Annotated in this window: 48 protein-coding genes, 1 tRNA gene and 1 pseudogene (2 of these 50 cut by a window edge); 25 read left to right on the top strand and 25 right to left on the bottom strand. The window is 40.1% G+C overall.

Features of this window, described 5'->3' with window-relative positions:
* Nucleotides 1-6,182: the final stretch of a non-ribosomal peptide synthetase gene (locus PAUR_RS09125; RefSeq protein WP_192507455.1), read on the top strand. 15,751 nt of this gene lie to the left of the window's left edge; 6,182 of the gene's 21,933 nt are visible here — the last part of the coding sequence; its start codon lies beyond the left edge, outside the window; its stop codon occupies nucleotides 6,180-6,182.
* Nucleotides 6,183-6,315: 133 nt separating this feature from the next.
* Here the strand turns inward: PAUR_RS09125 and PAUR_RS09120 are convergent, their stop codons facing one another.
* From PAUR_RS09120 to PAUR_RS09110, 3 genes are all read right to left on the bottom strand, one after another.
* Entirely contained in the window at nucleotides 6,316-6,921 is a 606-nt protein-coding gene (locus PAUR_RS09120; protein WP_192507454.1) for a histidine phosphatase family protein, read from the bottom strand.
* A gap of 44 nt (nucleotides 6,922-6,965) precedes the next feature.
* Nucleotides 6,966-7,367 (bottom strand): thiol-disulfide oxidoreductase DCC family protein, encoded by a 402-nt coding sequence (locus PAUR_RS09115; RefSeq protein ID WP_192507453.1) that lies wholly within the window; start codon nucleotides 7,365-7,367, stop codon nucleotides 6,966-6,968.
* Between the two features lie 361 nt (nucleotides 7,368-7,728).
* Nucleotides 7,729-8,253 (bottom strand): Crp/Fnr family transcriptional regulator, encoded by a 525-nt coding sequence (locus PAUR_RS09110; RefSeq protein WP_192507452.1) that lies wholly within the window; start codon nucleotides 8,251-8,253, stop codon nucleotides 7,729-7,731.
* A gap of 154 nt (nucleotides 8,254-8,407) precedes the next feature.
* On the opposite strand from PAUR_RS09110, the gene PAUR_RS09105 reads away from it, so the two are divergent.
* The 3 genes from PAUR_RS09105 to PAUR_RS09095 are packed head-to-tail and all read left to right on the top strand — an operon-like array spanning nucleotide 8,408 to nucleotide 10,275.
* Nucleotides 8,408-9,142 (top strand): SDR family NAD(P)-dependent oxidoreductase, encoded by a 735-nt coding sequence (locus PAUR_RS09105; protein WP_192507451.1) that lies wholly within the window; start codon nucleotides 8,408-8,410, stop codon nucleotides 9,140-9,142.
* 2 nt (nucleotides 9,143-9,144) lie between these two features.
* Entirely contained in the window at nucleotides 9,145-9,591 is a 447-nt protein-coding gene (locus PAUR_RS09100; RefSeq protein WP_192507450.1) for a DUF2141 domain-containing protein, read from the top strand.
* A gap of 21 nt (nucleotides 9,592-9,612) precedes the next feature.
* Nucleotides 9,613-10,275 carry a TVP38/TMEM64 family protein gene (locus PAUR_RS09095; protein ID WP_192507449.1) on the top strand — a complete coding sequence of 221 codons (663 nt, stop codon included), beginning with the start codon at nucleotides 9,613-9,615 and terminating at the stop codon, nucleotides 10,273-10,275.
* A 230-nt stretch (nucleotides 10,276-10,505) separates the two neighbouring features.
* Here PAUR_RS09095 and PAUR_RS09090 read toward each other — a convergent pair whose 3' ends face one another.
* On the bottom strand, nucleotides 10,506-10,883 hold the full coding sequence (locus PAUR_RS09090; RefSeq protein WP_192507448.1) for a nuclear transport factor 2 family protein: 378 nt from the start codon (nucleotides 10,881-10,883) through the stop codon (nucleotides 10,506-10,508).
* Nucleotides 10,884-11,052: 169 nt separating this feature from the next.
* Here PAUR_RS09090 and PAUR_RS09085 point away from each other — a divergent pair, with 169 nt between their 5' ends.
* Nucleotides 11,053-11,934 (top strand): bile acid:sodium symporter family protein, encoded by an 882-nt coding sequence (locus PAUR_RS09085; protein ID WP_192507447.1) that lies wholly within the window; start codon nucleotides 11,053-11,055, stop codon nucleotides 11,932-11,934.
* Nucleotides 11,935-12,126: 192 nt separating this feature from the next.
* Entirely contained in the window at nucleotides 12,127-13,308 is a 1,182-nt protein-coding gene (locus PAUR_RS09080; protein WP_192507446.1) for a right-handed parallel beta-helix repeat-containing protein, read from the top strand.
* Between the two features lie 167 nt (nucleotides 13,309-13,475).
* Here the strand turns inward: PAUR_RS09080 and PAUR_RS09075 are convergent, their stop codons facing one another.
* Nucleotides 13,476-13,691 (bottom strand): TIGR02450 family Trp-rich protein, encoded by a 216-nt coding sequence (locus PAUR_RS09075; RefSeq protein WP_192508545.1) that lies wholly within the window; start codon nucleotides 13,689-13,691, stop codon nucleotides 13,476-13,478.
* Nucleotides 13,692-13,815: 124 nt separating this feature from the next.
* Between PAUR_RS09075 and PAUR_RS09070 the strand changes: the two genes are divergently transcribed.
* Nucleotides 13,816-14,118, top strand: coding sequence for a DoxX-like family protein (locus tag PAUR_RS09070; RefSeq protein ID WP_192507445.1), 303 nt, complete (start codon nucleotides 13,816-13,818; stop codon nucleotides 14,116-14,118).
* A gap of 35 nt (nucleotides 14,119-14,153) precedes the next feature.
* Here the strand turns inward: PAUR_RS09070 and PAUR_RS09065 are convergent, their stop codons facing one another.
* Nucleotides 14,154-15,329 carry a quinone-dependent dihydroorotate dehydrogenase gene (locus PAUR_RS09065; protein WP_192507444.1) on the bottom strand — a complete coding sequence of 392 codons (1,176 nt, stop codon included), beginning with the start codon at nucleotides 15,327-15,329 and terminating at the stop codon, nucleotides 14,154-14,156.
* 131 nt (nucleotides 15,330-15,460) lie between these two features.
* On the opposite strand from PAUR_RS09065, the gene PAUR_RS09060 reads away from it, so the two are divergent.
* The 3 genes from PAUR_RS09060 to PAUR_RS09050 all read left to right on the top strand — a co-directional run bounded on the left by PAUR_RS09060 (nucleotide 15,461) and on the right by PAUR_RS09050 (nucleotide 17,356).
* Complete coding sequence (locus tag PAUR_RS09060; protein ID WP_192507443.1) at nucleotides 15,461-16,108, top strand: hypothetical protein; 648 nt, start codon at nucleotides 15,461-15,463, stop codon at nucleotides 16,106-16,108.
* A complete protein-coding gene (locus PAUR_RS09055; protein ID WP_192507442.1) occupies nucleotides 16,065-16,886 on the top strand; it encodes a substrate-binding periplasmic protein in 822 nt (273 codons plus the stop codon). The genes PAUR_RS09060 and PAUR_RS09055 overlap by 44 nt, the downstream gene beginning before the upstream one ends.
* 83 nt (nucleotides 16,887-16,969) lie before the next feature.
* Nucleotides 16,970-17,356, top strand: coding sequence for a hypothetical protein (locus PAUR_RS09050; RefSeq protein ID WP_192507441.1), 387 nt, complete (start codon nucleotides 16,970-16,972; stop codon nucleotides 17,354-17,356).
* Nucleotides 17,357-17,788: 432 nt separating this feature from the next.
* Here the strand turns inward: PAUR_RS09050 and PAUR_RS09045 are convergent, their stop codons facing one another.
* On the bottom strand, nucleotides 17,789-18,751 hold the full coding sequence (locus PAUR_RS09045; protein WP_192507440.1) for a GlxA family transcriptional regulator: 963 nt from the start codon (nucleotides 18,749-18,751) through the stop codon (nucleotides 17,789-17,791).
* 98 nt (nucleotides 18,752-18,849) lie between these two features.
* Here PAUR_RS09045 and PAUR_RS09040 point away from each other — a divergent pair, with 98 nt between their 5' ends.
* Together PAUR_RS09040 and rsmF are read left to right on the top strand one after the other, a co-directional pair.
* Entirely contained in the window at nucleotides 18,850-19,263 is a 414-nt protein-coding gene (locus PAUR_RS09040; RefSeq protein ID WP_192507439.1) for an MAPEG family protein, read from the top strand.
* 132 nt (nucleotides 19,264-19,395) lie between these two features.
* A complete protein-coding gene (rsmF, locus tag PAUR_RS09035; RefSeq protein WP_192507438.1) occupies nucleotides 19,396-20,838 on the top strand; it encodes a 16S rRNA (cytosine(1407)-C(5))-methyltransferase RsmF in 1,443 nt (480 codons plus the stop codon).
* Nucleotides 20,839-21,107: 269 nt separating this feature from the next.
* Here rsmF and PAUR_RS09030 read toward each other — a convergent pair whose 3' ends face one another.
* Both PAUR_RS09030 and PAUR_RS09025 read right to left on the bottom strand, forming a co-directional pair.
* Entirely contained in the window at nucleotides 21,108-22,610 is a 1,503-nt protein-coding gene (locus PAUR_RS09030) for an aldehyde dehydrogenase (NADP(+)) (RefSeq protein ID WP_192507437.1), read from the bottom strand.
* A gap of 23 nt (nucleotides 22,611-22,633) precedes the next feature.
* Nucleotides 22,634-23,635 carry a 4-hydroxyproline epimerase gene (locus tag PAUR_RS09025; protein ID WP_192507436.1) on the bottom strand — a complete coding sequence of 334 codons (1,002 nt, stop codon included), beginning with the start codon at nucleotides 23,633-23,635 and terminating at the stop codon, nucleotides 22,634-22,636.
* A gap of 330 nt (nucleotides 23,636-23,965) precedes the next feature.
* Here PAUR_RS09025 and PAUR_RS09020 point away from each other — a divergent pair, with 330 nt between their 5' ends.
* Both PAUR_RS09020 and PAUR_RS09015 read left to right on the top strand, forming a co-directional pair.
* Nucleotides 23,966-25,207 carry an NAD(P)/FAD-dependent oxidoreductase gene (locus PAUR_RS09020; RefSeq protein WP_192507435.1) on the top strand — a complete coding sequence of 414 codons (1,242 nt, stop codon included), beginning with the start codon at nucleotides 23,966-23,968 and terminating at the stop codon, nucleotides 25,205-25,207.
* A gap of 8 nt (nucleotides 25,208-25,215) precedes the next feature.
* Nucleotides 25,216-26,436 carry a M24 family metallopeptidase gene (locus PAUR_RS09015; protein ID WP_192507434.1) on the top strand — a complete coding sequence of 407 codons (1,221 nt, stop codon included), beginning with the start codon at nucleotides 25,216-25,218 and terminating at the stop codon, nucleotides 26,434-26,436.
* 285 nt (nucleotides 26,437-26,721) lie between these two features.
* Here the strand turns inward: PAUR_RS09015 and PAUR_RS09010 are convergent, their stop codons facing one another.
* On the bottom strand, nucleotides 26,722-26,889 hold the full coding sequence (locus PAUR_RS09010) for a hypothetical protein (RefSeq protein WP_192507433.1): 168 nt from the start codon (nucleotides 26,887-26,889) through the stop codon (nucleotides 26,722-26,724).
* A gap of 284 nt (nucleotides 26,890-27,173) precedes the next feature.
* Between PAUR_RS09010 and PAUR_RS09005 the strand changes: the two genes are divergently transcribed.
* Both PAUR_RS09005 and map read left to right on the top strand, forming a co-directional pair.
* Nucleotides 27,174-27,377: a ParD-like family protein gene (locus PAUR_RS09005; protein ID WP_192507432.1), complete on the top strand. Its 204-nt coding sequence runs from the start codon at nucleotides 27,174-27,176 to the stop codon at nucleotides 27,375-27,377.
* Nucleotides 27,370-28,155, top strand: coding sequence for a type I methionyl aminopeptidase (gene map, locus PAUR_RS09000; protein ID WP_192507431.1), 786 nt, complete (start codon nucleotides 27,370-27,372; stop codon nucleotides 28,153-28,155). The genes PAUR_RS09005 and map overlap by 8 nt, the downstream gene beginning before the upstream one ends.
* Before the next feature lie 495 nt (nucleotides 28,156-28,650).
* On the opposite strand, the gene PAUR_RS08995 is transcribed toward map, so the two are convergent.
* Entirely contained in the window at nucleotides 28,651-28,881 is a 231-nt protein-coding gene (locus tag PAUR_RS08995) for a hypothetical protein (protein WP_192507430.1), read from the bottom strand.
* A gap of 1,093 nt (nucleotides 28,882-29,974) precedes the next feature.
* Nucleotides 29,975-31,639 carry an alkaline phosphatase family protein gene (locus PAUR_RS08990; RefSeq protein ID WP_192507429.1) on the bottom strand — a complete coding sequence of 555 codons (1,665 nt, stop codon included), beginning with the start codon at nucleotides 31,637-31,639 and terminating at the stop codon, nucleotides 29,975-29,977.
* 872 nt (nucleotides 31,640-32,511) lie between these two features.
* On the opposite strand from PAUR_RS08990, the pseudogene PAUR_RS08985 reads away from it, so the two are divergent.
* Nucleotides 32,512-32,757, top strand: a pseudogene (locus PAUR_RS08985) (transposase); the annotation flags it as partial.
* Nucleotides 32,758-33,036: 279 nt separating this feature from the next.
* Here the strand turns inward: PAUR_RS08985 and PAUR_RS08980 are convergent.
* The 7 genes from PAUR_RS08980 to PAUR_RS08950 all read right to left on the bottom strand — a co-directional run bounded on the left by PAUR_RS08980 (nucleotide 33,037) and on the right by PAUR_RS08950 (nucleotide 45,897).
* Nucleotides 33,037-37,797: an RHS repeat domain-containing protein gene (locus tag PAUR_RS08980; RefSeq protein WP_192507428.1), complete on the bottom strand. Its 4,761-nt coding sequence runs from the start codon at nucleotides 37,795-37,797 to the stop codon at nucleotides 33,037-33,039.
* Between the two features lie 289 nt (nucleotides 37,798-38,086).
* The gene (locus tag PAUR_RS08975; protein ID WP_192507427.1) at nucleotides 38,087-41,644 is read right to left on the bottom strand and encodes a fibronectin type III domain-containing protein; all 3,558 of its coding nucleotides are present in this window, start codon (nucleotides 41,642-41,644) and stop codon (nucleotides 38,087-38,089) included.
* Nucleotides 41,645-41,761: 117 nt separating this feature from the next.
* On the bottom strand, nucleotides 41,762-42,556 hold the full coding sequence (locus PAUR_RS08970; RefSeq protein ID WP_192507426.1) for a hypothetical protein: 795 nt from the start codon (nucleotides 42,554-42,556) through the stop codon (nucleotides 41,762-41,764).
* Nucleotides 42,557-42,677: 121 nt separating this feature from the next.
* Complete coding sequence (locus tag PAUR_RS08965) at nucleotides 42,678-43,475, bottom strand: hypothetical protein (protein WP_192507425.1); 798 nt, start codon at nucleotides 43,473-43,475, stop codon at nucleotides 42,678-42,680.
* Between the two features lie 63 nt (nucleotides 43,476-43,538).
* Nucleotides 43,539-44,330 (bottom strand): hypothetical protein, encoded by a 792-nt coding sequence (locus PAUR_RS08960; RefSeq protein ID WP_192507424.1) that lies wholly within the window; start codon nucleotides 44,328-44,330, stop codon nucleotides 43,539-43,541.
* A 47-nt stretch (nucleotides 44,331-44,377) separates the two neighbouring features.
* Nucleotides 44,378-44,716, bottom strand: a complete 339-nt coding sequence (locus PAUR_RS08955) for a hypothetical protein (RefSeq protein WP_192507423.1) — start codon at nucleotides 44,714-44,716, stop codon at nucleotides 44,378-44,380.
* 206 nt (nucleotides 44,717-44,922) lie between these two features.
* Entirely contained in the window at nucleotides 44,923-45,897 is a 975-nt protein-coding gene (locus tag PAUR_RS08950) for an IS30 family transposase (protein WP_192507422.1), read from the bottom strand.
* 99 nt (nucleotides 45,898-45,996) lie between these two features.
* On the opposite strand from PAUR_RS08950, the gene PAUR_RS08945 reads away from it, so the two are divergent.
* The 4 genes from PAUR_RS08945 to PAUR_RS08930 are packed head-to-tail and all read left to right on the top strand — an operon-like array spanning nucleotide 45,997 to nucleotide 49,417.
* Nucleotides 45,997-46,278: an EAL domain-containing protein gene (locus PAUR_RS08945; protein WP_225738323.1), complete on the top strand. Its 282-nt coding sequence runs from the start codon at nucleotides 45,997-45,999 to the stop codon at nucleotides 46,276-46,278.
* Nucleotides 46,279-46,328: 50 nt separating this feature from the next.
* On the top strand, nucleotides 46,329-47,537 hold the full coding sequence (gene torT / locus PAUR_RS08940; protein WP_192507420.1) for a TMAO reductase system periplasmic protein TorT: 1,209 nt from the start codon (nucleotides 46,329-46,331) through the stop codon (nucleotides 47,535-47,537).
* Entirely contained in the window at nucleotides 47,527-48,984 is a 1,458-nt protein-coding gene (locus PAUR_RS08935; RefSeq protein ID WP_192507419.1) for a sensor histidine kinase, read from the top strand. Before torT ends, PAUR_RS08935 begins: the two co-directional genes overlap by 11 nt.
* A gap of 28 nt (nucleotides 48,985-49,012) precedes the next feature.
* A complete protein-coding gene (locus tag PAUR_RS08930; protein ID WP_192507418.1) occupies nucleotides 49,013-49,417 on the top strand; it encodes a response regulator in 405 nt (134 codons plus the stop codon).
* Nucleotides 49,418-49,509: 92 nt separating this feature from the next.
* Here PAUR_RS08930 and PAUR_RS08925 read toward each other — a convergent pair whose 3' ends face one another.
* The 6 genes from PAUR_RS08925 to trhO all read right to left on the bottom strand — a co-directional run bounded on the left by PAUR_RS08925 (nucleotide 49,510) and on the right by trhO (nucleotide 53,413).
* Nucleotides 49,510-50,229: a sensor histidine kinase gene (locus tag PAUR_RS08925; protein WP_192507417.1), complete on the bottom strand. Its 720-nt coding sequence runs from the start codon at nucleotides 50,227-50,229 to the stop codon at nucleotides 49,510-49,512.
* A gap of 383 nt (nucleotides 50,230-50,612) precedes the next feature.
* Nucleotides 50,613-51,230: an FKBP-type peptidyl-prolyl cis-trans isomerase gene (locus PAUR_RS08920; protein WP_192507416.1), complete on the bottom strand. Its 618-nt coding sequence runs from the start codon at nucleotides 51,228-51,230 to the stop codon at nucleotides 50,613-50,615.
* Between the two features lie 74 nt (nucleotides 51,231-51,304).
* Nucleotides 51,305-51,673: a hypothetical protein gene (locus PAUR_RS08915; RefSeq protein WP_192507415.1), complete on the bottom strand. Its 369-nt coding sequence runs from the start codon at nucleotides 51,671-51,673 to the stop codon at nucleotides 51,305-51,307.
* Nucleotides 51,674-51,722: 49 nt separating this feature from the next.
* A tRNA-Ser gene (locus tag PAUR_RS08910) sits at nucleotides 51,723-51,813 on the bottom strand.
* Between the two features lie 66 nt (nucleotides 51,814-51,879).
* A complete protein-coding gene (locus PAUR_RS08905) occupies nucleotides 51,880-52,251 on the bottom strand; it encodes a hypothetical protein (protein ID WP_192507414.1) in 372 nt (123 codons plus the stop codon).
* A 175-nt stretch (nucleotides 52,252-52,426) separates the two neighbouring features.
* Nucleotides 52,427-53,413: an oxygen-dependent tRNA uridine(34) hydroxylase TrhO gene (gene trhO, locus PAUR_RS08900; protein WP_192507413.1), complete on the bottom strand. Its 987-nt coding sequence runs from the start codon at nucleotides 53,411-53,413 to the stop codon at nucleotides 52,427-52,429.
* 217 nt (nucleotides 53,414-53,630) lie between these two features.
* Here trhO and PAUR_RS08895 point away from each other — a divergent pair, with 217 nt between their 5' ends.
* The 4 genes from PAUR_RS08895 to PAUR_RS08880 all read left to right on the top strand — a co-directional run.
* Complete coding sequence (locus PAUR_RS08895; protein WP_192507412.1) at nucleotides 53,631-54,956, top strand: DEAD/DEAH box helicase; 1,326 nt, start codon at nucleotides 53,631-53,633, stop codon at nucleotides 54,954-54,956.
* Nucleotides 54,953-55,786: a CvfB family protein gene (locus tag PAUR_RS08890; RefSeq protein ID WP_192508544.1), complete on the top strand. Its 834-nt coding sequence runs from the start codon at nucleotides 54,953-54,955 to the stop codon at nucleotides 55,784-55,786. The genes PAUR_RS08895 and PAUR_RS08890 overlap by 4 nt, the downstream gene beginning before the upstream one ends.
* A 147-nt stretch (nucleotides 55,787-55,933) precedes the next feature.
* Nucleotides 55,934-56,332, top strand: a complete 399-nt coding sequence (locus tag PAUR_RS08885; RefSeq protein ID WP_192507411.1) for a hypothetical protein — start codon at nucleotides 55,934-55,936, stop codon at nucleotides 56,330-56,332.
* Between the two features lie 664 nt (nucleotides 56,333-56,996).
* Nucleotides 56,997-57,671 carry the start of a TonB-dependent receptor plug domain-containing protein gene (locus PAUR_RS08880; RefSeq protein WP_192507410.1) on the top strand. 1,833 nt of this gene lie beyond the right edge of the window, so the window shows 675 of its 2,508 coding nt (coding positions 1-675); it begins with the start codon at nucleotides 56,997-56,999; the stop codon falls past the right edge of the window.

The raw sequence follows: 57,671 nt of genomic DNA, 5'->3' as shown, positions 1-57,671 counted from the left end.
CTGTCGTGAAGAATCTGCTCACGCCTTATATAACCAACAACCTTTACAGTGATGATCATGTGATCCGCTACCACATAGAAAATGGACACTGTAATCGCTACATTCTGGATTACCACCCAGTCCAAACCCTGTGCCCAACACCGGCGTCACAACCACCATGGGTAGACAAAGGCGTATACTTAATAACCGGTGGCCTAGGAGGTATTTGTACGCATTTAATTCATGATCTCAATCGTCAAGCAGGTCATAGAACCGTGATCACAACGGGTACGAAGCCAAGCAGTCACCCACATGTACAAAAACAGCTAGCGGCATTAGCGCACCCAAACACCAACCTCAAATACTACCAGGTGGATGTAACGAAAAAAATGGCGGTTATCTTGCTCGTCAGAGAGCTGCTCACTGAATTTAAAAAACTCTCTGGTATTATTCATGCGGCTGGCGTAGTGAAAGACGGTTTATTTATAAACAAAGATCATGACACGTTTGCACACGTCCTAGGCCCTAAAGTTAAAGGGGTAATAGCCCTTGATGAAGCAACTCAAGACCTCCCATTAGATTTTTTTGTGTGTTTTGGCGGTTTAAGCGGCGTTAATGGCGCTTTAACACAAGTTGACTATGCAACTGCAAACGCATTTTTAGACAGCTATATGCATTATCGCCATACACTGGTAAATCAAGGGTTACGCAGCGGAAACAGTTGCAGCATTGATTGGCCATACTGGCAAGATGGTGGTATGAAAATCAACCCTCAATTTGCCCCCCTGCTGACTCAAACTGGGTTTTCACCTATGCCAACGGCTGCGGGGATTACTGCATTTTATCAAGCATTCAGTCATAGCCAAACTGTCGTTGAGTATCAACAAGATCACGCTCGTATGACGGACTCAAGCACCGATAACGAGGCAACTGATACACCCACCGAAATCGCGACCACACCACGCTTTTCCAATAAAACCGAGCTAGCGGTACAATTACGCAAAGATATAAGCTATATCGTAGCTTCTTTACTCGGTGTTGATGCAAGCGACATCGACCCTGATGCTGATCTGGGTGATTTAGGCGCTGATTCAATTGTGTTTATATCGTTTATTAATCAGCTAAATAAATTGTACCAGCTATCCCTGTCACCGAGCTTGCTGTTTATGCACTCAACACTCAATAGCATTTTAATGCACTTGTTAGAGCAACATGAAACCGACCTATTAGCCAGCGTAACCGTGCTAGACGATACTGACGCAACCCAGCAAAACACCGCTGATGAGCCGCATAAGCAAGGGCAAGTGACGCAACGACTGGCGCAAGTTGCAGCCTCCGAGCGTATTGCGATTATTGGGGTCAGTGGTGAATTCCCCGAAGCAAAAGATATAAATACTTTCTGGCAAAACCTATCTAAAAGTAAAGACTGCGTCGGGCCCTACACTTGGCCTGAGGTAACAAACGCAACAGGCAAACAGCTGCCCGATCAAGTCAATTGGCTCGCGCGCGTTAGCCGCACACAACATTTCGATCCCTTGTTTTTCAATATTGCCCCCGCGGAAAGTAAGCGAATACAGTTACAAGAAAGCCTCTTAATGATGCATGTATGGAAATGTATTGAGGATGCCGGCTACGACCCAACGTCTCTGGCTGGTACAAATACCGGTGTATTTATTGGTTGTCAGTCTAATTACTCTGATGGCTTGCTCACGTCATCTGCTTTCGCACCTAACCGCATGAGCTTTTTGCTTGATTTGCATGGTCCTAGCGAAGGGGTCGATACAACGTGTTCCTCGTCGTTAGTGGCAATCCACAAAGCCATTCAATCAATACAACAAGGTGAATGTACTCAAGCTATTGTTGGTGGAGTCAATATCATTGACTCCCCTAACGCATCTATTGCTATGAACGACATCGGTGCTTTGTCCCCAACAGGACGTTGCAAAGCATTTTCTGCAAACGCCGATGGTATTGTGCGCGGTGAAGGCGTTGGAATGATGTTTATTAAAAAACTATCGGCATCAGAGTCAGATAACGATTCGATTTACGGCACAATTTTAGGATCTGCGGTGAACCATGGTGGTAAATCTCATGGCTTTACCGTACCGAATGCCAAAGCGCAAACCAGATTACTCACACAAGCGTGGCAAAACGCCAATATAGACCCTACAACACTTAGCTATATTGAATGCCACGGCACTGGTACATCGCTTGGCGACCCAATAGAAGTGGAAGCCCTTAAACACGCAATGAGTAACAGCGCAGTGCAGCATGCTCAGCCATGCGCGCTTGGCTCTGTAAAAAGCAACATTGGTCACTTAGAAATTGCAGCAGGTATTGCTGGAATAATTAAAGTGCTGTTGCAGTTTAAGCATAAAACGCTTGCACCTTCATTGCATATCGATACGCTTAACCCATACCTTGCACTTGATAATTCGCCATTTTATGTGCAAACCGAACAGGCCACGTGGCACAGTAAAGGTAACCGTCGCGCCGCTGTGAGTTCATTTGGGATCAGTGGCGTAAATGCGCACATTGTATTAGAGGAATACCTAGCTGATGAAGATCCCGTTGAGCTAACTTACCAAACTGAATCTCATCACATGCAACAAGTTGCAAAGCCTGCTTCCCTTAAGAGTAATGGCGAGCAACTTTCTGGCTCAGCTCAGTCAATCGTTTTACTCTCTGCCACCAGCGAAGTTGCGCTGCGTGCAAAAATTCAGACTTTATATGACTTTATAACCACATCAAACCATGATACTTCCAATGCAGATGCAGTTAAGTCAGCTCAAAACAATTTAACTCGTTTAGCGTATACTTTACAGGTTGGTAGAAAACATCACCCCTACCGTGCTGCTTGGATAGTATCGTCTGTAGATGAGTTAAGCACACAACTATTAGACACCCTCTCAAAGATTAAATTTGGTGACTTTAAAGCGTCAAAAGTAAAAAATACTGACAAAGAAAAGATTAATGACCACGACCTAATCACGCTTATTAACTCTGATAATTTGCAAGCCATTGTGCAGTTTTGGCTGACTGCAAAACAGATCAACTGGCGTACACTTTATCGTGAGCTTGCTCGGCCACCAATGAAAATGCATTTACCAACGACCCCTTTTATTCACCCTGAGGAGCTGGCTGTATGTGATGACACCAACATAGCGCCTGTGAGTAACACCACTAACACGCCAGAAACACCTTGGTTAGTGCTAAAAAACCATTGGCAACATACACCATTAACGTGTCCGATTGACTGGCTGCTAAAGCTCATAAACGTGTTCAAAACTCAGCGTGTGTTGTTTATTTCGCAAACAACACTTGAACAAACGTATTTGCATGAGTTGCTAAATAATACAGAACCAACACACGACGTGAACAATGCCAGTATCGCCTCTATGCTATTTGATGATATTGAAAATAGCAGCGCCCTGTTTACACCTGAAACGCTACCTGACGTTGTCTTTTTTATTGGTCAATCTGCCGACTTAAATCACGTCAATAGACAACTGCAACCGTTGTACCAGTTTATTCAAGCAATTGAACCCTTTGATTCACAGCCAATCCAGCTATTTTATGCCTCGTTTATATCTGAGCACTGTGCTGCGAGAGAAGATATCACCGCCTTATTGAGAAGCTATTCGCTGCGTAGCCCTAAGCACCAGTGGACTATGGTGGAATTCATGACAGCATCAGTAACCAAAAACGATTCGCAGAACTGGCAGTCACAGTTGCTAAAAGAGTTCATAGCCCCTGTACTCACACACTCTATTGACGAGCAGTTTAACTATGTGCAATATCAAGGTGACCGCCGTTTGTGTGCGCAACTGGTAAAAGCAGATCTATCATCAAAGCACCTTATGACGAGTAACAGCGATGCAAAAAACCTAATCCCCAACTCGATACAATTTAAGCACAATGGTACCTATCTCATAGTGGGCGCACTGGGTGAACTCGGTAAAAAGCTCAGTCAACATTTGTTAACGCAATACAATGCAAAGCTTATTTTACTTGGTCGCAAGTCTGAAAATGATGCGCAAACTGACTTAGCGGCACTTACAGCACTGCCTGGTAAAATTCACTATTTGTCTTGCAATATTGCTGTTGAGCAGGACATGACGCGCGTCGCAAAAATAATAAAAGAAAACCACTTAACGGACTCTGCGCTGAATGGGTTATTTCATCTTGGTACTGCATTTTCCGAGCAAGAGAACAACTGGAAAGACTTTGAACAGTCGATGGCCGTTAAGGTGTCCGGCTCACAATTATTAGATGCAGCATTTAGTGACGAGCCTCTGGACTTCTTTATGATGTTTTCCTCGATGGCAGTGTTCGGCACTTTGAATCATTTATCATATTCATACGGTAATGGTTTTCAAAATACCTTTGCAACGATGAGAAATACCTTAGTTGCTAATAACAAGCGTCATGGTAAAACGCTGGCAATCAATTGGGGATACTGGCACTCAGACGATGCATTAAAGCGTATTGAAAACGGCTTTGCTGAGAAAAAAGGCTATGCCCTAATCACTATGTGTGATGCTTTTGACTATATGACAACCTTACTTGCATCTGAGCAAAGTACGCTCTGTGTTGTCATGAGCCATGATAAAGATAAAATTTACCAAAATACCTGTCAGCGCCTCAAACGCGTTGCAAATAAAGCCAAAGTGCCAGTCAATTACCAAGACGTCGTCACCGATTCAAGCCAACACAACGTCGCAGATATTGTGGTTAACATTATTGCTAATGTGATCGGCGTAACAGCAGAAGAACTTGAGCTTGATTGTGATCTCTATGAATACGGTTTTGATTCTATTTCGCTCCTGAAAACATTTCAGCAACTTAAAACACAATTACAAATTGATATTCAGGCTGATGCATTCAAAAATATGAACACCATACAGGCATTGATTGATGAGATTGAGCGCATATATCAACGTAATGCACTTAATGTGAATTCAGATAACTCTTTTGTTAACGATGGCACCGCCACTATTCCTGATTTTATATTAGATGCGGGGGTCAGTTTGCCTAACTTAGCCGACTCGCTGCCTATAGCATTCGAAGCTGACATTAAGTCTGTGCTCCTGACTGGCGCCACTGGCTTTCTTGGGAGCCATATACTTAAGCAGTTATTAGACTCAACTGACGCTATCATTTATTGTTTAGTCAGAGCCAATACCGTTAAGCAAGCACAACAGCGTGTTAAACAAGCCGCCCAATCTTATCGTCTCGCTATTGATTTGCATCGTATCGTGCCGGTCTTAGGTGATATGGAGCAACCACAATTAGGACTATCCAAGAAAAATTGGGCCATGCTGTGCAAGCAGGTGCAACATATTGTCCATACCGCCTCATATGTCAATCACATACAACCCTATTTTGCCTTTAAAAAGTCGGTCAGTGGTACCAATGAGCTACTGACCATCGCCAGCACACACACGTTAAAAATGATCCACTTTGTGTCAAGCACAACGGTCAGTACTCAGGTGAACAATTCGCACTTTTCAATCAACCCGATTGAAGACTTTATCAACGTAGACGATGCCGCTTTAATTTGTAGCGGTTATGGGCAATCCAAATGGGTGCAAGAGGAAAACATCAGACAAGCATCACTGACTGGGGTGCCATACACCATTTATCGCTTTTCTGAAATCTCAGGTTCATCCGCAACAGGCATTGGTAACACCGGCGATATTTTTCATCGTATTTTGCGCATGATGCTCAGTGTGCCGGCTCGTGACGATACAGCACCGTACTTAATTGATGTGATCCCGGTAGATAAAGCAGCTCAAAGCATTGTTTTTGGTATGAACGACACACAAAAACGTAACAAGGTGTTCAACGTTGCCAATAAAACGCCTCTCTCCATAGCTGCATTCTATGTCTTTGCAGAGGCTCATGATTTGTCATTCACTAAAGGTGATAAAGCCAACTTTATTGATGCGTGTGTAGAGTATGTGGCTAAAATAAAGAATGAGCATGAGCAAATTATCATGCAAGGCTTATTGTCTTCTCGTCCAGGATATGACGAATACCTGTTTGAGACTTACCTTATGCCGATGGACCCTTATCACAAAGACAACTTCTTAGCGTTCGTCGATACCTATCATGTTGATTTCCCTCAGTGGGATACTTTGTTTAACACCTACTTTAAACAGTGGAAAAAAGATAAGCACTACAAAGTTCTATGGCAATAGACAGTCATCATAGCCATTAATAACCGCCCGTTTATTGAATACATTTATTACTTCATTGAACGGGCTAAATCAGCGTAAGCTCAGCAACCTTGGCGCAATGCAATATAATACAATACGCTATGGTGGAACTTGGCTACCCATTTAATAGGCTCACAGTGCGATTTTCAAATAAGTCATCGGCAACTAAAACGGATATACTGCCGGGCGTTAGCTTAAAAGCAAGGTGTCCCATACTTTCAATATCCAGCTTTTGAAATGCCGCTATGACAAAGCTTGCAGCAAAACCATGTGTGATGACTAATGCATCACCGTCCAGATGCATAATTTCGTCGACAAAATCAGCCACTCGTATGGCAACATCACGCCGAGACTCTGCACCATCACAGATCCGATGCCCTAAACGGTCGCCTATCGCGCTTGTTGGTATGATAATTTTGTCATGCTCTTTTTGGCACATTCCTTCATGGGTTCCAAAAGACATCTCTCTCAATCGTGAGTCTAAATTCAGTGGCAAATTCGAGTCAGCTAAGACTATTTCAGCCGTTTGCACAGCACGCGTTAAATCTGAACAGTGCACAGTCATAGTATCGAGTTCAAAACCCAACCTCGCAATATTTTTCACTAAAGACGCCGCTTTAACCTTGCCCTTGTTCGTTAATTTTGAATCAAACCACCCCCCTACTTTACCCTCGACGGAGTGTGTTGCTTCAGCGTGTGTAATGAGACAGATCTTTTTCACTTGAACTCCGATATATTGAACGCCAGCATCTTACTATTAGATTTTTACCATAGAAATTTGTTTTTTAATGCTTGAGTAGGCAGCATACACGCTTGAGTTTTACCAAAAAGATAGTACCTATTTCTTGCAAAAAAACGATAAAAATAGTCGCGAATTGGTCTAGGAAGTACTTTAAACACACGAACTAAAGGCCAACCACCGCATAAATCTTGAGCTATCTCAATTGCGGCATTTGTGCGGTAATAACACTGACCGTTTTTAATAAATAAGAACGTATCTACCCCGACATTTTCAGCGTTATATTCAGTAATTAATTTTTGCGCTGCTGGACTTTGCATCGGTGCAAAAACAAATTTATTTGCATGATCTCGTTTTATAATAAAATTGATTGAACGGTTACAAAAATTGCAAACGCCATCAAAAATAATGATATGGGGTGTATTCATAATTTTCCATGATTTAAATACTCATTGAAACTATTTAGGTTAAATAGCGCCTAAGCGTTATTGAACATAATTTATATTCCCATGAAAAGCTAACTGCAATATGTATATAAGCACCAGTCTATATCAGCGCAGCTTCTCTGTCATACCCTTTACCCACTAAAACGGGTGAAGAGTAATAGCCCTCTAACCTAATAAGTTATTAATGAAATTTCGGCTTATTCATTGTCATGAGGTAAGTCACTCTTGCGTTGAAATTTAATCAGTAAGCCAGCGTTATCAACCGCTATATAGAGTGTTTTTGTGTAACGGCAACACTTTGAGCGTTCGCTTTAATCTTCTATAATCGAAAATCAGCCAACGACTATTTAAGCCTGTTTTTGATGCGGCTTAACGCGACCGGAGTGACTCCAAGATATTTAGCAATATCATTTTGTGTGAGTTGCTCGGCGAGTATAGGCTCTCTTTCCATGAAATTGAGATAACGACTTTCTACACTGAGCGTCAACAATTCATATTCGCGTTGTTCTTTCTTCATTGAAAGCATCAGCAATCGGTCAATTAATTGATTGGCGATGGCGTGATGTTCTTTTGCCGCTTTTGTTAAGCACTTAAAAGGTATTTCTAGTAATTGAGTGTTTTCAAGTACGAGTAAATTAAAAGTACAAGGTAACCTCGCGTGAGCGGAGCTTAAGCTACTGATCATATTTCCTGGTTTTATGAAAGACTTGATACTCTCTTTGCCATCAATAGATAGGTAATACGCTTTTGCCAACCCACTGATGACAAAGTACAGAGAATCATTTGAGTCCCCTTGGTGAAAGACATGCGCTCCTTTTTCAAAGGAAACAGGTATACCAGTCCTTTTTATAAACTCATCAAAGTTCATCTCTATTTATCCTTATTAGCTGCTGCGAAGTCAGTCTACATGCTCATTAAGGTAACCGCTAATGATACATCTCGTTTTAACCTAGGTTAATGCGCAAACCGTTGGTATGAATTAATTTATCTGTCACGCGTATCCACAGAGCCCGAGAGGAACAATGAAGTTAACGAACAAAACCATCGTGATAACAGGGGGAACATCAGGTATCGGCTATCAAATGGTTAAGCTCCTGCACGTTGAAAATACTGTCTTGGTTATTGCACGGCAAAGCGAACGGCTGGATAAACTACTTGCCGAATTTCCAACTATCGAACTTTACCCCTGCGATCTTTCAAAACCGGCAACCTATGAAAAGGTGGCCGATACGATAACCAAGACACATGGACACATCGATGTCTTAATTAACAACGCCGCCACTCAAAACACGCCGACTTATTTAGCCGATGATTTTAATTACGATGCCATCGTCCCTGAAATTAGCCTTAATTTTACGGCTATTTGTGCCTTAAGTTACTTATTGTTGCCTAGTTTATTAAACAACGGACAAACAGCGTTCATCGCAAATATCAATTCGGGATTAGGACTTATGCCAAAGACTAACTCAGCCGTCTATTGCGCGACCAAAGCCGCTATGGATATGTTCTCTCAAAGCCTGAACTATCAATTGGAAGAAACCAACGTAAAGGTGATACAAGCATTTTTGCCCTTGGTAGATACCCCAATGACAGAAGGTCGAGGTAAAGCAAAGATAACGTCAATCAAAGCCGCCACAGACATTTTAGCTGGCATTGAAAAAGAAATCGTAGTTAATGACCTTGGTAAGGTTAAGTTATTAAGATTATTACTGTTACTTGCACCATTCATTGCTAAAAAAATTCTTAAAGGAGGATAAATATGAACATCAAATCAAGCCAAAAAATGTTAATTATTGGAGTATTTTTAATGTGTGTAACAAACACTTCTGCTGCAAAGACAATGTCTGTTCGAGTCACCAATATCAATACCGAAAAACCTGGAAATATCATTGCAATGCTATTTGCCATGGAAGGCTTTCCTAAACAGCATGACCAAGCACTTATCTTGAAAAAACAGGAGATAAACGCTAAAGAAACTGTGTTTGATTTCACCATAAACATTGAAAAATTCGCAATTAAAATTCTACATGACGAAAATGGTGACGGTAAGACAACGAAAAATTGGACAGGCATTATTCCGGCCGAAGGTCTTGGATTCAGCAATGGCGCAACATTGAGTTGGCAAGGTCCGCCATCATTCAAAAAAGCGCACCTCACACTTGCTCAGTCTGTTGATGAAATAGTGATCCCCATTATCTATCCTTAATTCATATCATGAGAATACGCGATGAAATCTTTATTAAAAGTCATATTAATTCTGGCGCTGTTTTTTGCCAGCACATTTATTCTGCTGAAATTCACGGGGATCATCACGGTTGAAAAAACTCAATTATGGCTAGATGCTGCAAAGTCAGCCAACTCTGCCTATGTCATGCTGATTGTCATAGGACTGCTGTTTGCTGATTTGTTTATTGCCGTGCCAACGTTAACGGTCGTCATACTAGGTGGTTATCTATTAGGGCCCATTTATGGAGCCATTGCGAGCACGGTTGGATTATTTTTAGCTGGCACGTGTGGTTATGGGGTGAGCCGATATTATGGCCATGTGCTTTTTCATTTTTTAGTCAAAGACCCTAATAAACGTGACGAAGTCATAGCACTGTTTAATAGTCATGGCCCGGTTATGTTACTTCTGTCGCGCGCAGCGCCTATATTACCAGAGGTATCTGCGTGTATGTCAGGCATGACTAAAATGCCATTTTTCAAGTTTTTGCTATTATGGTTAGTCAACGTTGTGCCTTACACAATTATAGCGTCGTATGCCGGTTCTATTAGTGACTGGGATAATCCCATGCCTGCAATCTTTACAGTCATCGGTTTAACTCTGTTTCTTTGGTGTGGATGGCTTGTTTTCAGATTTACGAACAAAAGCAAGTTATCAATAGGCTAAAGTTTAAATGGTACATATAACGATGCGCTCGTGATACAGCCAGCGCATCGACTACAATCATTACTTCACCACGAAAGGTCGTCCCCCTCGAATAGACTCAGCTAACATCTTCATACCCACTAAAACACCAACTTAAGACTGGCGATTAATAATGATCTCAAGATACTTTGTATAAAGTAAAGACTTTAGATTTTGACAATATCAATTCGAAATTACGAACTTTGATAATTTTATGCTACAACAGGTGTTGATTGGGCAGATATAACTTGCACTTTTTGCCCCTTTTTTAGCCATACCCTTGAAAATGCAAAACACCCATTCGACTCAGCGCCTTGGTAATTTGCAGTTATGTCAGCATTCACATGGACCAAGCCACAATCTCCATAAGCATGCACTTGCATGCCACTCAAGGCAATTGAAGTAATCGATAATAAACCCGATTGATGTAACGCGATATCTTCTTGTTTTGAAACACGATGTCCGAGATGATTAATAAAAATGAGTTCATCAGCGAGTAAATCATGCAATGTCTCAATATTAGAACAGACCATTGCAGATCTTAACTGTTGCTCTGCATCTATCACTGCCTGAATTAATGTGTGTTCCATACTTACCTAACGGCCTATATTTTATAAATTAAATAGAGCGAAACTACCTAGTTTTATAAGGCTAAGCAACCATTTAATTAATTCGCTATCGTAACGCTCTTGGCTATAATTTAAAATCGCCATACTTTTACATTACCATCACTTCGATACCACTTAGCTCGGAGCCTTTATGCTTAATACCCTAATTTCTATCGCATTACCAATTGCGCTTATTATTATCATGATAGGCGTTGGCCTCAGTTTAACGGCCGACGACTTTAAACGGGTGTTTAAACAACCAAAAAGCTTTCTCCTTGGCGCTTTTTGCCAACTTTTAGTACTGCCTTGCACTGCGCTATGCATTATATTGATAACGGGTATGAAAGGTGAGTTAGCTGCTGGTTTATTTATTCTTTCACTTTGTCCTGGCGGCACCACCTCAAATTTGTTTAGTTATTTAGCTAAAGCCGACGTAGGGCTATCAGTATCATTAACAGCCGTAATTGGTTTTATTACCCCTTTTACCATACCGCTACTCAGTATATGGGCCATCAATACCTACGTAGGCACCAATTCATCATTCTCACTTCCTCTCTTTGAAACTTGGCTCAAATTGATGATAATCACCGTTATTCCTGTTGTATTCGGTATGACACTACGTAAAAAATGGCCAACTACCGCCACGAGCGCTCAGGCATACGTCAGCTGGCTTTCAATGACGATTCTTGCATTAGTCATCATCAGTATTTGTGTTACGTTAGACAATAAAATTGTTGAATATATTCTTTTGGCTGGCCCTGCAGCGATAGCGCTAAACATCAGTACAATGCTAATTGGCTTTTTAGTCGCCCACTATTTTTTACATAACGCAGCGCAATCGCGAACCATTACATTGGAGGTGGGGCTTCAAAATGGCACCCTCGCACTGTTGATCACAACTGGCATGCTTAACAACCCTGTTATGTCTATTGCGCCCAGCATTTATAGTCTAATCATGTTTTTTACTGCCAGTTTATTTACCTTTACTGTGCTCAGGATACAACCGTCACAGGCTATCATTAATAATAATTAAATTAATAACAATTAAATTAATAACAATTATTAAAGACTAATCATATTAATACGTTTAGTATTTATTTGAAGGTAAGCTTTGTGTGGCCTCTTATGCTGATTTAAATAAATAAGAAGCTGATGTGTGCAATCGCCGCTTACCTTTTTAATCTCGCAATTATTCAAAGGAAAATTAATACAAGGAGCATATGAAATGCAACTCAAAACACGACTTAATACTAAGTCATCCATTCTGTGTGTTGTAGCCACACTCATCGCACAACCTGTTCTCGCAACACAAGTATGTGATTTTGTTATCCCCTCTTCGCAATACAGAATTGATGGTTCACAACTTCAAACATCCCCAGGTGATAGGCTATGTCTAGCGAAAGGTGAAAGAGGGCCGCTCAGAGTAACTAATTTACATGGTTCGCCTGAACATAATATTGTCATAACTAACCAAGACGACACTGTAACCACCATTGAGTATGAATATAGTATCGCAATAGAAAACTCTAGTTACCTGCAAGTGACATCCACAGCACAAGACTCTGCTTCCCCTTACAAACTCAAATTAGGGGGCACATTGAGTGTCGGAAAACTCAGTCATCACATAGAAATTGATCATGTTGAAGTGTACCGAGCACGGTTTGCTGGTTTGCTAATCAAAACTGACCCCAACTGTGACAGCGCAACATGGGCCGAAAACTTTACTATGTCAGGGCTGTCTATACACAACAACTTTATACACGATACAGAATCCGGTGAAGGTATGTACGTTGGCTATACAGGACACAGTAGAACGCTCGAATGTGACGGAAAATCAACCACTGTCTACCCACATAAGGTAACCCATGTTGATATATCCAATAATATACTTGAGAACATCGCCGCTGACGGCATTCAACTAAACTCGGTGCAAAACAATGCACGAATAGCCCATAATAAAATCTATCGAACTGGGTTAAGTCCTTTTTCACCAGCATGGCAAAACACCGGTATTCAAGTTGGAGGAGACGGCGTTGTTGTTGCAGGTAATATGATTTTTAAAAGCGGTGGTAACGGAATGATGCTAGATGGAGACAATTTAACGATTGAGCACAACACCATTGTCAAGGCTGGCGAGAATGGCATATTTGCACGTAACCCTGCCCAACAAGATGCTGCGCAAAGCAATGGTTTACCTCATATCTATCGGTATAACCACATTATCCAAAGCCAAAGCTATGGGATTAAACTGTATGCAACCAATACCGCCACGGCGAATGCTATTTATCAAAATACCATTGAAACTGATGGAAGCTTAGATGCCGCGCAAAGGCCTATGACTTTGTCTTACCTTAACGACTCTGTGCTACGTACTGAAACTGACAACCGATATTTTATTACGCCTTGATAGCTATCACGCCGTAATAGTGCCAATGTTTACATCAGGCACTAGGACAATAGAAACGTGAATAAATCCATCGATAAATACACATTAAAGTAGGCTTTTTACAGCCTACTTTCTTTGGCAACTTGGCCATATCTTTTATGATGATTAATTGCACTCTCATATTTTAACTATCGCCAACCCACCTTCCACATATCCCCTTCTTTTAGCGTACGCCAGTCAACTTCAATTGCACGTTTTGTCATCACAGCCTCAATAATACACAACGTAATACGCCCTTCTTCATCAAACTCCACTTCTGACACAATAAAGTGTTTTTCTTTATGCTGAGGAGAAATAGCGGTCCATTTACTGTTCAATAACTTTCTAGGATTAATTTTATGCACCATGCCCTCTTTTAGCTTTTTTCAACCCATTGTTAACGTTCTACATTAAGACTACGTATCAATCACGCGTAAAGATCGATTAGTACAAAGATTGTGGTAGGATTTGCAGCGCACATTCATTAGAATGGCAACGAAACGTCACAAAAACTCACCAAAGGATAAGGCGTGTCTACACTTTACATTGCTCGATTCATTATTAGTTTCAGCTGGGGTGGCCAAAGTGGTGTTTGGATTGTGCGTGTTTATCTACTTTCGAGTACGTTGGGTGATCTATTTAAATATATTGGCGCTTACAGGCCTATTAATGTTGGTCGCCTTACTCTACCCAGTTGTATTAATTGATGCTTTTAATCCAGTCACAACGAATATTACCCTCATTGCATTGAGCTTAATTTTGCTAAATAGTTTAAATCAAAAAAAAGGCTGATCACTCAGCCTTCAACTGGTGGAACGAAGAATCTGTTACGCGGCATCCTGTTTCGTTGCGACAGGGTTTTCAGGTGTTAACTTTGGTAATGGGTTACGAGACCCAATAGCTTCTTCAATCGATGAAAAACCATCCGCTTTTAGCAACTTCACCAGCCCACGATTAATTTCATTAATACTCTGTGGACCGTCGAAAATGAGCGCCGAGATCATATGCAATAAGCTCGCGCCTGATGTGATTTTTTCATAGGCATCTTTGGCGGTAAAAATACCACCAACACCTATAATAGTAAGCTTTCCCCGTGAGCGACGGTATACATGCCTAATAACATTGGTGGAAATACGCTGTAACGGCAAACCGCTCATCGCCCCTTTATGGTAAGGCAACTCTGCTTCTATAAATTCTTTGTTATGTGAAGGTTTAGCGAGGTTAGTTAAAACAACTCCATCCATTTGGTGCTCAATACACGCGTCTACAATTGTATTTATTTCATCGTTAGAAATATCCGCTGCGAGCTTAACATAAATTGGTCGGCCAGCGACACGATGTGCATTCACAGCAATAAGAAGCGCATCTAAATTTTCTTTAATAACAAAAGGTTCGCCATCTTGAGTATTTGGACAACTAATATTAATCGTGTAATAGTCGCCAATGTCTTTAAATAAAGACAGTGTTTTGGTGTAATCATCGATAGAATCTTGTAAATCAAATTCTGAGGTTAAATTTGATTTAGCCGCATTGATCCCCACTTTTAATTTACCAAAATCCACATCTTTCAAACGCTTTGATATGGTTTCTGCGCCTTGGTTATTTAAACCATACCATACCAAAATTGACTTAGATTTTACCATTCGAAACAGTCTTTTCCCGGGATTCCCTGGGCACACTTCACCAGTAAACGAGCCAAGCTCTGCTAAACCAAAACCTATTGATGGGTATATTTTTGTCAACTCTCCATCTTTATCAAATCCCGCAGATAAACCTAACGGGTTTCGATACTCTATACCATCAACCGTTGATTTAAGACTTTTGTGCCCATAATTGAACAACATAGAAGTAAGTAGTCGTGTCAGAAAATTTGACCCAAGAAATACACCTACGCGTTTAAACATATAGTGCGCCTCTTCAGGGTCCATTAAGAATATCAACGGTCGTGAAATACGATAAAGAACCTTAAAGAAAAAATTCCTCAGCCCGATTATAAAGCTCATTTTAGCCTCCAGTTATTGTGTGAATGATTATTGATGCTAATTTGAATGTTAATTACCTTACACCCTGCAAATCTTAATAGCAATCCTTCTCATTATCATTTATGTTATATTTAAAAAATAATGGAGTCGCTATGAAAACACTGCTAACAACTTGGTTTACGAGTCGAATGGCGAAGTCACGGCCGAGGCCAAATAAAGGTACACGCGCAACAGAGACATGCACGCATTCACAGTGGAAAGACACTGGCAAAGTATATTATGTGCTAGAAACCCTCAAGATAAGTTACGTTTCAAACAATGGCGATATTACTTTTGAAAATTTATCAGAAGAGACAGTCGCCTCATTGATATTAGATATTTATGAACCAGGCAATGCGCAATTGACACCCAAAGTAATCGCCGGTGTACAGTCATGTTTGCATATCAGCGTATGCGGGATTAGTTGGCAAGAAAATGGTTCCCAATTGCGAATTAAAGCGATCCCCAATGCTGCGGTGCTCCGTACTAGAGACAGTATATTTAGCAACAGCCAAGCCCAGTTTCAACATGCTTCATTCGCAGTGGATGAATCAACCCTCGAGATCCCTGAACGCGCTGCTACACCCTCGATATTTACGTATCGCAATATTGATTTAGCGCAGTTTATTTCACAACTAAAGCAAGCAAACGCAGCCCTACCTGATACATTGCCTCGCAAACCACCAATATGCAGAAACAATTTTATGAAGGTATACAGTGACCACGAAGCGTCAATTCTTACACAGTTATCATCAGTATAGAAATACCCAGCTTTCACAAATTGACCGAGCAGATCTATACTTAAGCATTATCAGCCAACTAAGCTTAGCCATGTATCGTATTCGGTTAATTTTGTTGTTGATTGCACCATGGTACTTGGCAGCTTTAGTCCCAAGTATCCGAGTTGTGACCGAAGACTTGCCACCTTATCAAATTGTAAAAGATACAAGGATAGTTGCTGGGAGCTCATTTCAAATAGTCAAACGTGCGCTCTCAATTGCTGGATACCAGCAAAATATCGAAGTGCTACCATGGGCACGCGCCTATAAAATTGCGCAAACGCAACCGAATACTTTAATTTTCTCTATTGCAAAAACACCAGAAAGAGCGCCCCTTTTCCATTGGCTTTACAAACTACAACCTTTGCAATATCAATTCTATTCATCAACAAAACACAGCACTGTGACAATTGGGAATATTGATGATGCCAAGTCTCTCATAGCCGTAAGTGTAAGGGGCAGCTACGAAGCAAACGCGTTAAGAGAAATGGGGTTTAAAGAAAACCAAAATTTACTCATTGTTGGTAATTTCACCGCAGCGTGGCGTAGTCTTGAAATGGGTAGAGCTGATATTATGTGGGCTTCTCATATACCTGCTAACGCGTTGGTAAATAGTCAATATGGTTACTTTCCACATGAGCATGTTATTAAACACCACGAATTATATGTTGCGCTTAGCCTCAACACCCCAGAGCCCGTTGTTACTAAACTCAAAAATGCTTTTATTGAGGCCAGTCATGAATTAAATAATCATCAGTAACGCAAATTATGTTGTTCTGAAAGCTGTCTAATCCACTGGGACTTTGCTAAACCTATATTATGATGTAACGATTTGTAACGGCCATGAGCGATAGCAATAAAACACATCAATTTCAATATGACATAATAACCGACTTGCCAACCAGTATTATAAAGGTATCGGTGAAAGGGTCTGGAACCCCAACAGAAGTCATCAACATGTATGATGAAATTAATCGCGTCGCAAAACTGCACAACAAGCCAAACTTATTACTCAATGTGGTTAATTTAAAGCTAAATTACAGCGGCAGTGATGTTTTAAAGGTGATGAAAGCAATAGAAAATATCTTGCTTCATGTGCGTATCGCAAGAGTCGTGAGCCCAGCCGATTTTAAAAGTGATCTAATAGACTTGTTTGCAGATAACAATGCTTTAGAAATTAAAAGTTTTTATAGTGAAGAACTTGCCATTACTTGGTTGAATGAGCCTTAGTTAACAGATGATTAATCTCACTCACAAACCAACTCTATGAACCTATTAATTGCTGGTACATCAAAATGCGTTGAACTGAGATAACAGCCTACAAAGAGCTGGATAACGTTCACTATTTAATGTTAAAAAACACCGCCACAGTGATGCCCCATACCACCTGCTTTGGCTTCTACTTGTGTTAAACAACGCGCATCCTGTGAGTAATCACATCGCCTTGTAAAGCCTGCACCTGCGATATTTTAGGTAATTTCAAATGATAAAACCGCGTTTTTTGATAGTAACTTTATCTTTGATTCTTTAGGGTTTACCTCATTATATTATCCTTTATGTAATGAATTTACCCAACTAAGTCCATTATATTTATACACAAAAGAATAGTGTATATAATATATTCCAAAGTAAAACTGTCACTATTTTATACCCACCTGAAAGCTATTCCCTTTCGCTTGCCGTCCATTGTTTCATAGATTGTCCATACTGTGCTTTAAATTGCTTATTTAACGCGCTCAAATCTTGATAGCCGACCAACTCTCCAATCGCATCAAATCGATGTTCAGTTGAGCGCAACAATTGCTTTGCTCTTTCAAGTCGCGCCAAGCGGACATAAGCAGATGGTGATAATCCCACATGTTTATTAAATCGTCGGATCAGTGTTCTCTCACTGACACATAACCTATCGGCTAAAACGGGTAATGTAAGATCGTCTGACAAAGATTGCTTAATATAGTGTTGTAGCGCCAATAATTTACGGTCTTGATGTAACTCAAACGCATGGCACGCCATAAACGAAAGCTGAGACTCCCGTGATTTTGGAATGGCAAGCCATGAGGCAACATCATCTGCAAACTGCTCGCCAAGCACCTGTTGTATAAAATACAACATCATAGGGAAATAGCACTGTACAGCTCCTGAAGTAATGAACTTATCGTCATGTATGTAAATCGCTTCTTGACTGACATTTAAATGCGGAAAATATTTGGCATAAAATGTCTTCAGCCACCAGCTACTGGTTAACTTAATATCATTTAACACACCAGATTTTGCCAAATAACTCACTCCGGTACACCCAGCCAAAACAACTTCACTTTGCTCAATAAGCTTTGTAATGTGAAGTTTTAGCGGTGCAATTTGTTGGCATTGTTGCCATAACGCTTGCTGCCCTAAGTACTGACTCCCGACCCAAATCATCGCATCACATGACTGTATACCAGCCAATGGAGTACAACTTTCAAACACCATACCTTGACTCGCGTGCACTGTATCAGTTGTTAAGCTCACCAATTGCCACTCAAATATAGGCCGTCTGGCCAACGTATTGGCCACATGTAATACATCGATAACGCCCATAAGACCACTGGCGAGTACGTTATCTGGAATAATGATCGAGACTTTCAATATGTCACTTTTAACTTAAAAACTGTCATATATGACACCTTAGCCAAACAGTGAATGCTGGTAAAGTAAATTCATCATCAATATTTAGGAGCACACCTATGTGGATCCAATACCCTCTATTCTTCTTACTGATACTCATCGCATTTTTGTGGATATTAACCACTGTATTACGCGTGCGAGCTTATATAACTCAGTCAGTATCACCCGCTGATATCACTTTCATTAACAAACATAACCTCTCGAAATTAACCGTTTTGGCGGGTAATAATTACGACAATCAATTTCAACAACCTGTGCTATTCACTATCTTGCTGATCACCTTGCAGCTGCATCAACTTGATGGACATTTATGGTATGTGATCAGCTGTTTTTTTGTCGTTGCACGTTATTGGCATTGTGCAGAGCACATTATGGGCCGCAATTTACTCTTACGTACCATCGCATTCGCTATGAGCTCTTTAACTTTATTTATTGGCTGGTTTTGTTTTATCTATCGAATGTATACACAATAGGTATATTTCACGCCAAGTGTTTTACCAAATCTAAGTGCTTAATTGTCGTCAAGTGTAAAATGGCCTTTAAGCGCCTCTCAGGCAATGATAAAATTGTGTCACTCAATTCAAACCAGTAACACAGAGCGCACCTTGGACAGTTCAACTTATATTCCCGATGCATTTATTGATGACGTACAAACATATATTCCCTCACATTTGGCGCTCACGGATTTTTTAGATGCGTGTAAAACCCCACTTAGGCGATCTATTCGGGTTAACACACTTAAAATGTCGATTTGTGCATTCAAAGCTTATTGTGTTGAGCATAACTGGCAAATAACCGCGGTACCATGGTGCGAAACCGGTTTTTGGCTCACCCGTCCAAATGAGGAAGAACACAACTTAGCTTTGGGCAATACTGATATTCATTTAAGCGGCTGTATTTACGTACAAGAAGCCAGTTCAATGCTGCCACCTATTGCATTAGAAGCTGCGCTTAGCAACAGTACTTATGTGTTAGATATGGCATCAGCGCCAGGTTCAAAAACCTCGCAATTAAGCGCGCTAATGAATAACCAAGGTGTGTTAGTTGCCAATGAGCTATCGTCTTCTCGACTCAAAGTACTCGCAGCAAATATGAAGCGCATGGGTGTTGCAAATTGTGCGCTGTCGCATTTTGACGCCGCCATATTTGGCGATTATATGTTTGAAAGTTTTGACAGTATTTTACTCGATGCGCCTTGCTCAGGCGAAGGTACAGTAAGAAAAGACGCAGACGCGCTAAAAAATTGGTCTATTGACTCAAATATTGATATTGCAACGGTTCAGAAAAAGTTAATTCGTAGTGCATTCCTTGCACTCAAACCGGGTGGTACATTGGTTTATTCTACCTGTACATTAACCCCTCTAGAAAATCAGCAAGTGTGCGATGCCTTACTCGACGAATTTACGGATGCAATCAAAGTTGATCCGTTATCATCATTGTTTCCCGATGCTGACAAAGCAACAACACCTGAAGGTTATTTACACGTTTGGCCTCAAATTTACGATAGCGAAGGCTTTTTCATTGCCCGCTTCATCAAAACACATTCGGTAGACAATGATCAGCAAAAGTATAAGAAAGGCGCGTTTCCATTTTCCCCCTCTGATCATAAGTTACAAACGAGTTTTATCGACTATATTAACACGCATTTTGGGCTCAATGAGTCGTTGCCTGGTCAGCTTATGAGTAGAGACAAAGAGCTCTGGCTATTCCCTGATGGGTTTCAACCTATAGAGAACAAAATTAAATATGCCCGGCTGGGTATACAGTTAGGTACTACTCATAAAAATGGTGTGAGATTGGAGCATGAATTTGCAACAGCACTTGGAAAGTACGCCACAAAAAACACCTATGCAATGTCTGATAGTGACGCGCGTGATTATTTCAATGGTAAGGATATTCGACTGGCTGACCCTGTAAATGTAACGGGCGAAGTCATCTTAACGCTGTGCGGTGCGCCTGTTGGGTTAGGGAAATGGCAAAAGAGTAAAATCAAGAATAGCTTACCCAGAGACCTTGTTAGTGACAGTCAGTTAATAACTTGGGTATAACATGAATATATCTTTTTATATTTTTTAGATTAAATACTTATATGAACATTAAGCAACTGATTTTAAGTAAATTAATATTTCATTGAGTTGTTTGTAAGTTTTGTGAAATATTAACTACACTTAAGTTACTTTCTACTTCTCCCTACAGAAGAAAGGTGTTTTTTTAGTAACGCTTTGGCTCCATTGGAGCTATCCCCTAAGCCCAGAGCAAGCGAGTGCTCTGGGCATTTTTTCACGTATTTTTTAAAGAAATAATTACGTTTGTTACATTAATTAGCACGCTGACGACAAATTGGTCGCAAGAACCTAAGCATGGCATTTAAGCCAACAGATGTGCTTCGAACATCTGTCGATGATGGGTATGGGCCACCATGGTTCATTGATGGACACACTTCAACACCCGTTGGCATCTGATTTTCAATGATCCGCCCTACTTTGTATTCTAACGCTTCAATCACTGCTGCTGATTTCTTCAGATCTTGACGAGTACCATGAACCGATGCGGTTAATTGCCCATCAAGTAGTTCAACCAAGCGCTGTAGTTGACTTTCTTTATCATATGTCACCATCATAGCCATAGGACCAAACACCTCTTCACGTAAAGAAGCATCATTTGTGAACGTATCGATATCTGTCGCGAACAAGTGGGCATTCGCATGGTGCTGTTCACTCAATTCACCTTGTGCAAGCAAAGTGACGTCATCTCGTGACGTTAATTGTGCAATACTGTGTTTAAAACTCGCCACAATGTTTGGTGACAATAATGTATCTGATGCACTCGCTTGAATATTTTTTATCGCTTGATCAACAAACTCATGACTGGCTGCAGGCACCAACCATAGACCAGGGCTCGTACAAAACTGTCCATTGCCCATTAACAGAGCCTGACTTAGCTGATCTGCTACAGTTGGACCCGCTTCTTGTACTTTTTCCTTTAAAATAAGCTGTGGGTTTATACTGCCTAACTCTCCGTAAAACGGGATCGGCTCTTGTCGCTTTGCGATTGTGTCTAACAGTTTATGTGCAACCGAGAATGATCCTGTAAAACCAATTGCTTTAACTTGCGGTGCACCAACTAACTCATGCGCAATGTCATAACGTTTTGCTTGGATCATTGAAAATACGCCTTTTGGCATAGCACACTTATTAATAGCCTTGTCCATTGCTCTGGCCATTAATTCACTCGTCGCCGGGTGAGCTGTGTGGCTTTTCATTACCACCGGACATCCAGCTGCCAGTGCTGCAGCAGTATCACCGCCTAAAGTAGAAAATGCATACGGGAAGTTTGATGCGCCAAACACGCCAACAACCCCTAGAGGTAAATAATCGAGTGCTGTATTTGGTTTTGGTAAAGGTGAACGATCAGGGATCGCAGTATCAGCACAGCCAAAGTTTGCAATACTATCTTGACTACCTTCTAATGCATGGGCAAAAGCACGTAACTGATTCATTGTACGTCCACGCTCACCTTGCAGTCTTGCAATGGGTAGGTTCGTTTCTTGATGCGTCGTTTCGATTAAAACATCGCCCAATGCTTCAATTTCATCTGCAATAGCATGTAAGAACGTTGCACGTTGCTGATAATTGGTTTTTCGATACGTTTTAAATGCCAACCCAGCTTGCTCAATCGCACTCGCCAACATATCTGAACTTGCTTCGTAAATAGGTGTTTCTAGACTTTTATTCAACTTAGGTGAAAAGCCAAAAAATGCCTCGGCTTGATCTGCTATCACCCAATCGCCCGCAATAAGACTTGCTCCAGTAACTTGCATATTACCTCCAAAAATTTGATTAATTACACTACTTGAAATCCGAAAGCATACGGGTCACTATCATCAACACTAATGTTGCTAGTACCAGTTACTTTTGACCATCCTCGGATGCTTGGCTGTATCGCTACTCGCCCAGCAACTTCTGTAATACCTTCTATACACCCAATAAATTGGCTGCCAATAAAACTTTCATGAATAAACGGCTCATGCGCTAACAGTTTGCCTTTAGCATGTAACTGCGCCATTCTGGCACTGGTTCCTGTTCCGCAAGGGGATCTATCTAACCCTTTTTCACCGTAAAAGACGGCATTGGCAGCATGTGAGTCAGATTGTTTAGGCCGTCCGGTCCACAACACATGCGATGCGCCTTGCACTGTAGGATCTTCTGGGTGAACACATTTGAGTTTTTGATTCACCGCATTTCTCACTTTCGGGCTGAACGTCAATATGTCACTGGCGCTCCATTTATCAATGCCCGGAAAGTTCTGCTGCGGCTCAACGATGATGTAATAATTACCACCATATGAAATATCGACGGTTAATTGACCTAAATCAGGCACATCTATCACAACCTGTTCATACGCCAAAAATGCGGGAACATTGAACAATTTAACCCATTCAACATGCTCACCACTGCGTAAATACTGTGCATTAACCCGTCCTGCCGGCGTATCTATTTTTAACTCGCCTTCTACTTTTGGTTGTAATAGACCAGCCTGCAGCGCAAATGTGATCGTGCCTATTAAGCCGTGCCCACACATAGGCAAACACCCTGAGGTTTCAACAAACAATACGCTTGCATCACCATCTTCTGTGGTCGGTGGATAAATAAATGCACCTGACATCATGTCATGGCCTCTTGGCTCAAACATTAACGCCTGACGGATCCAGTCAAAATCAGCCATGAAGTGCTGACGCTTCTCACTCATTGTGGACCCCAATAAATTTGGGTGTCCACTGGTGATCAACCGCACAGGGTTACCACATGTGTGGCCATCAATACATGAAAATGTCCCTCTGCGCATACTATTTGCCGTCACCGTTAAATTGAGTTATTACTAATGAGTAAACCCCTTGCCAATTTGCCATCTTGGTTTTTCCTCTATCTGGTTTTTATGTTTACCATCTTAAGTATATTGTATACAATAATCAATGTCCAAGTTAAGAAAATATTACCATGGATAATAACAATCTTAACTTTTCATCCAGAAACTATGGGTAACTTACGGATAAATATGAAATTTGTATTTATAAAAATAATAATAATAGACATCAGTTTGACTGCAATTGAGTAGATACAATCTACTGAGATTTACAATATTGATAGTCAATTCAGCTAAAAAAGAGGAAAGTGCATGTCTAATCAACCTAAAATTGCTGTTATTGGCGCAGGTGTCGTCGGTTTATGTACAGCCAAGAATTTACAAGATCAAGGCTTTTCTGTTACTTTATTCGACCAACAAGGTATTGCTGAAAAATGCTCAAAAGGCAATGCGGGACACTTTGCCACAGAGCAAGTTTTTCCACTGGCTCAAGCAAGCTTATTAAAAAAGCTGCCTGGTATGTTGTTCAACCCCAACGGCCCGCTAAGGATTGATTGGCGCTATCTTTATAAAGCCTTTCCATGGTTTTTTAGATTTGTTTGTAACATGAGAAAAGCCAAGCTCACCGAAAATACCAATGCCTTAAAAGCGCTTAATGAACCTGCTTTATCAGCCTATAAAGCGTTATTAGGCGATCAAGATTTTACCGACCTAATTACCTTAAATGGCAGTTTGCTGACGTTTGAAGACACCCCTGAGAGTGATATTGAAAAACTGTACCAACAATATAAGCAACATAATGTTGCGGTGAAATGGCTTAAAGGGAAAAGTGTGTTCTCTATTGAGCCTAACTTAGATAAACGCGTTAAAAACGCACTCTTATTTACGGATGTCGGACATAGCATAAACCCCTATCATTTATGCCAGCATATTTTTTCTTTGTTTCATCGTGCGCACGGCGAATTTCAACAAGTGGGCATTAAAGCGATTCAAACAACAGACCAAAATATAGCACTTACCACCTCCGACAATACCACACATCAGTTTGATAAAGTCATTATATGCACAGGTGCATGGAGTAAATATCTCACCAGCCAATTAGGCTTTAATGTGCCATTAGATACAGAGCGCGGCTACCACGCCATGATCAAAAATCAAAGTACCCTGTCTCGTCCAGTTGCATCTGCAGAACGTCAGTTTATTATAACGCCCATGTCAGAAGGCTTACGACTCGCAGGCACTGTTGAATTTGCTGGGCTTGATGCACCAGAAAACCATCACCGCGCGACAATGTTATTGAAACACGCAAAGGCACTACTGAGTGGCATTGATGAAAAACCCCCATTTGACACTTGGATGGGATGTCGCCCATCATTACCCGATTCATTACCCGTAATCGGCCGCAGCCCAAAGCATCGCAATGTGTACTTTGGGTTCGGTCATCAGCACCTTGGCTTAACTCAAGCGGCAATTACAGCAAAACTATTAACACAACTTTGTAGTGGTGAAGTACCTAGTTTGGATTTGACCCCATATCGAATAGATAGATTTTAGGAGAAATTATGACAACCCATGGTGTAGGCATACAAAGCCAACAACAAGCGCTAGACTCGTTAACTAACATGACGACTGATGTGCAAGCAATTGGTTATGAAGAATATCAACAACGTATTAACCGTGCACAAGCGTACATGCAAGAACATAATATTGCAGCAATATATCTAAACGCTGGCACTAACTTAACTTACTTTACAGGTATGCAATGGTACGCGAGCGAGCGTATGGTCGGAGCAATATTACCAGCCAAAGGCACTGTACAATTTATTGCACCAACCTTTGAAATTGGTACTTTGATTGACTACCAAGTAATTGAAGGCCCTATCCATTGCTGGCAAGAGCATGAGAGCCCTTATCAACTGTTTGCTAAAACACTATTAGAGCTTGATATTACCGTTGCAGCGACGATTGGTATTGATGAAAGTACTGCTTTTTTCATTTTCGATGGCATACGCCAAGCTGCACCACAACATACTTGGATCAATGCTGATACAGTTACCGCACACTGCAGAATGCATAAATCAGCCACAGAGCTTGCTCTGATCCAACGTGCAATGGATATGACTCTAGCAGTACATCAAGCAACCGCCAGTATGTTATATGAAGGGATCACCACCACAGAAGTAGAAACTTTTATCAATACAGCACACAAAAAAGTCGGCGCATCAGGTAACTACTTTTGTATTGTGCTGTTTGGTGAAGCCTCTTCATTTCCGCATGGCGTTAAAGAGCCACAAACGCTTAAACAAGGTGATGTCGTACTCGTTGATACAGGGTGTAAAGTTGAAGGCTATTTGTCGGATATCACCCGAACTTATGTCTTTGGTACCCCCTCACCGAGACAGCGTACTATGTGGGATCATGAGAAAAATGCCCAAATAGCCGCGTTTAACGCTGCACAAATTGGTAAACCGTGTGGGGCTGTGGATGATGCAGCGCGTAACTACCTAACCTCTGTCGGATTAGGCCCAGATTACAATGTCCCTGGCTGCCCACACAGAACGGGCCATGGTATTGGCTTAGACATACATGAATGGCCATACTTAGTTCGTAATAACCCGCAACCTTTACAAGCCGGTATGTGTTTTAGTAACGAGCCTATGTTAGTCATTCCTGATGAGTTTGGCATTCGTCTAGAAGACCATTTTTACATGACCGAGGCAGGCCCTAAATGGTTTACTCAGCCGAGCCACAGCATTGATGATCCATTTGGTTTAAAAGAATAAGTACGTCCATACTCTGAAATCGATGCCCTATTCACTTTAGGGCATTCTTCTATTGAAGTAAGAGTATAGAATATTACTGTAAACTATTTCTTTTGAAGTCATCCAATTCATCGCTTTATATTATTAATATCATTAAGAAACTGACGTATAACCATGACTAAAAGTTGTATACGACAGCGCGTGGTACATAGAAGAATATGTGAAATGTAATTAAAGACAGGTTGAGTAAATGATTTTAACTATTTATAAAACATGGCAACTTATTAGTTGCCATTGATATGCTAATTAGCCTCTAAATGGCGGCACATTAAGACAAATACAATGTTCTTGCGGCGTACCCGGTTTACCATCGTGAACCGCTGGGCAACGAATATTACGCCCACCTGAGATCCGCGCTAAGTGCTTTATAGATATAATTTCAAGGACTCGTGATTTTGATTTAACTTTTTTCATAAAACTTCCTTTTACTAAATTAAGAATTAAAAATACCAATCAAGGTAATAAAAATGACTTAGTACACGCAAAACCGCTTTTCTGTGCCGTATTACCTTAAATCGGAATTAAATTATACACCTTCAATAATTGAATATAATATACAAGCCAGTAAAGTTGCTCGAAAAATTTGACGCTAACCTGAAGTTAAATTAGGAGCATGACATCAACGTCTCTATTTTCACCTTTCTTTTTACGCCAACAATGATACGATATATATATAAATCATATATGGAACATATACTTTGGGTATCGTAAAAATTTCAGATGAATTACATGAAGAGCTACGCTCAACATCACACGTTATGTCTCGCTCTATTAATGCACAAGCCGAATTTTGGATTAAAATAGGCAAGCTTGCCGAGCACAATCCAACAAAAACCTTTGCTGAGCTTATTCAGGCGGAGCTCACTAAACACATAGACGCTGAGACAAAAAATAATGTCTGACGTTTCAATCAAAAATGCCAGTCAAATTGCGTTTATGCGTCAATCAGGTAAGTTACTTGCGCAAGTGTTTATGATGCTCGATGAGTATGTAAAACCGGGCCTGACCACAATGCAAGTTAACGACCGTGTTGAGCAATTCATTGTTGAAGAACTGCAAGCCCGACCGGCGTCAAAAGGGCAATATGGCTATCAATTTGTTCTAAATTGCTCAATTAATGACGTGGTTTGCCATGGCGTTCCAAGTAAAAGCCAAATTATAAGAAGCAGTGATATTATCAATCTTGATATTACGCTTGAGAAAAATGGCTATATTACTGACTCTAGCAAAATGTATGTGATGCCTGATGCAAGCACTGAAGCTAAGCGGTTAGTATCAGCAACCACAACTGCACTATACAATGCGATTAAGTTAGTCAAGCCAGGCGTTAGACTTGGAGACATAGGCCACATGATTCAAAGCTTTGCACAAGCCAAAGGGTATAGTGTAGTGCGCGAATACTGCGGTCATGGTATTGGTGTAGAAATGCACGAAGCCCCTAATGTTTTGCATTATGGTACCCCCAATACAGGCATGAAACTACAAGCTGGCATGACCTTTACAATTGAGCCTATGATTAACCAAGGTAAGGCCAAAATAAAAACAAAAAAGGATGGCTGGACTGTAGTAACCAAAGATAAAAAGCTCTCAGCCCAAGCTGAACACACCATTTTGGTAACCAATTCAGGCTTTGAAGTACTGACCTTACGTCCAGAAGAAGCAGGTATTTTTGATAGTTAACCTCAGGTTTCGATAAGGGTTTTGGAATAGGAAATATTTTGTAAACAAACTTACGTACAATCCAATGATGATATTTTGTTCAATATCAAGGCGCTTTTATGCAGTAATAGCGGGCTATTACAAATGAAAGCAACGCCGAGAGGGAGAAAAATAGCTTTATTGGGCAAATTCGCTTATCCAGAGCTGAGGTTAGTTAATGCGCTCAGTTTATCATTAATGATGTCGTTCAATATGAGCGACATTACGCTTATATTATATCCATTATTCTGACGATAGCTTAAAGGTAATTTACACCATGTCGCTGCACACTACACAGCAATAAATGTGGTTTAATAAAGCAAAATATACGCGCGTAATGCTGACTAAAAACAGTGTCTATATTCATTATCAGAACATGCGTTCAATATACACATTAATGAGCGCGCGATATGCGCATTCAGATGGGGATAAAATGATCAAAAGCGCTGAATAAGCTCAGCGCTAATCATGAACTTTTTAACGACAAGTACCGACTTCAATTAAACGTTTAACCGATGTTCTTTGGCCCACTAGTTTACCCATTCGACCAAAACAAGGTCGATAATAAGTTCCTACCTGACTACCTGCCGAATCGTAGTAACCATATACTTTAAATGTAAAGTAATCACTCGATGCGTAACTGTGTGCGGCATAAGTCAGTACTGCAATACCAGCGGCTACAATTGTTGCTAACATAGATTTTTTCATTTTTATATTCCTTCGTTATAGAGTTACCAAGCATCCCTTGGTGTAATAAACGTAGTAAAAGAATGAAATAAATACAACATTGCCAATAAACGTATAATCAACACGTTAAATATAAAGTGTATAAAAGCACTCAGGTATATCGTAAAATCACGTAAACATTCAGCACTCATTGCTATAGTTCAACACTTCATTGAGCTGAACCATAAAGCTTCGCCGCCCTAAACTTGTTTCAGAATCCACTATCACTAATCCACAAAAACACATAGACCCTGACCTACGTCAGGGAGACAATACGGGGAGTTCTATACTTTGTATTTACACACTCACTAATAGCGCTAGTGCTGAAGCAGTAATTTAACCAACATTTCGTTGCTCTGAACAAAACCTCGTCGCTCTGAACTTGTTTCAGAGTCCACTCGCATTATCCCACAAAACACATAGTGATCTTCCCCTGATCTACGTCAGGGAGACAATACGGGGCTCTGCACCCCGTATTTCCACATTAGTATTCAATAAAACATATAATTCCTGACCTACGTCAGGGTGCTATCTCCCAGTACTTGCACACTAGCTAAAAGCTTTATGCTCAGTGCTTGAGCGACTGCTTAACAGAAACTTCGTTGTTATGAAGCAACACTTCATTGTGCAGAACCACCACCCTTCGTCGCTCTGAACTAAAACTTCGTCGCTCTGAACTAAAACTTCGTCGCTCTGAACTTGTTTCAGAGTCCACTCTCATTATCCCACAAAACACATAGACCCTGACCTACGTCAGGGAGACAATACGGGGCTCTACACCCTGTATTTCCACCTCGTTATTCAATAAAACATATAATTCCTGACCTACGTCAGGGAGGCAATACGGAGCTCTACACCATGTATTTCCACATTACTATTCCACAAACACCAAGGACCCTGACCTGCGTCAGGGAGGTAATACGAAGGCTCTATTAGCCTGTATTTTTACATCATTCCCCCGAAAACATTATGAGCCTTAACCAGCATCTGGGAGGTAATTCGCCTCTGGTTCAAAACGCAAAAGGCCAACTCAATAAGTTAGCCTCTTCCTATATCACCGGTGCAAACCCCGCGCCTAATGACTTGCATTCATCAATGAAAGTAGCTCTGAGCCGTGCCCATTATTATATATCGCACGTACTTCGCTGAGCGTAATAGCACGGCGCCATACTGCAAAATCATCTAAGTCGGCCTTTAAATTATAATGATACCTGCCGGTTCCATCTTGACCAATATTCCAATCAAGCTCTGAATTAATATCACCCACGTTTGAAATATCACCGGCAATAATATTCAACTCACCAGAGGGACTACCTGCGTACAAAGTTGCCACGCCTTGGCGGTCAAACGATGCCACCAATAACCACCAACCATTAAAAGTGTAATCAATAGGGTCTATGTCTTTTCTATCAGAGCGTGATGAGGCGATGTTAATACCAAAATCATCCCCATTCCCCTCATTAGCAAGCAGTAACGTACCTCGGTTTGCACCACTTACCCAGTTTTTGTTCCCTACAATAACAGGATCACCCACTTGGTCACCGCTTACTCTGTACCATGTCATAAGTGTAAAGTCGGTGTCGGTGCCAAAATCTAACTCACTTGGTTTACCTAAAGTTAAGTGCTCTTTTTTGCCATTTATTTTCACATATGTACCAAACTTTCCGTTCGCGCGCAGCTCTGGTGATCCGCCGCCTACCTGAGCATGAGTGTGATTACCCGATGCATCTTCATAGTTGCTATTAAAAGGAAGGTACGTTGTCAGGCCGTGATCAATTCCTTTATCATTTTCCTGTCGAATATTTTGCCCTTGTACTGTGCCATCCATATTTGCTGGCACAGCCAAACCATGGTGAGCCAGTACAGTGGGGGCCGCATCATAATTGCGCGGAATTCCAGACAAATACCCCTGCTTAGCCACCTTTGATGTGACTAAAAAAGGAATTGTGTAGTTATCAGCAGCATGAATACCGTGCGATGAGCCTCGTCCGCCATGATCTGATGTCACCACAATTTGCCAATCTTCATGAGTAAAATTAGGACGGGCTTTAATCGCCGCTAACAACTGCCCAATTTGACTATCAACGTCATTAATTTCATTTACATAACCATCATCAGATGCCGTAAAACAACAGGCATGGCCTGCCCCATCCACATCGTCTAAAAATATAAATAGTGCATCTATGTCGGTACCTTGTGGCCAGTTTGATGCACTATAGGTACCCTTGATAATATTCACTGCATTTTGGGTGTTAACTGCATCATTTGCATCAATTTTAAGATCCGCCGTGTTAGTAATTTGCATATCGGTTCCCCAAGTCACCAGATACGCAGTATTGAGAGAAGAGTTTGACTGCTCTAATAGTGTTAGATAATGCGGATAGGTTGAATAATTGCCACCCGCAACATTACCATTACCAGTTACTCCACTTTTTTTAGCGGTTACGCCGGTCATAATACCAACATGATTCGGGCCACTGTTTGGCGCCGCGTCTGTCATCGTTTGTGCATAATGGGCAAACGCAGCTTTATAACCCGCGGCCCAGGTACCATTGATTAACGTATCAAGGTGAGGCGTATTCGCATTTTCAATACCATCTCCACGTAACCCATCAACTGCAATTAGTAATGAGTGTGTACTGGCCAAAGATGCTGAAGACATACCAAGTGCCGTACAGCACAGTGTTGTGTTTAATAGCTGTTTGAATTGGTAACAAAGCGTTGAATATTTATTTTTCATCGTTTTTCCTGTGAGTTAATTGGTCTATCAAATATTGGACTAGACCAGAAAACGATAAACATTAATTATTACTTTTCGGTGATTTAAATATTGCATGTAGATAACAATTTGATGAAATATTCAACAAGACGATACAAAAAATAAATGCTTGCTTAGTTAATTAGTGACATTAAAGCCATTGATGTAAATCTTAATTAAGTGTGCCAATCATGAGATTATCTGAACGTTGCTCTGTGATTCATAATACGGAATTATAGATTTTAAATATTCAGGCCCGTTAAAGGCCACCGCTTAAGATATTGTTTAGTGATAAAATTTGTGCCTGTCCCATCTTATTTTTACGCCGTTTATAAAAAACCTCGTCGCTCTACAAACACATCATCGCTCTATAAAAACATTGTCGCTCTGAACTTGTTTCATAGTCTAGTAACGACTTAGTCTCAGATGGATATGAAACACCAAAGTCTTTAAACATCAGTTACTCCAGCCAAAAAGAAACCAGCAAATGCTGGCTTCTATGTTTATTTTATAGTGAGAACCAAATCAACGTCTCTGACTCCATCGTTTTACAAGGCGTTGTTGCAGACAAATCAATTAAAGCATTCCTTGCTCTTGTCATCTTAATTGCTCACGAAAACTGGATATACCAACCGTAGTTAAACCACCCAATTATGCAAGAAATTTGTGCCTGTCCCATCTTATTTTCCCTCCCTGAGGGCGAGGCCTTGGTTCAAATATTGGAGCTTGCTGGATCAGGTCAGTTGAGTGCAAAACGCAAGACCTGACCCCTTCTGCATTATTTCTTCGCAATATGCATGTTCAAGCCTCGCGTTCGCTATCATCAATACTTGTTAAAAATGGGGGGATTACCATTCAACTATCCTGAGGATATCCGTAAGGCCATTTACACCACCAATGCGATAGAATCACTCAACAGTGTTATTCGTAAAGCCATCAAGAAACGTAAGCTATTTCCATATGATGATTCAGCGAGGAAAGTTATTTACTTAGCGATTGAGCAAGCATCGAAAAAATGAACAATGCCAATAAGAAATTGGAAAACGGTCTTGAATCGATTTATGATTGAATTCGAAGACCGTTTGAAAGATGCTATTTAAACCTGGCAGTTACACAAAATCTGTGACAGGCTCTAGTTAAACCACCCAATTATGCAAGAAGTTTATCTGTTCTTTTATTTTTTATCATAATAGTCAACAATAAACAGAACTAATGCCAAAATTAATGAGCAAGGTATTACTACTATGATCATACCGGTAGAAACTCTTTGTAAACTTAATTCAGCTATGTCTCCATTAAGGGCTACTTTTATTAAAATCAAAGTAGTGAGTATTAATACAAACGCTCCTACCAACCGTAAAAATTTCATTGCATTATTTTTAACATTCATTATCAACACTCGAACATGCTTCACTAATAGCCTTCTCACTGCCTTGCGTGGCTGCTTCAACACCTATTTGCTTAGCTGCATCACCCATTCCTATTTTATCAAATAGTTTTCCTGATAACTTTCCAGCAACCTTCCCTACTGCTTTAACATGAGGCGCAACTCCTTCCACTGCATTCTCAAGTCCGTTTTCCATAATTTTTTCATTAGAAGCGCCATCTATAGAGTCGTTCACCATTCCAGCCCCAGTATTAGCCACAGCCCCTCCACCTAGTACCATTGTACCTGACAATGCTTTTTCAGTGGCTGTTGCTACAACTTTACTCCCAGTCATGATCGATGCCTTTGCAATAGACGTAATGCCACCAGTAGCAGCGCCTGCTGCTCCTGCTACCGCAGCCTTTGTAAAGCTAATATCTTTTCCTGAAAAATACTGTGCTCCTAACTCTACCCCTGCACCAATGATAAACCCAACAGCTAAGTGTCCAAGTTCTCCATTAGGGTCTTTGTATTTATATGGGTTATTGTTTGCATAAATATAACGGTTAAACCCATGAATTGTGTTACCGTTCGCCACATGGCCTATAGTATCAACAGGATCATTCGAATAAAACCGACCAATAACTGGATCATAGTATCGTGCCTGCATATAACTTAACCCTAAGTCTGTATCAAACTTATGGCCTGTATACCCTACATCATCTTTTGGTGCTTCAATACTTTCACCAAATGGGCGATGGTGTTGGCGGCTTTCTGCCACCGTTTGCGGTGTTACATCACCATATTTGGCAATCAGCTTTTTACCTAAGTGAATGTAACTCGTTCCTTCACCGATGAAACTGCCCTTTTCACGATATAATAATGTGCCATATTGGCTGTACATTGAGTAGCTCGTGCCTTTACCATCCACTTGTTTAACTCGACGATTGTGACCGTCATATATATAGGTGTTGCCTTTGGCGCTTTTAAGCTGGTTTGCTGCATTAAAGTTCAGGTCAAACTTGCCGTTATGCTTAATGTGACCCCGTGCATCATATTTTATGACTGCATACTTTCCATCGGTGCCCGTCCCCGTTACGGATGTAAGACGGTTAAGTGATGTATCATACTTATACGTTAAGTCGCGGCCTTTACTCTTGTAGGTTTTAATATTGCCGAGCGTATCATAGGTTATTGCGCTATTACCAATACCTGCGACCCCCGTTACTGTTTTTAGCCTATCCACACCATCATACGTCATGTTGGTAATGCTAAATTGCGGGTTTTGCGTATCGGTAATGGAGGTAATATTTAAGTTATTGTCATAGGTATACCCTAAATTGACAATATTGGTCGTCCCTTGTAAATCGACAATGCTTTCTGGCAATAATGAACTTGTGTTCACCGTGGTGGTATGTTTCACGCCATTTCCATAAGTAAAGGTTTTCAACGCACCATGTGCATAGTGAACTGCATCTATGGCAAACGACTGTTGCACAACGTCGCCTGCATCATATACTTGTGCTTCGGTTGGCTCACCAAACCCATTTGGCTTAAACTGCACCTTGGTATTATCAGGGTACGTAATCGCACTTCTATGTCCTAAGCTATTGTAGTCATAGTCTATCGTTAATGTACCATCACTCCCTACTGTTAAAGTTTCATCTTCTAGTAGGTTTTGATTATTGTAGTTATAAGCATGCGTGACTGTGCCCGCTACTAACTTTTTAATATTGCCGTTATTATCTAGTGTGTATTCAACATCAATGTCTGTACCCGGATAGTCAACTTTATACAAATCACCCACATTGTCATAAATAAACGATGTGCTATCCGCTGGTTCAGTTGTTACACACTCAGTATTCGTTACACCTTGCTTTTGCCACTGTAGTTCACCTAGCGCATTGTACTTCATGACGGTGTTACCCACATCTGCACGTTGAATTAAACAAAGCTGCTTATTGGCATCATAAAGTCGTGTTTCAGTAAATGTCTCTTGCTCACCCGATTGAGTGATTGATTTAACCAATCCAAAAATATCTACATCAATGTCTGTGGTGATATTCTCTGGAGACTCAATTTTGGTGGCTATATCATAACGGGGGCGACCAAACGCTTGATAAGTGGTGGTGGTTGCATTACCTTGAGCGTCAGTTACTTTGATTTTATTATCGACAAGATACTCATACACTACATCACCTAACCCTGTGGTAGATATTTTTTCAACGCGGCCCAATACGTCATAATTGCGATATACTCCACTAGTAATGATAGATGCAGAGTCAGTTACATGTGAGGCAAAGGTTTGTTTATTATTATGATCATAAGCGAAATATTGATAGCGCACACTCTTCAATTCTTTAGGATTAGTCAAATCTTCGTTTTCAGTTGATACTAGCCTCAGTAGGTTATCGTATGTTTCAGTTGTCTTAAATATGGCATCACCTTCACAACTTGAATGATCTTCCTTTAACTCACAACGGCTCACAATTCTAATATTTTTGTTACTATCAGTTGTTGCGTGCACCCAAGTGAAAAAAGTATCTAGGCTGCCGTCTTCTTTTATTGAGATTAACCGATCTTGCTTATCAAATTGATAATTAGTTTTAACCCCATTAAAGTCTGTAATACTGGTAATTCGCCCGAATTCATCAACTGTACGACTAAGACTAAGATTCTCTGTACCTTCATATCGATTAGATAATGTTACTTTTTGAGGAATAGAACGATAGTAGTTCGAGAAAACAGTTGAAATCTTAACATTTCCATTCATTACATCTTTGTTATATTCAACTTCCTTCAAATTTCCGTCATCATGGTATTTTGTATAGGTGAGCCGAAGTTGGTCATTTAATTTTATTTCATGAGGCAACGAGCTATAAACATGTTCTGCTGAATAATAAGAGACCTCTTTCTCAGGCTTATACTCTGTTTCCACACCATCATAAACTTCTACTCTACTCTTTTTTATGAAGTTTGATAATAACCAATTACTCGTATCATGATAATAAAAATAACTCGTTTTCAAATCAGCACCAAAATTATTACTTTCTTTAACCTCTTTGGCATTACCATAAATATCATATTCAATATAATCTTTATTATAAACATCATCAGGGAAAGTATGTTTCTCACTCTTTAGGAGTGAGTTATTTAAAAAATTATATCTATTACCATTAAGATGAACACCATACTTCTTACCAAAAATAGTTGACGGAGTATATGTATATTCCTCAGTCTTTATTATATTACCATTTGAATCTTCCTTTTCCAAAGCAACAATATCCCCCTCCGAAAAGCTTGAGTAATCCCGATTTATGTAATAATTGTTAACACTAGAATCTGGGTTGACCTCTTTAACTTTTTTTGTTAAATATCGATTTACATTAATTGGCACTGGAAGCGGAATCAAATACTCTTTCGGTATCACATCTCCTTCGTTATAAGATCCATTATAAGCACCCCTTGTTTCTGAATACTCATATTTCCACGTCATAGTCTTTTGATTATTTTTAATCGTTTTACTATCAAGGCTGTACACCTTGTAACAAGGTTCTATTCGACCTCTATACGAATAGTTATTGGCTTTATCGTTGAACCCTTCAGAGAAAACAAACTTTGCAATGCCTCCATCAGGATGTTCTACCGTCATTGTCCTAGGAGTTGTATGAGTTAAGATGCATGAATCCGTCCCACTACCAGAAGCCAGTATTAAGTCTCCAGGCTCAGCATCTACTACATGTAAGTTATACTTCCACTCCCTTAAATCTGGTTCAACAACTTTACCGACATAACGCTGATGTTCACCCGGTCCATTTGCTTCTTGTGTGTAAACCCAAGATTTTTTACTTTCGCCACCGATATCTGTGGCTACAACCGTCTTCGTAGATAACCGAGTAGCAGTAGATGAGTCCGTTTTGGTTGCGTAAGACACTTCTATCTTTCTGCCATCATTACTCACAATGCTTTCTAAACGGCTATTATTATATTTATACAATAAGTTATTATTAAACCTATCTTCAACTTTCACTACATATAGTGTAGCATCGACCTGATAATAATAGTCATCCTTCGTATAGTAGGTAGAGGATTCTGAGTTACTTTGCTTACCACGATAATATTCAAAATAATAGATGTGCCCATTTGGTAAGATAGCCTTAAAACCTTCTTTATTATCCGATGCTACATAACAGCTAATAATAACATTGCTTTTAGTTACATATTTATAATTTTCCCTACTCTTCCCTATCGTGCCATCATTAAGTAATAGGTTATCAGAAATAATACCTGGAATAATAATCCTAGGTACTGAACTATAAGAGTACACAGCATCAGCATCAATGTTATTAGAACGGTCAGGGATTGGACTGCCACTGCAATACGAACCATTTTTCCAATCGACTGATAGAGCAGACTCTTTAGTACTCCCACTTGCAGTAAAGCTCATTTCAATTCGAGGTAACTCTTCCTCCCATACAGCTACAGATTTTGGCATATATGTATGAAAAATTGTTTTGTAAGACATAGGTAGATTTGAATTACCTTTCAAAACAGCATCTTCCCGTGTAAAGGTGAGTGTTCCTGAATATTTATCGTGCTGCTCCCCAAATACCTCCATACTGTGAGGTTTAATTTTCCCTATAGAGCCCCTATAAGACATTGCATTATTGATATTTTGCAACTGACTTATTCTGGCACTTTCCAGGTTTTCTTCGTCAAATGAAAATAAAGAAGAACTAAATAATATAGTAAAAAAAATAAAATAACGTTTCAAGATAATCCTACAACATAAAGAAATAAAACATAAAAACATAAAAACATAAAAACTAGTTCAAGAAATATTTAAAACCCCCATCAATTATCACCAACATTCACTTCTAATATTCTATAAAAAATAGAAAAAACGACCCAAATTCATTTTCTACCCTTAAGGCTAATAAAAGTGTGCCACCGATGATTATAAAATCTATAAAATTTAATAATCGGCGGCACATTCTGCTCAATCTCACTTTTAATTTAAAAAATCACAAAGTCTATATATTTAGCTATATGAGCTTCAAATATTATCCCTGTGTCTCAGCAACCGGACTCCCTAACAAATCAGTATGGATAAAAATAGTAGCTTTCTTTTGCTCTATTGAGTAAATCCAACTTGAACAACTTCCATCACTAAAACACACCTTGATTCGGTATGCGCCTGCACTGCCAGACGGTAAAGTGTAGCTATGTTGGTTGCCACTTAATGTGGTTAATAACTGCCAACTTAAGTTCGCATAGTCAGCGCAGTTTGTTGTGCATGCTGCATCTTCAATCATATAGCTCGTTGCACCAGCAAAAACAGGCCATGATAATGTTTTACCTGTTGTTGAAAATTCAAAGTCAGTTACATCGTAAATTCGAGCTCGGGCAAAGTTTCCGCAGGTATTTACTTTGTCACAAGCTGCAACTCGGTATACAACGCTGTCCCACCCCGGTGCATAGTCGGCCTTGCTTGCGGTCACATTACATGTTTTGTAAGTAATATAATTAACCACTTTTTCAACCATGTTTTTGCAATCAGCTGTTTGCCAAACACCAACATCAACCATTCTTTCAAGTTGATAGCTATTTGCGCCAGTAAGAATAGACCACGTGAGCGCATATTCATTTTGCTTATCGGGTACTTGCGTAGAATAAAACTCCGCTGGTTTTTCAAACACGACTTTATCTACTATCGTGCACTGCGTTTCTGTAAACTGGCTTTTTTCGCCATTGTTATACACTGCACGTACTTTGTAGCAATACTCGCGGCCCTTATCTAATGGGCCTCTTTCGACCCCCACTAAGGTTTGTCTTATTAGTGGTAAGTTTGATGTTGGGTGAACCTCAATAATACTGCTTAATTCGCCAGCCAACTCATACTCTTTCACCCCCAAAGCTTGGCTTTCACACCATAACACCGGAATTTTCTGACCAGCCTCGACTCTGTCAGGCACATTAAAGCACGATGGTGTTAAATGTTTGCTTAAAGGCTGTGTTAGATAAGTAAGTTTATCTATTCCCCACTCTATAGTTTTTGCAAAATCACCGCATATTCCGGCTTTAGTACAGGCAGATACCCTATAAGTACGTTGAGATAATTTAGTGGCATGATATTTATGAAAATCATTGAGCTGATGAATATAGCTGGTTTGCGAGCCATAATACACGGCTTGCCACGCGATATTGCCATTGCTTTGCATGACCTGTTGCTCAAGTAGGTATAAATCGGGCGTACCTGTAGTGGGTTTACCCCAGCTGAGCGCCACTTGATTTGATGATTCCATTTTATGGGTAAAGTTAGGTACCGCTTCAAAGGCTTTGTTACCTACTGTCACACACTGTTTGGGTGTGAACGCACTGACGCTGCCATCTGTCATTTTAGCTCTGACTTTATAGCAGTACTCGCGACCTGGTTCTAATTCATTTCGCTCAACCGTCACTAGACCTTGTAAGTCTTTTGTCAGGCTCGTCGCAGGGTGCTCACTCACCCTATTTAACAGCTCGCCATACAGCTCATAGCTTGCCACATTCAAGGCTTGGCTCTCACACCACTTAATTTCGGTGGTGTAATTGCCTTTTGCTTTAACATCCATACATGCAGGTGTTAAATGGGCACTCGATGGCGCATCTAAATACGCACTCGGGTTAAAGTTTCGGTAAAAAACTCGCTTATGATCGCCGCATACTCCTTGTGCATCACACGCTGATACGCGATATGCCATATGGGGAATACGCTGGTAATAAAACTTATGGAAGTCACTAAACTGCTGAGTGATCTCGGTTGCCGCACCATAGTGAACAGGCTGCCATAAAACGATTTCCGATGTATATACTTGCTGTTCAAGCAAGTACTTGACCGGCGGATCACCCGCGGTATTTACAGGGGCTTTCCAACTGATTTTAAAGTCTTTGCCGGTGATTTGATCTATTCTAAAATCTTGTACTGCTTCGTAGCGTTTACTCCCCACTACGGCGCATTGCGTTGCAGCATACGGCCCAACCGTATTGTTTGTGAACCGTGCTCTAACCTTGTAACAATATTCACGCCCTGCAGCAAGCTTACTAGCATCTCTGATCAACCTAAAGTAACCATCGCTCTCTAGAGAGTATGGGTCTTTTATTTCTCCGATTAGCTCCCCTTGCACTTCGTACCTTTTAACAGGGTAACTGCTAGCGTATGGTGGTTGCTTCCAACTCACTTCAATTTTGCCTTGCGGCTCGACTTGTTTCAGTACATTAAAAAACGCTGGAGTTCTGCCTTCTCCGCCACTAATCCAAACAGCCACACTTTGCTTGGTACTTACAGGATGCGCACAAAAATCATTGTTTCTGGCTTTAATACACGCTTCAACCCGAAAATTATATTCACCGCTAAGGCTTGGCGTTGTGGTAAATTTATTGTCGACAATATTTGCATGACGTGCCTCCCACGAAGACCCCGTACGTGACATCATTACCGTATAATAATCGGCATCATCCACTTTATCCCATGTAACATTGATCTGATGACCCGATCCCCTTGTCGCATTTAAATTTGATGGCTGACCATTAACCACATGGGCGATTGGCACTTGGTAACTCAGTGGTCGTGCTTGAGTACATTGATTTTTACTGTCACAAGCTTTTACTCGATAGTTTTGCTGGCCATGTAAATCAAAAGTATCAATGGTATGAGTTTGTTCAAAAGTGTTGTTTTGTATTCTTGCCACTTTTTTCCACTGTGTATCGCTACTGGGTGTATCTTGGTTTAGTGTGCTGTTATTCAGCAATACACTTTGTAGTCTCAGCTGTAAATTTGTAAAGGTACGTGCCAAAGGTGGCTGATAGGTTTCTCGCTCAATTTCGTATTCAACCGCCCCTGGTACATCATGCCAAGACAGCTCATATGTGCCGATTTCAAGCACTTGCTGTGTTAACCCTGAAGGCGCAGCCAGTGGCCGATGACCCACATACGTACAAATTGCTTGCGATGACGCAAGCATACTGCCTTGCGCGTCAACCCCATTCACTTTAAAACAATATTTTCCATCTGGTAGGCTTGGGTGATCAAACGATTGAGCCGTATCACCATATGCCCAATTTCCTTCAAATGCCTGTGTGTAGTGACCGCTCATTGCGGTGCTACGCTGAATTCGATACATTGCTGCGTTAGGCACATTGGCCCAACTGATCTGAAATGGCTGCCCAGCGTCAATCACCTGAGGTAATGACAAATATGCAGGCGTATTATCACCTGCGCTACTGAGTTTTACTGTCACTTGATTGGCGTAATCTTGGCACAATTGTGCTGAGCTGCACCCCACCACTCTAAATTCAACGTCACCGGTTATGTCATCGGGTAAAATAAATTGGTTGTCGGTGACAATGACTTCTTGCCATTTATTACCCGCGACTTTATACCTGACTTTGTATTGGGTTACATTCGCTTGGGCATACCAAGTAAGCACTCTTTGGCCCTGTGCATTAATATCAAAAGTGGTGCTGTACTTATCCCATTCATGGCGGGTATTGGCAGGCTTTGCTGGCTGCTCTAGGCGTTCATCGAGTAAATTATACGCTGCAATAGGCAACCACGACTTACTCGCATAGGCACTGCTCATAAAGCAGCACATAATACTAAATACTAAAAATATACTGAGATGTCTTAAATTCATTTTAACTGGCTCAATTTAGCGAATGAATAACATGGGTGTGGTGTTTTTATCATGGGTATTTTTTTAATCCGCTTTAATCTGACACATGCCTTTACCGCATAAAGGGTGAGTATTAACACTTGGTACCATGGGGTAAACGCTACGATTGGTTTTGTACGGTAGGCACTGGCCATTTTCTGACCCTACATACCCTACATACTTAGTAGTTGGAGGGTTCAGAGCTGAAAAGAATTGGCTGTTTTTATAGAATCCGTTGTAATAAAGGAATCTTCCTGATGTCGGATAAAATGAGCCTATTACTTGTGTGCAGTTTTCATCTGAAAAGTACAAATCCAAATGCCTAGTGTCATTATCAGGAACTAAAAAATCAAGTTTATTGTCTCCATTTTGTCTAAGTACTTGATATTCTGATCCGCCTTTATCGAAATTCAGTATGGTCCCTATTTTTGTTACACCATCCCCTTTATACAAACTAAAGTGACCACTGCTCCCATTAGTTGTATTTGCTATGGTGTCACCCACTTCAATACTTTGTGCGCGCTCATATCCGGTACTGTCGGCACAATCATTGGCTGAGGTCACTGAAATACTGCGGTTATCTGTCATGGCGGCAACCAGTAAGGTATAACTGGCTTTACCTGCGGCGCTTGTTAAAGACAGTGTCCATTGTTGATTATTCGTGGATGTTACACAGTTAGGTAAAGTGTGCGACTTAGCGTGTGATGTTGAAAAATACACCGTATCACCATCCACTTTAATATTGGTGATTTTGTTATCTGAGGCAGCTGCACTGCAGCTATGTAACAGAGTTAACGCTGTTGCCAGCACAGCTGTAGCGGTATTTAATTTTTGAGACATGTAAAAACTCCATGTTTTTCTTCTAATTTTAAGGCTTTAACGCACCTTGCAGAGTAAAGGCACTTTAGTGCTTATTTTTTAATGTGTGTTCTTTTTGCAAGCTTAACGATGCTCTTTGCGGTTACTCAGTTTTGATCTGGCATATAGCCACTCCACAATATCGCTGAGGTGTAGCAGGTTCAACTGGAGCCATAGATAACGCCTCCCATTGACCCATGCGATGGCACTGACCATCTGTACTTTTGTAATAGCGCGCTATCATTCGCCCTTTAGGTTCAATCATAAAAAATCGCCCACTGTTATACTCTGAGCTGTAGTAATAATATTGTAACTCTGATTGTTTAACCCTCACCTCGCCCGTACATGATGCATCTTCATAATAAAAGCTATTACTTTTCCTTACATTCGTATAAGGCGCTATTTCGTGAAACACACTATTGCCTTCATCTTGTAAAATTGTAAAAACAGATCCGCCTCTAGAGTTGTCATAGCCATAATCCAAGATTGCCCCCACCTTAGTAACACCGTCACCTTGATACAAGGTCATCATTTTCCCGCTACTTTGCTGACTGGCATTACCCACTTCAATACTTTGTGCGCGCTCATATCCGGTACTGTCGGCACAATCATTGGCTGAGGTAACCGCCACACTGCGGTTATCTGTCATAGCGGCAACCAATAAGGTATAACTGGCTTTACCTGCGGCACTGGTTAAAGACAGCGTCCATTGTTGGCTATTTCCTGATGTCACACAGTTTGGTAAAGTATGCGACTTAGCGTGTGAAGTTGAAAAATGCACCGTATCACCATCCACTTTAATATTGGTGATTTTGTTATCTGAGGCAGCTGCACTGCCGCTATGTAACAGGGTTAACGCTGTTGCCAGCACAGCTGTAGCGGTATTTAATTTTTGAAACATGTAAGAAATTCCATATTTTTCTTTATTTTTAGATGATTAGATTTAATAAAGGGCAATATACGGCTACTGCGTTCGGATCTGGCAAGGGGCAACACCACATACTGGGTGAACGGCATTAGGGTTTACGATTGTTTTGTTTTTATGTTGGCGCGTTGGGAAACATTGATCTCCTGAGAATTGATGGTATGACCGAACCCAGACACTGCCACCATTAACGCTAAAAAAGTTCCCATTATTATAATTCTCGTTTATATAATATTTTGAAGTATCAATATCGTCTACACCAATATCTCCCGTACAATCACTGTTTTCATAATATATGTAGGCTGCGCTGGTATTGGAATGAGGGCCAACACTGTCTAACCACTTATCCCCTTCGTTTCTCAACAACTGAAATACCGTGTTCTGACCTGCCCCAGTTATACTATAAATTGTACCTACCTTAGTTACACCATCACCTTGGTATAAAGTCATTAACTTACTGCTCCCGGCCCCACTTTGTTGACTGGCACTTTCCACTTCAATACTTTGCGCACGCTCATATCCGGTGCTATCGGCACAATCATTGGCTGAGATGATTGATATACTGCGGTTATCCGTCATAGCGGCAACCAGTAAGGTATAACTGGCTTTACCAGCAGCGCTTGTTAAAGACAGTGTCCATTGTTGATCATTCGCGGATGTCACACAATTTGGTAAAGTGTGCGACTTAGCGTGTGAAGTTGAAAAATGCACCGTATCACCATCCACTTTAATATTGGTGATTTTATTATCTGAAGCGCCCGCAGTTGCTGAAATAACTAACGAGGTAGCCGCCAAGACACTGGCTGTAAGTGTATTGAGTGTGAAGTTCATGATGAGAATTCCATTATATAATTAGACGTGTACTTAGGTGCTAGGCCCTAGTTGTAACTTACCGAAATAGTGCGCGGTGTTTCATAACCGGCTTTGTCACTGCAGGCTTGGGTAGATTCAACCCTTACTTTTAAAGTAGACGATTGAGCATGAAGCAAAGCGCGATATAAATCAGGGCCATTTTGAGTGTTTAAAGAAAACGCCCAAACATTACTATTACCTGCTTCAACACATGCTGCTGAGGTTTGATTTAAATACGTAAAATAGACAATGTCATCGACAATTTTTACGTTTGATATATTTGCTAAGGCCGTGCTTGAAAAAAATGTGCTTAAAATGAGCAGCTTTGTAAGTATTGCCGCTTTTATTATCAATTTAATAGGCATAATGTAGAGTGGTAAGTTAAAGGGGGCGCATTCTAATCAAAATATCGTTAGGTGTCAAAATAGGTAAATTCATATAGCTCAGTCATTTCCAACAGCAAAATGAAAGCTGAATTTAAAAGATAGGCAATGAATGAAAGGCAATCAATTTTGGGTGGGTGTCTTCGTAAATTGATCTAGTTTCCCGAATTCAACATGCAAGTGCACCACTATAAACTATCAAGTGAAAAGACTTCCTCAGGCGTCTGATAATCTAAAATCTTTCTTGGACGACTGTTAATTTTGTTTACTACTTCTTGTAGTTCATTATCAGTTATAGTCGAAAAATCTGTTTTTTTGGGGAAATATCGACGTATCAACCCATTTGTATTTTCATTTGTACCGCGCTGCCATGAACAGTAAGGATCGGCGAAGTAAATATCCATATTAAGCCTATTTTCAAGCTTATTAAAAAGTGAAAACTCTTTCCCATTATCAAGTGTAAGTGTCAGCCTCTTAGAAGTGGCTAACGTTATAAACATTGAAATCGTTGCTTTATTGAAAAGCTCTGCTGTTTTATTTTCTATTTTTTGGGCCATTAGATATTTTGTTGCTCGATCCACATGAGTAATTATATATCCAGAGCCTTTCTTTCCTTCAACAAGATCACCTTCCCAGTCGCCAATACGAGACCGTTTCTCAACGACATTAGGTCGTTCATGGATACTAACTCGGTTTTTTATCTTACCTCGTAAGTCCCCATATTTTCTTTGTTTTTTTCTCTTTTTGTGACGTTTTGGTAATGCTTTATAGAGCCCACCACCAACTTGATAGTCTTTAATAACCCATTGATAAATTGTCTCATGACTGACACATTCTCCCTTGTCATTTGGATGGTTTTTTTTAAGCCTTCCAGCTATGGCATCTGGTGACCAACCTTCTTGCAGTTTATGTACAACATGCTGATAAAGCGTTTTATTAGCAAACTTTTTTGCGTGCCTTGGTTTCTTTCTACGTTCGGCTGCCAAGTCTTCTGCAGATTCATCGAAGTAAGTATAGTAAGGGGGTTTATTCCTCTTTACTTCTCGCATAATGGTAGTGTGGTGTCGGTTAAGTAAACGGCCGATTGAGCGGTAACTTTCACCACTATTATGGCGATAATAGATTGCTTTTCGCTCAAAACTGTTAAGATGTTCATAAGACATTTCTCAGCTCCTAAAATGTATTTGGTCGCACATTTACATTAGCAGAAACTGAGAAGTGTCTTATTTCTATCTAGTTTTTATACGTGGTGCACTTAGAACTTGAATTCGGGTCTCCTTACAACTTCCCCAATTAGTATTGTGAAATTAGATAAAAGTATGCTGACTATCAATCCGTATACACATCCCAGTATGCTCAAAGCACTATCACTCATGCTCAATACTTTGGAGTATTCCATTGTCGCAAAAGGCGTAGAAACACAGCAGCAATTAGATCAGTGTGCTGAGTTGAGCTTGGCCGGAGTTCAAGGCTTTTTATTAGCAAAGCCAATGTCCACAGAGCATTTAGAAAAACGCTTGGAATATCTGCTAAATACAGTTTAGTGCTTGCAACCTAAATAACCCTTATTGACATAAATTTGAGAGTGCCGGTTATGATACGTTACACATGGTTAATTACCGCCTTAAGTATTTCTATTTATAGTAATGTACCCAAAGCGAAAGAAGCGCCGCTTGATGTTAAGAGTTACTATGGCCACTATGACACAAAAAATAAGGTTGCTGGAAAACCTTCTCCAAGCTTATCAAAAGCCATTATTGAAAAGTGGAAGTCACCAGTTCAAGCGAACGCACCGTACAACCTAGCAATATTGTTTCCTCATTTGAAAGACCCATTTTGGGTTGCCGTAAATTATGGGGTATTTAAACAAGCTGAAAAGTTTGGAGTTGGCGCAGAGTTATTTTTAGCCGGCGGCTATCGTAACCTTGGCCGTCAAGTCATTCAGCTAGAAAACGTATTGAAACACAAAGACGCTTACGATGGTGTCATTATTGGTGCGGTACAGTTTAAGAAAAGCAAGCTAGAAGACATATACAAAAAGCTAACCGCTGCAGGCATGCCCATAGTCTCCGTGATTAACGATAGCTTTACCCCTACTATTAATGCTAAATCTCTGGTTTCATGGGAAGAGCTAGGCTTTCAAGCCGGTAAGTACCTAATAGAACATGCAAAACAAAAAAGCGTCAAAGTCTTAGTGATGCCTGGACCTAAAGGTACCGGTTGGGCGCCTGACAGTTTAAATGGGTTCAATAAAGCATTGGCGCAAGCAAGTGATCAACACAACGCTAAAGTGCTTCCAGCAATTTGGGGAGATACAGGAGATAAAACCCAACGGCATTTACTTAACTTTATTCTAGAAAAACATAACAAAATTGACTATTTAGTAGCTAACGCAATAGCCGTTAATGCCATGGTGACCAAGGGACCCAATGGTGAACCTGCGCCGATTGAAACGTTCAAGAATAAGCATCCTGAGATAAAAATAATTTCAACCTATATTATTCAAGATGTTTTTGATCATATCACCGCAGGAAGAGTGTTGGCATCGTCAACTGACTTAATGAAACAACAAGGTCAAATTGCAATAGACATGATGATAAAGCTATTAAACGGCGACCAGGTAGGTAGTAAAGAAAGTAACTTCCCATTTCGTGCCGGACCAATCGTCCCTATAATTTCTCAGGACAACATTCAACAGTGGCCATATGAATACTTATTTGGCGAGAGGGAATTTAAAGCAATTCATGTACTGCCAAGCAAACAACCTGTTTTGTTACAGCAGCGGAGTACAAATGAAAGCTAATACAAAATGGAAAGATACGCTGGCAGCTAAATTACTAGTAAAGGTTTTTCAATATTACATTTTTATAACCGTCATTGTGACACTCGCACATATGTCAATGGACTTTTCATTTACAAAAGATATTGTTGAAGATGATTTAAAAGTTTTTCATACATCTTTTGAACCAGGGTTAAGTGTTGCACTTTGGAATCAGGAAGATGACGCATTACAAAGTAGTCTGCTTGCGATATATCATGTTCCCCAAATAGAAGGTGCCAAAATTATTGATGAGAATGGCAACTTTGTGACAGCAATTGGTTATGTCAAAAACGAACTTGGTCAAGTGACTTATTATGATCCGAATACGTTGTCACATAATGAGTCGATAAGTGGTGGTTCACAAAGCTTATTTTCTTATTCAAATAATATCCATCATCAAGAAGATAATATTAAATATTTAATCGGTAATTTGATCCTTTATTCATCCGATAACATTGTTTTTTCTCAGGTACAGTACGGATACATATTTATTGTTATCAATTCAATAATAAAAACTCTCGCACTGTGGTTGATAGTTTTGTGGCAAAGTAAGCCACTGATATATGACCCCCTTAATCAAATATCCAACAGGCTTAAATCAGAACGCCCTGATACCTTATCAGACCTTCACTTTGACATCTCAAAAAAAGAAAATGGTGAGTTATTATTATTAAAAAACGCGCTGAATAAAATTTTCAAAATGTTAGCGCTATCAATTAAGGAAAGAGACACAGCTCTTAATAAAGCGACTCAACGCAACGAAGAACTATCACAATTTTCATATCGAACGTCACATGATTTAAAAGCACCTTTAGTAACTGTTAGGCGGCTGTCACACATCATAATTGAGGATGTTAATAGCGGAGATTATGAAGAAGTTGAATTGAACGCGAACAGAATAGCAACGCATGTATCACGACTGGAAAACTTAGTCACCGATATTCTAGATTTAGCTCGTGCGGATTTAGAAATCAAAGAGCATGAAACGGTCGTTCTTTCTCAGGTACTTACCGATGTAAAAGAAACTCTATCAGGTGTTTACATCGAAGATGATGTTCAAATAATAGACGACATTGACCCAGAGTTAAGGTTGTATGTACCAAGAGCCCGCATTAACCAAATACTTGAGAATTTACTTTCAAATGCTTTGAAGTATAAGGACCCTTTTAAATCAGAGTGTTATGTGAAAGTCTCCGCACAAAACACCGATGACGAGGTCTTGGTGGTCATTGAAGATAATGGTGTTGGGATCCCACTGAAATATCAAACCCAAGTATTTCAAATGTTTCGGCGTTTCCACCCCGAAGTATCATTTGGTAGTGGTCTAGGTATGTATATTGTTAAAAAACATATAGATAATTTATCTGCAAATATTAATTTTACGAGCTCTGAAAAAGGAACTCGTTTCGAACTAACCTTTAAAAATTGAGTGATATATTGTGAAAAAAGTGTCGGTTATGATTATTGATGATGAGTCTACTGATAGGTATATTCTAAAACGTGTGTTGAAAAAATCAGATAAGACAGGCCAAATATTTGAAGCATCTAATGGTCAAGAGGCTTTGTTGTTTTTGGCCGAGCATGAGCGTGGCATTAAAGAATTCCCAGACTCCTTTCCGCCATTAATTGTATTTTTAGATATCAACATGCCAATTATGGGAGGGTTTGAATTTTTGGAGGAGTTTTCAAAATTAAGGAAAAATAAAACGATCTATCAAACATGCTTTTTTGCGATGTTTACCTCCTCAGATATGCAACAAGATATTGAAAGAGCCGAGTCATTTGAGTTTGTAAAAGGCTATATCTCTAAAGCAACTTTCACATTAGAAAAGTATAAAGCGATACTGGCTCAACTAAATTGAACGATACGTCTTTTGTGGTTTACCTCCAATCTGACAATGTCATGTGGAAAAAGGTCAGATTGGATCAAGCCTTTGTTTGTATTGCGATTAGACTAGCACCCATTGCTTGGCCAATGACAAATAAATGTAGAACCTGCTTTACCATCAGACTCTACTGTAATTTTGCCCCCTTGATGCTCTAATATTTTCTTCCCAATAGCCAAGCCCATGCCACTGCCTTCAACTTCATCTCTAGCTCTTAGCGTTTGAAATTGCTCAAATATAATATCTTGATTTTTAATAGGGATCCCACAACCATCATCTTCAATAAAGATACGATACATATTGGCTTGCTTTTCATAATGCACTTTAATGCATCCGCGCTTATTTGGATGGTGTTTAACTGCATTCGAAATAAGAATATTAATAACTTGATTAAATAAGGTGCGTGGTAATGTTACCCGTCCAGAATCAATATCAAATTTAAAACTATGCGCATCAAATTGCTCAACACAATACACAACCGCTTCATTGAAATCAAAATCTGAATACGCTTCACTGTGTTTACCTACACGAGAGTACATCAGTAAGTCCGTTATCATTTGTTGCAGCCGTTCGGCTCGACTATTAATAAGCATTAGGTTAGTTTGACTTTCTTCATCGATATTCAAACCGATATCTTCTAATACCCAGGTAGTTAAATTCGCGATGGCATTGACTGGGCTTCTCAATTCATGAGAAGCCAGATAAATAAAATCCGCTAGCTCCTTTTTGGCCAACTCAAGCTCCGACTGCAAGCGCTTGTTTTCTGTTTCGAGGCTTTTGTCGCTCATGACTTTCAAATTATTTTTGATAGCAGTTGTCCTTCTTTAGTTTATGCCTACTTAAATACATAGTCGAAAACCGAGAAATATGTATTACATGCTTATTATATTGTAGTAACACAGGTAAAACATATACAAGCCAGCCCACAGTTCCCCCTGAAGCAATGATTTATAAGTCTGTTACACCATATCGCCAGACATCAGTGACGATAACCATACTACACCAGGTAATTAATGGCGCACACTTTCAAGTATTATGATGCATCGTCTCTCTAAGGTTGGTTATGCTGGAATTCACCTACCAATATATTGGCAAAGCCTACGAGCAATATTTGGACAAAAAAATACCCAGCCTAGCTGGGTATTTACAAAAATTAACTTTATTTCGTCAATTATAGAATTTCTAGTAACTCAACATCAAATACAAGTGTTGAGAAAGGTGCGATTGATGCACCTGCGCCACGCTCACCGTAAGCAAGCTCATGTGGAATGTATAAACGCCACTTTGAACCAGCAGGCATAAGTTGTAGTGCTTCAGTCCAGCCAGCGATAACGCCGTTTACTGGGAATTCAGCAGGCTCACCACGGTCATATGAGCTATCAAATACTGTACCATTGATTAATGTACCGTGATAATGAACACGTACTTTAGAATCAGCTACCGGCTTTTCACCTTCGCCAGTTGTAACAACTTCATACTGAAGACCTGATTCAGTTACAGTAATTTCAGTGCGCTTTGCATTTTCTTCAAGGAATGAAATACCTTCAGCTGCAAGTACTTTAGATTCTTCTTCACGACGAGCTTGAATTTCAGTATTGATTTTTTCAAATGCAGCTTGGATCTCAGGGATCTCAACACGCATTGCTTCACCAGCATAAGCGTCTTTCATACCTTCAAATACTGAGTGCAAGTTTAAACCTTCAAAAGGGTTTGCTTTAAGTTGCTCACCCATTTGTAAACCAATACCGTAGCTTGCTTTTTCAGCATCTGTATTAAATAAATCTGACATTCTTAATTTCACTTTTTTGTTTCTATTAAAAGACCCGCGCAGTGTAACATAGCCATTATCGAGTTTAAATGCGATTAATCGAGCTTCTCAGCCTGCCATTGCTTGATTTGCAACACAGTATAAGTGGCAAAAGGCAAGCTAACGAGTAACCCGGCGATTAATTCAGCACTATACCCTGACAGTGTTTCAGAAAAGTAATAACCAAACCCAAACACACCACAGAGACTGATAACTATCGCGCTGAATAATGGTGATAGTTTCTCATATTTACTGATCAAGTGACCGACAAGTAAATTAAATAGAAATGTATAGACGAGTGTAGTTACTAAATTCGGGTCTTGCTGGCCATCAATTGCTAATACCAAAGCCATTTCTAAGCCACTTAAATAAAAGAAACTAAATACTATCCACAATGCACAATGTTTAACTAAATCAATAGACATACAAGCTCCAAACGAAAAAAACCGCCGTTAGGCGGTTTTTAGAATGAGGTGGCGGAGAGATAGGGATTTGAACCCTAGAAGGGCTACAAACCCTTGCCGGTTTTCAAGACCGGTGCTTTCGACCACTCAGCCATCTCTCCGTTGTTGGCGCGAATACTAGTGGTTTTTTATGGCAGTGTAAAGAAAAACATAATTTTTTTGAATTATTAATAATACTGTTTCGGTCTGCGAGCAAACCACGCCCCGCACATACACAAACAAAATAAGCCTAAACTCACCAATGTAAAATTGATTGCAACAACAGAAAACTCTTTGACAGGTAACGCTACATTAAGTGCTAATGGCAATAAAGAAAGGCTACCAACAAATAGCAGTACTTTTAATGCTCGATAAAATTCGAATCGACGACTATAATTCATCCATCCAGACAAAGCACTAACAATAACTCCGGATGCAATAAGTGCAAGTTTGACTTCAGACGTATTAGAAAAGATATACGTACTTATTAATGAGCCTATTAAGCCCCAACTAAGCCATACCCACCAGCTTTCTCGTTCTTTTAAAAATAAATTACCCATGATCTGACTTCTATTATTGTTTTTCAGACAGCTATAGACTACCAAATAAATCGGGCATAAAACAACCATTGATATAATATTCATAATTAGCACTAAGTCTTGACGGATATAGGCGCATTTAAACCAAAAAAGCCTTAGTTTACACTAAGGCCTTTTTAAAAAATGCAATAATAAATTATGCAGATTTTTTACGTTGAGAAGCTTTTTGAGCCTGTTTTTGTTCTTTTCTCTGACGAAGTACTTCTTGTGCTTCGTGGCCGATATGCCCTTCTCCGCGCTCCTGTGCTAATTGAATTTGCTTTTGGCGCTCAGCAAATCGTGCTCGTTGCTCGTCGGTTAAGCTATCATGACAATGATGACAAGACACGCCTTCCATGTAGTACTCTTGCTTCATTTCTTCTTCAGTAATAGGCATACGACATGCATGACATTGCTCATATGAGCCTTTTTGTAAATCATGATCCACTGCAACCCGGTTATCAAATACAAAACATTCGCCTTCCCATAAAGTTTCTTCTTTAGGGACTTCTTCTAAATACTTCAGTATGCCACCTTCCAAATGATAGACTTCATCAAAGCCCTGCTCCTTCATATAAGCCGTTGATTTTTCGCACCGGATCCCGCCAGTACAAAACATAGCCACTTTTTTATGTTTTTCAGGGTTGAGGTTATTTTCTGCCCACTCTGGAAATTCTCGGAAAGTTTTCGTTTTTGGGTCGATAGCGTGTTTAAAGGTCCCAATTTCAATTTCATAATCATTACGAGTATCAACCACTACGACCTCAGGATCCGAAATAAGCGCATTCCAGTCTTGTGGTTTAACATAACTACCAACGACTTCTAATGGATCAATCCCCTCAACACCCATAGTAACGATTTCTTTCTTAAGTTTTACTTTGGTGCGATAAAAAGGGCAAGTTTCATCAAAAGACTCTTTAGAAACAATATTATCTAAACCAGGTTGTGCTTCTAACCATGCTAGTAACGCATCAATTCCTTCGCGCTCTCCAGCCACGGTACCATTTATTCCTTCAAGTGCTAATAACAATGTGCCACGCACATCGTGTTGCTCCATGACATCATGTAATGGTTGACGTATTTGTTCAAAATTAGGTAACGAAACAAATTTATAAAGTGCACATACTACAAACGGTTTAGACATTGATATTCCTATAATCAGCTTTTTTTGTCTATTCTTGGGGTTTTTTGACCCCATAGATCATTTAACCGGAACGTAAATCCGGCGCTAGAGCGCGTATTGTACGGATTTTTGTTTTAATTGCAAAAACCTTGCTAACAAAGCGCTTTTTACTATTAGTGAACGGCTTAGCTTTGCTATAATGGCCTGTCATAAAAAAATTGTTTTGGAGAAAAACGCTTTGCACTTTACCGAACTGGGCATAGACACCCGATTAGAAACACAACTTGCACACCAAGGGATCACTTCACCAACTGAGATCCAAAGTCAGGCAGTACCAACTGCGATTGCTGGCCATGATGTGTTTGCTCAGTCTAAGACCGGATCGGGGAAAACGCTCGCGTTCTTGCTTCCTGCAATTCACCGCGTTATGAAACAACGAGCCCTCAGTAAACGAGACCCTCGAGTGCTCATTATTGCCCCAACTCGGGAGCTTGCAACCCAAGTATTTTCGCAATGTCGATTGTTAATTGCAGGAACCAGTATATCGGTTGTAAAAGTACTCGGTGGTGAAAACTTTAATGACCAAGTTAAAGCATTACGTAAAGATCCCCAAATAGTCATAGGTTCTCCGGGCCGAATTGCCGACCACTTAGAACAGCGCTCATTACAATTATCTGGTCTAGAGCTTCTTATATTTGATGAAGCCGATCGCATGCTTGATTTAGGGTTTGCTCCACAATTAAACCTTATTAATGAACAAGCTAACCACCGACTGCGCCAGACACTCTTATTCAGCGCGACACTCGATCATGCACAGGTAGAAGTCACTTCTCGCAATCTGTTACGTGCACCTAAAAAGATAATTTTAAGTGATGCGCATCAACAGCATGGTGATATCAAACAAACATTATTCTTTGCTGATCACCTTGATCATAAAGATGCATTATTAAAACACTTCGTGACCCAAGATAACGTAGGGCAATGTATCATTTTTACCGCAACGCGAAATGACACCGTGCGTATAAGTGAACTGCTGAATACACTGAAGATTAAAGCGGTTGCCCTTGCTGGTGACTTACCGCAAAATAAACGTCTCGATATTATGGATACATTTAGTCGAGGTTTATTTAAAGTTTTAGTAACGACCGATGTGGCATCTCGAGGTCTTGATTTGTTAAGTGTCACTCATGTAATTAACTTTGATTTACCCAAACAAGCCGAAGAATATGTCCACCGTATTGGCCGTACTGGCCGCGCTGGTTTCAAAGGCATCGCTATCTCATTAGTTGGTCCAAAAGATTGGAACAGCTTTGTTGCCATCAAAAATTACCTCAATGATACATTATCATTTGAAAGTGTTGATGGGCTAGAAGCTAAATTTAAAGGCTTTAGACCACCAAAACCTAAAACTACAAAATCAGAAAAAGTAAAACCCGCCCAACCTAAGGCGGCCAAAAAACCGCTGAGAAGAAAGCCAACAAAACCTAAAAAGGCCATCCCTGCCCCATTTGATATTGACGGGCATGCTCCATTACGTCGTAAACCAAAGCCAACAGAGGAATAACCATGCTGGGTAGCATTCAAAATTTAATGATCAATGAATTATGTGCCGAAGGCGCATACCTAGACGGTCGCGAGTTAGGCGAGGTTTTTTTACCTAAAGCTGAAGTTGAGTATCATCTAGAGCTGGGTGATAGCATACAAGTCTTCATCTTCCAAGATTCTCAAGGCCATATGACCGGAACCACGCAGACACCCATTGCACAAGTGGGTGAATTTGCACTGTTGCGCGTAAAAGAGATTAACAGCTTTGGGGCATTTCTTGATTTGGGTATCAGTAAAGATATCCTCGCGCCTTTCAATGAACAAAAACCAAAAATGCGCGATGGTCATAGTTACTTAGTTAAGTTATATCTTGATAATGCGAGTCAACGATTATGTGCTTCCAGTAACATCAATAAATTTGTTAATAAAATAGAGCCCGAATATACACCACTAGAAGAAGTCAATTTAATTGTCGCCTCAAAAACTGATATTGGTTATAAGGTGATTATTAATGAGCAGCATTTAGGTGTTATATTTTTCAATACTATATTCAAGCGTATGTTTATCGGCCAAAAGCTTAAAGGCTTCGTCAAAACAGTACGCGAAGATGGTAAAATTGATGTCGTACTTGAAAAGCCAGGTATGGCAAAGGTGACCGGTTTAAGTGAGCAGATTTTAGCAGAACTCACTGCCAAAGGTGGCTTTATACCCCTTGGTGATAAGTCAGATCCAGAACTCATAAGAAAAACTTTCTCGACCAGTAAGGCAAACTTTAAAAAAGCAATTGGTGGTTTGTTTAAGCAAGGTAAAATTGATATCGAAGCTAAATCAATTACCCTACGAAAATAATTTGCAACCATACCTAAAGGCCCACTATTCAGCGGGCCTAGTAAACGCGTTTGAATGCATTTGCTCTTCCCTCTAAATCATGACACTTTTTTACAAATATACTACGTATTTATAGCTATACTAACACCCTGATAAAAAAGGATATGTATGAAAAGTACGATTGGATGTATCATTATCTGTATCACGCAAACTGGGTGTATTTTTGTGCCTAAGAATGTCACCTATTATGATGAAAAATGCCAAGTTTATGCAAAGAAGAGTACGCTTGAATCGTCAAATAAAATGATCACGCTAAGTGCATGTGGAAATGAAGTAACGTGTGGCGCAGCACTTGCGAGCGCAGGGTTAGTCAGTGCAGCTAGCTTGGTGGTATCAGGATCCATTTCTGTGATTGCCAACACGGTTTACTGGATTGAAAAAGAAAAAGGTTGTATCACTGACACGCAAAAGAAAGTATATCCTAAACAGCAGCTCGTACCAAAATCAACTGATACATTACATGACATTTCTGTTAAGGAAGAAGTAGTCACAAGTGAGCGCACCTAAAACGCTTGAACTACTCATGCTATTCCAATAGTAGAGAACATTATAAATCCAGAGCTTATGCAAACCGCCTAACTATCAAAAACCGTACGATGAAAATGCAACTAAGCTGTGTTCACTTAATGACTGTAGCTAACCTCTAGTTTGGATAAGGGTTTTGGAATAGAAAATGTTTTGTAAACAAACTTACTTACAATCCAATGATGATATTTTGTTCAATATCAAGGCGCTTTTATGCAGTAATAGCGGGCTATTACTGCATAAAAGCAACGCCGAGAGTGAGAAAATAGCTTTATTGGGCAAATTCGCTTATCCAGAGCTGAGGTTAGCTAATACATCCGAATAATTTCCCCATCATAAATCCCTAAACGATATTCCCTAATGACGGTGGTATGTACAATAGTGAAAAGTCAAAATTTGTAACGCATTTTTGCCACAAAGTACATACTTTAAACAATAAGCTGGGCAAAGTATCATAAGCAACTTGTATGCTTTAGGTACCTTATTTGTAAGCCATTAATGAATTAATAATTACAGTTATATCTTATAATAAAATGTAATTTTGCTTACTTATGCGATAAGATTACCATCCAGCCCCTTTTAAATTATTACCACTTTTCATAAATCTATGAATAGTTATTCCCATTTACTAATTCAAGGAAAGACCATGCCTAGACTTACCTTTTTGGCCACATCAATTGCTGTTACCCTTTCAGTTTTGAGCACGAGTGCTGAGTCAACTGAGCAACAAATAAAATTAACCACGGAAGTAATAGAAGTTACAGGCACTCGTAGAAGCTTACGAAGCATTTCAGAAAGCACTGTACCTGTTGATATTATAGGTATTGATGACATGGAAAGTTCAGGTCAACTTGAGTTGAGTCAAGTATTAACTACTTTGATCCCAAGTTTTAATTTTCCGAATTCACAATTGGCCGATGGCACTGATCATGCCAGACCGGCTGTATTACGAGGGTTGGCACCCGACCATACTCTGGTACTTATTAATGGTAAACGTCGCCATGCCGGAGCGCTACTTAACTTAAATGGCACCGTAGGGCGTGGCTCATCCGCTGTAGATTTAAATACAATACCAACAGCTGCCATTAAACGCATTGAAGTGTTACGAGATGGCGCCGCCGCCCAATACGGTTCAGATGCAATTGCTGGCGTTATCAACATCATACTGAAAGATGCTAACCATGGTGGCAGCATGTCGTTAACCTATGGGCAGCATGATACCCAAATGGCAGGCTCTGCGCAGCTAACACAAATCTATGCTGACGAAGCAGGTGATCTGGCCTTCAAAAAAGGCAGCGATAGAAAACGAGTTGATGGTGAG

This window comes from Pseudoalteromonas aurantia 208 (genome assembly GCF_014858725.1).
Taxonomy (GTDB): domain Bacteria; phylum Pseudomonadota; class Gammaproteobacteria; order Enterobacterales; family Alteromonadaceae; genus Pseudoalteromonas; species Pseudoalteromonas aurantia.
Note: the sequence above shows the minus strand (reverse complement) of the source record. Positions and strands in the feature narration are given on the sequence as shown.

What these genes read in the sequence shown, in the direction of transcription:
- PAUR_RS09115 (WP_192507453.1), bottom strand. Translation starts at nt 7,367, where the DNA reads ATGAATACACCCCATATCATTATTTTTGATGGCGTTTGCAATTTTTGT.
- PAUR_RS09110 (WP_192507452.1), bottom strand. Translation starts at nt 8,253, where the DNA reads ATGAACTTTGATGAGTTTATAAAAAGGACTGGTATACCTGTTTCCTTT.
- PAUR_RS09105 (WP_192507451.1), top strand. Translation starts at nt 8,408, where the DNA reads ATGAAGTTAACGAACAAAACCATCGTGATAACAGGGGGAACATCAGGT.
- PAUR_RS09100 (WP_192507450.1), top strand. Translation starts at nt 9,145, where the DNA reads ATGAACATCAAATCAAGCCAAAAAATGTTAATTATTGGAGTATTTTTA.
- PAUR_RS09095 (WP_192507449.1), top strand. Translation starts at nt 9,613, where the DNA reads ATGAAATCTTTATTAAAAGTCATATTAATTCTGGCGCTGTTTTTTGCC.
- PAUR_RS09090 (WP_192507448.1), bottom strand. Translation starts at nt 10,883, where the DNA reads ATGGAACACACATTAATTCAGGCAGTGATAGATGCAGAGCAACAGTTA.
- PAUR_RS09085 (WP_192507447.1), top strand. Translation starts at nt 11,053, where the DNA reads ATGCTTAATACCCTAATTTCTATCGCATTACCAATTGCGCTTATTATT.
- PAUR_RS09080 (WP_192507446.1), top strand. Translation starts at nt 12,127, where the DNA reads ATGCAACTCAAAACACGACTTAATACTAAGTCATCCATTCTGTGTGTT.
- PAUR_RS09070 (WP_192507445.1), top strand. Translation starts at nt 13,816, where the DNA reads ATGGCAACGAAACGTCACAAAAACTCACCAAAGGATAAGGCGTGTCTA.
- PAUR_RS09065 (WP_192507444.1), bottom strand. Translation starts at nt 15,329, where the DNA reads ATGAGCTTTATAATCGGGCTGAGGAATTTTTTCTTTAAGGTTCTTTAT.
- PAUR_RS09060 (WP_192507443.1), top strand. Translation starts at nt 15,461, where the DNA reads ATGAAAACACTGCTAACAACTTGGTTTACGAGTCGAATGGCGAAGTCA.
- PAUR_RS09050 (WP_192507441.1), top strand. Translation starts at nt 16,970, where the DNA reads ATGAGCGATAGCAATAAAACACATCAATTTCAATATGACATAATAACC.
- PAUR_RS09040 (WP_192507439.1), top strand. Translation starts at nt 18,850, where the DNA reads ATGTGGATCCAATACCCTCTATTCTTCTTACTGATACTCATCGCATTT.
- PAUR_RS09030 (WP_192507437.1), bottom strand. Translation starts at nt 22,610, where the DNA reads ATGCAAGTTACTGGAGCAAGTCTTATTGCGGGCGATTGGGTGATAGCA.
- PAUR_RS09025 (WP_192507436.1), bottom strand. Translation starts at nt 23,635, where the DNA reads ATGCGCAGAGGGACATTTTCATGTATTGATGGCCACACATGTGGTAAC.
- PAUR_RS09020 (WP_192507435.1), top strand. Translation starts at nt 23,966, where the DNA reads ATGTCTAATCAACCTAAAATTGCTGTTATTGGCGCAGGTGTCGTCGGT.
- PAUR_RS09015 (WP_192507434.1), top strand. Translation starts at nt 25,216, where the DNA reads ATGACAACCCATGGTGTAGGCATACAAAGCCAACAACAAGCGCTAGAC.
- PAUR_RS09010 (WP_192507433.1), bottom strand. Translation starts at nt 26,889, where the DNA reads ATGAAAAAAGTTAAATCAAAATCACGAGTCCTTGAAATTATATCTATA.
- map (WP_192507431.1), top strand. Translation starts at nt 27,370, where the DNA reads ATGTCTGACGTTTCAATCAAAAATGCCAGTCAAATTGCGTTTATGCGT.
- PAUR_RS08995 (WP_192507430.1), bottom strand. Translation starts at nt 28,881, where the DNA reads ATGAAAAAATCTATGTTAGCAACAATTGTAGCCGCTGGTATTGCAGTA.
- PAUR_RS08990 (WP_192507429.1), bottom strand. Translation starts at nt 31,639, where the DNA reads ATGAAAAATAAATATTCAACGCTTTGTTACCAATTCAAACAGCTATTA.
- PAUR_RS08975 (WP_192507427.1), bottom strand. Translation starts at nt 41,644, where the DNA reads ATGAGCAGTGCCTATGCGAGTAAGTCGTGGTTGCCTATTGCAGCGTAT.
- PAUR_RS08970 (WP_192507426.1), bottom strand. Translation starts at nt 42,556, where the DNA reads ATGTCTCAAAAATTAAATACCGCTACAGCTGTGCTGGCAACAGCGTTA.
- PAUR_RS08965 (WP_192507425.1), bottom strand. Translation starts at nt 43,475, where the DNA reads ATGTTTCAAAAATTAAATACCGCTACAGCTGTGCTGGCAACAGCGTTA.
- PAUR_RS08960 (WP_192507424.1), bottom strand. Translation starts at nt 44,330, where the DNA reads ATGAACTTCACACTCAATACACTTACAGCCAGTGTCTTGGCGGCTACC.
- PAUR_RS08955 (WP_192507423.1), bottom strand. Translation starts at nt 44,716, where the DNA reads ATGCCTATTAAATTGATAATAAAAGCGGCAATACTTACAAAGCTGCTC.
- PAUR_RS08950 (WP_192507422.1), bottom strand. Translation starts at nt 45,897, where the DNA reads ATGTCTTATGAACATCTTAACAGTTTTGAGCGAAAAGCAATCTATTAT.
- torT (WP_192507420.1), top strand. Translation starts at nt 46,329, where the DNA reads ATGATACGTTACACATGGTTAATTACCGCCTTAAGTATTTCTATTTAT.
- PAUR_RS08935 (WP_192507419.1), top strand. Translation starts at nt 47,527, where the DNA reads ATGAAAGCTAATACAAAATGGAAAGATACGCTGGCAGCTAAATTACTA.
- PAUR_RS08930 (WP_192507418.1), top strand. Translation starts at nt 49,013, where the DNA reads ATGATTATTGATGATGAGTCTACTGATAGGTATATTCTAAAACGTGTG.
- PAUR_RS08925 (WP_192507417.1), bottom strand. Translation starts at nt 50,229, where the DNA reads ATGAGCGACAAAAGCCTCGAAACAGAAAACAAGCGCTTGCAGTCGGAG.
- PAUR_RS08920 (WP_192507416.1), bottom strand. Translation starts at nt 51,230, where the DNA reads ATGTCAGATTTATTTAATACAGATGCTGAAAAAGCAAGCTACGGTATT.
- PAUR_RS08915 (WP_192507415.1), bottom strand. Translation starts at nt 51,673, where the DNA reads ATGTCTATTGATTTAGTTAAACATTGTGCATTGTGGATAGTATTTAGT.
- PAUR_RS08905 (WP_192507414.1), bottom strand. Translation starts at nt 52,251, where the DNA reads ATGGGTAATTTATTTTTAAAAGAACGAGAAAGCTGGTGGGTATGGCTT.
- trhO (WP_192507413.1), bottom strand. Translation starts at nt 53,413, where the DNA reads ATGTCTAAACCGTTTGTAGTATGTGCACTTTATAAATTTGTTTCGTTA.
- PAUR_RS08885 (WP_192507411.1), top strand. Translation starts at nt 55,934, where the DNA reads ATGAAAAGTACGATTGGATGTATCATTATCTGTATCACGCAAACTGGG.